This is a genomic window from Peptoniphilus sp. SGI.035 (assembly GCF_050315115.1).
In the GTDB taxonomy this organism is placed as follows: domain Bacteria; phylum Bacillota; class Clostridia; order Tissierellales; family Peptoniphilaceae; genus Peptoniphilus_A.
In genome coordinates this window covers 1-57,671 of record NZ_JBNPOJ010000007.1, presented here as the reverse complement: position 1 = coordinate 57,671, position 57,671 = coordinate 1, and the positions used below count along the sequence as shown (strand labels likewise).

Below are 57,671 nucleotides of genomic sequence, written 5' to 3'. Positions count from 1 at the left end.
TAATCTTAAATTAGACGAAAATTCAGTATGCAATAAATGAAAAGCCTTAATATTAAATGTCTTAAATTTAGTTAAAGTAAAAATGGCAAAAATCCTTAAAACATTATAACATTTGGCATTTAATTGAAAAAATATAAATCTATTAAAAAAAGAGAAGTCGCAATTTTTTAAGGTTTCTCTAAAAATATAAATTTTATCGTAATATTTTATAAATTCTCAACAACTTTCAAATGTATAATATATTTGAATTTATTAATTTATGGAGAGAATTATGAAAAAAAAATTAGCAATAACTTGTCTATCTTTTGGACTTGTAGCTGCAAATGTATCAAATGTATTTGCCTATTCACTTCCAAAGATAGCTGATGCAAAAAATGTAGAAGAAAAAATTGAACTGCTTCAAAAGGATAAATATATCGCAGGATATGAAGACAATAAACTTCATCTTGACAGAACTCTAACAAGAGCAGAGCTTACAAAACTTGTAGTTTATATGCTAAAAGAGGAAGATAAAGCAAAAGCGTTAAATGAAAAAGAAAATCCATTTAAAGATGTTAAAAAAGATTTCTGGGCAAATGGAATAATTTCTCTAGGAACAGAACTTAAAAACAATAAAGAAGTAGCATTAATTGCAGGATATCCTGACAAGACTTTTAAGCCAAATGATAAAATAACATATTCAGAAGCCATGAAAATTTTAGTGGTACTAAAAAAAGCTGACCTAGATAAAAAGATGGTAGAAAGTGCAAAGTGGCCAACATCATGGATTGATTGGGCAAGGGAAGAAAAAATCTTAACGGATGAAATTACAGAAAAAGATTTTAACAAGGAAATCCCTAGAAAAGATGCTTTCATTTTAGTTTACAATACTTTAAATCCAAAAGAAGCTAAAGAAATTAAAGACAAACAAGACAACAAAGAATTGGACATCAAAGTTGTAAAGGAAAATATTAAAAACTATCTTGAAAACCTAGAAAAAGATAAAGCACTTGAGGCAATAGATAAATTTGCAGGGGATGATGGTTTCTCAGGAAGAATCGACAAAAAAGATGTTGCTCTTAAAGAATTAAATAAAGTAATGGATAGAGCAAATGAATTAGTTAAAAAAGATACGCTTACTAAAGAAGAAGAAAAGGAATTAAGAGATCTTTTACCTAAACTTCATAAAAAGAAAGATGTATTAGTTGGCGGACTTGCAGATAAAGTTAAAAACTTTGTAGTGGATTGGCATGTAATTGGAGAAAGAACTTTTAAAGCATCTCACAACAAAGAATACCCTGTTTTAAAAGATGATAAAATTGAAATAAAATCAAAATCAGTAACAGCAGATGACAAAAACTTAAATATAAAAATAAATTACGTAACAAAAGAAAACTACGAAGATAAATCATTAGATACAACAACAGGAGCAACTCCAAAATACAAGAAAAGCACATTAGATAAAAAATTCTACACAGTTGAAAAAACAAAGGATGGTTTTATAATAAAATTAAATAAAGATGTCGAAGGATTCGACGCACAATTTAAAGATATTAAAATTTTAAAACCAATTGTAGTTTATACTCTCACAACAACAAAAGAAATGAGAGACAATAAAGAAGTAATGGCAAAGACAGTTATTGAAAATGGAGATTTAGTTTTTATTGAAAAATAGAAATTGTGAAAAATTTTATTTATCAAAAGTCCAAAAAAAGGCGAGGTTTATTATCCTCGTCTTTTTTGACTCTTTGTAAATAGTGTTTGTGAAAAATAGAAAATATATCCTACAAATATACCCTCTACGATAAGTAGAGGGCATAGTATTATCTTAATTTTTTATATCTCTGCAAGGCGTCTTTATAAGCTGTAATTATTGCCTTAGTAGAAGAAGCGTTGTATCTTTCTAAAATTTCCTTTGTGATTAAATCTTCATCAGTAATATTTTTGCCAATAAAGATTCCCCTTATAAAATCACGTGTAAGTGTAAGAGTAGCATTACTGTCCATATTGATAATATCTCCATTTTCTTTAATTTCAAAAGCCATATAAAAAATCCCATAAATTTTTGTAATGGCATTGTCTGAATTTGTCCTAGCTTCTCCTGTGAGATATAATGTGTTTTTCATCTTATACTCCAATTTTATTATAAATTTTTAGAGATATTTTACCAATTAATTCTTTTGCAAGAATATTTGACTTTGCTTGGTTTACTAAAATCACGAGAATATAATTTTTATTTTCTGTAAAAAATATACCTCCGTCATTTTCCAAATTATCTAAGTCCCCGCTCTTATTTGCAATTTTTAAATTTTCTTTTAGATATCTTTGCAATCTATCTCTTTCTTGTTGTTTCAAAAGAATATCGAGAGCAAGCTTAGACATATCTTCGCTTAAAAAACTTTTTTCATAAATACTTTTTAGAATTTTCAAAATATCATCTGAAGAGGTGTAATTGTCGAGTCCTCTTTCTTTAGCGTCTAAATCCATCATATTTCTTTGGAGTGTTGTTTTTTTAAGTCCGAAAATTTTACCCGTGTTATTTATTTCGTCCATCCCAATTTTTTCAATCAAAATATTTGTTGAAAAGTTGTCGCTTATTATTATCATAAGCGTCAAAAGCTCTCTTATAGAAAATAAATGGTCGCAGGAAAGCTCCTTTAATATTCCAGATCCTTCCACTCTTTTTTCTTTCTCAAGCTTTATTTTTTCATCAAGTGAAATTTTTCCTTCTTCAACATTTTTTAGAAGAGTAAGCATTATTAAAAGTTTTATCATACTTGCTGAAGGCATTTGTTTATCGCCTCCAACAGAAAAATTTTCTCCACTATCTAAGTCATAAAAACTTACAGAAACATTAAAAAAGCTTTCATTTACAATATTTTCTATTTCATCCTTTAATTTATTATAGTTTATCATATCATTGTTTTCTTTTCTATTAAACTTAGCTTAAAAGCTTTAATATTTGTCCCATTCCTATACCAAAGAAGTTTCCAAGTGCAGCTCCCAGTACTCCCATTAATACTCCTATACCTGCATAAGATGCGTCATAAGCACTGGCAACTATTGGAGCTGATGCTGAGCCGCCTATGTTTGCAAGTGATGCTGTGGATACCATACATAAATCCCAGTGAAAAATTTTTGAAAATACATACATAAGTATTACGTGAACTGCAAGGATGAACAATCCATATACTATCCACATTGGAGCAGAAATCAAGTCAACTACTGATGCTGTTGAAGCTAATAATGATACTACTGCGTATAGATATACGTTTGATAATTCTTCTACTGCTGGCAATTTTCCTATTGGTGATAATGCACAAACAAGTCCCAATATTGTAACGAATAATGTTGTGATTGTTCCTTTGTCGAACATTGCCAGTCCCATATTTGTAAAGGCATCTGATAATTTTGATCCAACTAATTGAGATAATGCGGATACTATTAGTGATAGACCTATTAAGAAAATCCAATCTGCTGAGTTAGCAACTTTTTTGTCCTTTGATACTTCCGCTGCTGCTGCATCTGCTATTGCTTGTAATTTTGATGTGTCTGCTTTTGTTGATTTATTCCATTTTGGTGCATATCTTACTGCAAGTAATAGTAGTGCAATCCATAGAGAATAACATACTGTATCAAGTGCTAAAGCACAAGAGTAAGCTCCAGCATCTACTGGTAATGCAGCTTGCATTGCTGCCATGTTTGCTGATCCGCCAACCCAAGATGCGAATAGTGCCGCTACTGCTGCCCATGTATCTGTTCCTAATGTATGCTTGAATATTGGATATCCAACTACAAAACCTATAAAGAGTGTTAACGAACATCCTAAAAATATTGCAACCATTCTTCCACCGAGTTTTGCTAGTTTTCTAAAATCACAACGAAGCAACATTACGAAAATCATTGCATAAAGTAAATTATTTTTTAATGCTGAGTATGCCTTGGAACATTCTTCTGATGAGTATAGTCCCATTGTACAGAAAATCATATTTAGCACATAAATGAATACTAGTGGTGGAACTACGTTAAATATTTTCCATTTTGTGTATTTTTCTAATGCTAGTAATGCACCTGCTATGAACATTAGAAATGCTATATAAGTAAATCCATTAGTTATTACCATAATTTTCTCCTCTCTATTTTATTTCTACATTATTTTAAAAATTTTAAATATCTAAGTATTTTATGCCCTCTACAGATTTTATTCCAAGTCCAATATCTTGTGATACGGTAACTTCTTTTTCATTGAAAATTGCTCCGCCCTCAATAGGGTCTTCTGAACAAAGCACTGGTCCATCTAAGTCTATCTTTGTTATTATTTGTTTTGCACAAGCTAAATGAACAGCTGCGTTTACTGATATTTTTGCTTCTAGCATACATCCTATCATGCATTCTACTCCGCAAACTTCTGCCATGCTAATTATTTTCAATGCATTGTAAAGTCCTCCGCATTTCATTAGTTTTATATTTATTAAATCTGCTGCCTTCATATTTAATATAGTCATTGCATCTTTTGGCGAAAATACACTTTCGTCTGCCAATACTGGTACTATTGAGTGATCCGTTACATATTTTAGTCCTTCATAATCATGAGCCTCTACTGGCTGTTCTACTAATTCTATGTCTAATTGCTTATCTTGCATTGAGTCTAAAATTCTAACTGCTTCCTTAGGTTTCCACGCTTGATTTGCATCTATTCTCAGTCTTACATTTGGACCAATTGCTTTTCTTATGGCCTCAAGTCTTTTTACATCAAGCCTTGGATCTATTCCTACCTTTACTTTTAAAGTGTCGTATTTTCTTTTTACTGCATCTATGGCATCTCTTGCCATTTCTTCAGGATCGTTTACAGAAATTGTTATGTCTGTTACTATTTTATTTCTAGATCCTCCCATTAATTTGTAAACGGGTATTTTGTGAAGTTGTCCATATAAATCCCAAAGTGCAATGTCACAGGCTGCCTTTGCACTTGTATTTTTTACTATGCATGAATTTATATCTTTCATCAAGTTTTCAAAATCATCTATGTCTCTACCTACTATTGTTTTAATTATATGGTCTTTAAAAGCACCGATAATTGATCCTTGTGTTTCGCCAGTTACTGCTCCAGTTGGTGGAGCTTCTCCATATCCTATTTCTCCAGTATCTGTATGTACCTCAACTATTATGTCTTCAACACTATTTACAGATCTTAGTGCTGTCTTAAAGGGAACACGTAATGGTACAGACAAAATGCCTAATTTTACTTTTGTTATTTTCATTTTTACCTCCTTCTAAGTTTTCATTTAGGATTATAAAAATTTTAATCCCAAATAAAAAAGCCCAGCAAAATAAAAGTTATTTATTTACTGGGTCTCAAATTGTTTCTTGATCTATTGTAATAGCTCATGCAAAATGAAGCAGTTAATATTTATTTGTGAAAATATTTTATAATACACAAAATATTTTGTCAATATATTATCGTATTAAAGTTAAATTGTAAAAGATTAAAAGTTTAATAAATACAAAATTCAATTAAGAATAAACTTAATACAAATTAAATCTCCAAGATAATGCTAAGGCTTGTAAATAGATTTATAAATTAAATTTTTATTAGATAAAGAAAAGCACTTGACCATAGACTAATAAATTTATTTAGATAAAAATTACAGAATTAGCTCTAGGAATTCTTGACAAGATGTTTCAATATTAATAGAAAAAAATAAATTTTATGATAAAGAAAAAGCAAATATAATAAAATGACTTAAAAATCATATAATAGGAAGATGCTTAAAAAATTTTAATCAAAAGAGATAATGACTAAATTCAAGCATTTAATAAAAAAGTGATGGGCATAATAGAACTATCTACTATGCAACATCACTTTTACTTAATTATCTATTCAAATTTTCCGTGACAGTTTTTATATTTTTTTCCGCTTCCGCATGGGCATGGGTCATTTCTTCCAACCTTTTTTTCTTTTCTTACATAAGGTTTTTGTTTTCCGTCATCTGGATTTACAGTTTCAATTTCTTTTGCAACTCTAACTCTTTGTACTCTTTCAGGATTTATTACATGATAAAGCATTTTAACTGTGTCTTCTTTGATTGATTCGTTCATTTCTTCGAACATATCAAAGCCTTCTTCTGCGTAAGCTCTAACTGGGTCAGTTTGTCCAACTGCACGAAGTCCAATTCCTTTTCTTAGTTGATCCATTGCGTCGATGTGATCCATCCACTTTTGGTCAACATTTTGAAGTAGGGCAACTCTTTCTATTTCTCTAAACTTTTCGTCGCCAAAATCTTCTTCTTTTTCTTTATATTTTTTATCAGCAAGTTCTTTAATGTATTCTTTTAAAGATTCTGCTGTTGGATTTTCAAGTTCCTTTAAGAAATTTTCATCAAAGTCAAAAACATTTACTCCGAAGTTTCTAATTGATTCGAAGTCTAAATATCTTTTGTTATTGTCATCAAGCTTGTTGTAAAAGTCGATTGTCTTGTCGATTACATCATTTCTCATTGCGATGATGTCATCTTTTAAGTTTTCACCTTCAAGCACTCTTCTTCTTTCACTGTAGATCACTTCTCTTTGTTTATTCATAACATCGTCGTATTTTAAGACATTTTTACGAATACTAAAGTTATTTCCTTCTACTTTTCTTTGTGCTGATTCAATAAGTCTTGTTAAAATTTTTGCTTCAACGGGTTCATCTTCTGGTGAATCAATTTTAAGCATTGTTTCTTTAAATCTATCTCCAGCAAATAGTCTAATTAAATCGTCATCTGCTGATATATAAAATCTTGAAGAACCAGGGTCTCCTTGACGACCTGAACGACCACGGAGTTGGTTGTCGATACGTCTTGACTCATGTCTTTCTGTACCTATTATTCTAAGTCCGCCGACTTTTTTTACTTCTTCGGCTTCTTTGTCAGTTTCTTCTTTGAATTTTTTAACAAGATTTTGATAATCTTCTCTTGCTTTTAAAATTTCTGGGTCATCTGTTTTGAAATATGAGTCTGCATATTCAAGCATTTCTTCTTCCATGCCTTGCTTTTTAAGTTCTTTCTTTGCAAGGTATTCTGGATTACCACCAAGTACAATGTCGGTACCACGACCTGCCATGTTTGTGGCAATAGTTACTTGACCAAAACGACCAGCTTGTGCGACAATTTCAGATTCTTGTGCATGCTTTTTAGCATTCAATACATTATGTTTAATGCCTGCACGCTTCAAGTATTTTGAAAGCACTTCTGATTTGTCAATGGATATTGTACCAACTAGCACTGGTTGTCCTTTTTCATGTGCTTCTGCAATTTCTCTAGTAACAGCTTTGAATTTTGCATCTTCGTTGATGTAAATATGATCATTTTCGTCTATTCTTATGACAGGTTTATTTGTAGGAATTTCAACAACGTCTATGTTATAGATGTCTCTAAATTCGCCTTCTTCTGTCATTGCCGTACCAGTCATACCAGAAAGTTTGTCGTACATTCTAAAGTAGTTTTGGAATGTAATTGTAGCAAGAGTTTTTGATTCTGCTTGTACTTCAAGTCCTTCTTTTGCCTCAATTGCTTGGTGAAGACCTTCAGAATATCTTCTACCATACATTAGACGACCGGTAAATTCATCAACTATAATAATTTCGCCATCTTTAATAACATAGTCAATATCTTTGTGCATTGTACCAGCAGCTTTTAAAGCTTGGTTAATGTGGTGAGATAATTCCATATTAGATGCGTCTGATAAGTTTTCAATGCCAAAATATTTTTCAGCCTTTTCAATACCCTTATCAGTTAATGTTGCAGTTTTGTCTTTTTCGTTTATAACATAGTCAACAGTTTCTTCTTCGAATTCTCTATTGAATCTTTCAAGGTCTATTTCATCTTGGCTCTTAATTCTATGAGATAAAGTATTTACAAAATCTCTTGCTCTAACATATAAATCAACAGATTCGTCGCCTTGACCAGAAATAATAAGAGGTGTTCTAGCTTCATCAATTAAAATTGAGTCAACTTCATCGACTATACAAAAATGAAGTCCTCTTTGTACCATTTCTTCTTTATAGATAACCATATTATCTCTAAGATAGTCGAAACCAAATTCATTATTTGTACCGTAAGTTATGTCCGCATTGTAGGCAGCTTTTCTCTCGTCTTGATCCATATCGTGAATAATACATCCGACAGTAAGTCCCAAGAACTCGTAAACTTTACCCATCCAGTCTCTATCACGGCTTGCCAAATAATCATTTACAGTTACAATATGTGTGCCCTTGCCTTCAAGAGCGTTTAAGTAAGCTGGAAGTGTAGCAACAAGTGTCTTACCTTCACCTGTTTTCATTTCAGCAATTCTACCTTGATGAAGAATAATACCACCGATTACTTGTACTCTAAAGTGCTTCATGCCAAGCACTCTCCATGCAGCTTCTCTTACAACAGCAAAAGCTTCAGGAAGTATATCGTCTGTAGTTTCACCATTTTTAATTCTATTTTTAAATTCTTCAGTTTTTTCTTTTAGCTCAGTATCTGAAAGTTTTTCCATCTCGCCTTCAAGGCTCATAACTTTATTTACAAGGGGCTCGATCTTTTTTAGTTCCCTATCGCTGTAGGTACCAAAAATCTTTTCCATTAAACCCATTTTACCACTCCTTTTACCTGACGTTTAATTTTATCATTAAATGGCATATTTTACAATAAAAAACAATTTTTACTTATCTCTATAAATTATATTGTTAGAAATATTTAATGTCAATATAAATAGCTTAAATACTTAATTTTAATTGAATTTAGATGCTCATCAACTATACAAATTTTAATTTTTATATTAAAATGTATTTAATGAAGAGGAGGTTAATATGATATTAGTAGTTGACTTTGGGGGCCAATACAATCAGTTAATAGCAAGAAGAATAAGAGACTTAAACATTTACTGTGAAGTTGTACCCTACAACAAGGCCTTAAAAGAATTAGAAAATAGAAAAAACGTAGAAGGAATAATATTCACAGGTGGACCTAATTCAGTATATGAAGAAAGTGCACCAAAAATTGAAAAAGAAATCTTTGACAAAAACATTCCAATACTTGGACTTTGCTACGGAATGCAACTCATGGCATACGCATTAGGTGGCGAAGTAGTTAGTGCACCAAAAGAAAGAGAATTTGGAAAAACAGAAATCACAACAGAAACATCGGAAATATTTAAAAACTTAGAAAAAAAAGAATCAGTTTGGATGAGCCATGTAGATAGAGTAGAAAAAGTGCCAGAAGGATTCGAAATAATTGCACGTAGCAAAAACTGTCCAGTAGTAGCAATGGCAAATGTAGATAAAAATCTTTACGCACTACAATTCCATCCAGAAGTAAATCACACAGTCCACGGCAAAAAAATGCTAGAAAACTTTGCAGTAAATATTTGCGGTGCAAAAAAAGACTGGACAATGGAAAACTACGCAAAAAAAGCAATAAAAGAAATAAAAGAAAAAGTTGGAGACGGAAAAGTACTACTTGCATTATCAGGTGGTGTTGACTCATCAGTAACAGCAGCACTAATATCAAAAGCAGTAGGTGAAAAATTAACTTGCATCTTCGTAGATCACGGACTAATGAGAAAGAATGAAGGCGACGAAGTAGAAGAAGCATTCAAAGACTCAGGTATGCACTTCATAAGAGTAGATGCAGAAAAAAGATTTTTAGAAAAACTTTCTGGAGTAACAGATCCAGAAAGAAAGAGAAAAATAATCGGAGAAGAATTTATAAGAGTCTTTGAAGAAGAAGGACAAAAAATAAAATCAGTAGATTATTTAGCACAGGGAACAATCTACCCAGATGTAATCGAATCAGGATTAGGCGACTCAGCAGTAATAAAATCTCACCACAATGTAGGAGGTCTTCCTGATTTTGTTGACTTCAAAGAAATAATTGAACCACTTAGAATGTTATTTAAAGACGAAGTTCGAAACCTTGGACGAGAATTAGGACTACCTGACTATTTAGTAGACAGACAACCTTTCCCTGGACCAGGACTAGCGATAAGAGTATTGGGAGAAATAACAAAAGAAAAATTAGACATTTTACGCGACGCAGACAAAATTTTCAGAGACGAATTAGAAGCTGCAAAACTAGAAGACATCAACCAATATTTTGCAGTCTTAACAAATATCAGAACAGTTGGAGTAATGGGCGACTTTAGAACTTACGACTACACACTTGCCCTCCGCGCAGTATCAACAACAGACTTTATGACAGCTGATTTCACAAAAATACCATGGGAAATTTTAGAAAAAGTATCAACCAGAATAGTAAACGAAGTAGATCATATAAATAGAATAGTCTACGACATAACATCAAAACCACCAGCAACAATTGAGTGGGAATAGTAGCAAAATTTTCTAAAATGGCTTAATTACAAGCTATAGAGAGAATGAAAAATGGCTACTGGTACTCAAATGGTACTGGAAGCTAAAAAGAATAAACTAAATAATAGTTCCAAGTGGTTTACATTTGGACAAAAAATTAGACCGTAGTTTTAAGCTGCGGTCTTTTGCGTCTATTTATGTTTTTTAGGAAACGTAATTTCTTAGGGAAAGGCAATTTCCAATTTTTAAATTTTTTGTTATATGGAAAATTCTAAGACATAGAATTTATTAAAAAGGAAAACTTATAAAATAGAAAAATTAGGTAAAAATATATTTAACAGAGAAAGAAAAATTCTATATAGTTGACCTCAAACTATTTAGAATTCTATAACTACTGTTTTTTAAATTTAATAAATAATATAAATCAAGTAGCAAAGCTACAAATACAATTAACCTTATTAGAAAAAGAATATTGACTATATGAGGGAAAAATTGAAGAGTTATCTAAAAAATTATGGAATATATCTATTATTACGAAAATAAACTTTATGAATCCATGCAATTAAAGAATCTTATACCTATAAGGAGTTATGAATTTATTGTATAATATAATTTAAGAAAGTTAATTGGATTTTAAAGATGCTTGGCACAAGGAGTAAAGAAATGTCTAGCTTTGAAAAAATTATTTTTAAACAGACAAAGTTTTAGAAGAAAAAAATATAAGAAAAAGAAATTAAAAAAGCATGCAAATCAACAAAGGACGCAACTTAACTCTTATTGTAATAATAAAGTAAAAAGAATTGACTTAGAAACACTTGCTAAGATATGTTGTGTTCTTGATTGCAGGATTGAAGATATTATGGAATATGTGAGGTAAGTTATGGCAAAATTACAATCAATAGAGCCAAATATTGCTGACTTAGTTAATGGTTGGCTAAAAAGTTATGGATTAGACTATAAACTTGAGCAGGAAAGCTTAAATAAAGAAATTGATAAGGCATTAAATGAATATGCTTCCAAGAGTGGTGGAACTGGTGGAAATAGACCGGATGCTAAATTATTATTACAAGATGAAGCCTTAAATTATTACCCTATTTTAATTGAATATAAGGGATATAAGGGTAAACTAGTTAAACTAAATAAAGATGGAAATGTAGATAATACAACTAGTAAAAATACACCAAACTATAAAAATATTAATTCCTATGCTGTTAATGGAGCTGTTCATTATGCAAATGCAATTTTGCACTACACTTCTTATACTGATGTAATATCAATAGGTGTAACGGGCTATAAGAAAGCAAACGGATCAATAGAACATTCTATAGGAGTATATTATGTATCTAAAGAGAACCTAGGTATAGGTCAAAAAGTTGATGAGTACACCGATTTGTCATTTCTTAGAGAAGATAATTTTAATAATTTTATAAAAAAGGTCAATGAATTATCTTTATCTAATGAAGAATTAGATAGACTAAGATTAAAAAGGGAAAAAGAAATTGAAACATCTCTTACAAAGCTTAACAATGATATCTATAAAGAAGAAAAAGGGTTAAGTGAAAACGACAGGGTATATCTAGTATCTGCATCAATTATGGCAACACTTGGCATACCTGGTAAAGTTCGTCCACTAGAAAAATCAGATCTAGAATCATCGACAGAAGATGGAAATACAGATGGTGAGATTATTGTTAGAAAGATAGAAGCATTTCTAAAAAATAAAAATTTACCAGAGAAAAAACAAAATCTTATTGTTAGAACCCTTAAAAATACTTTGTTATCAGAGAATATAAATAAACCTTATAATGGAGAAAGCCAGTTAAAGAGAATTTTTTGTAAGATAGTAGATGATCTAGGCATCTATTACAAAATTGGTCTAACAACAGACTTTACAGGAAAATTATTCAATGAAATGTATTCTTGGTTTGGATTTACTCAGGATAAATTAAATGATGTCGTTCTAACACCATCATATGTTGCAAAGCTACTTGTAAAACTTGCAAGAGTTGACAAAGATTCTTATGTGTGGGATTTCGCAACTGGATCAGCGGGATTATTAGTTGCTGCTATGAATGAAATGATGATTGATGCTAAAGAAAAGATAAAATCACCTTTAGAATTAGAGAGAAAAATTGCTAAGATTAAGGCAGAACAGCTTTTAGGTATAGAGCTTTTACCAAATATTTACATGCTCGCAATACTTAATATGATTCTTATGGGAGATGGTTCTTCAAATATTATAAACCAAGACTCAATTATAGATTTTGACGGTAGATATGGTTTTGGTAAGACTGATGAGGATTTTCCAGCTACTGCTTTTGTCTTAAATCCACCATATTCAGCTGATGGTTGTGGAATGATTTTTGTTGAAAAAGCCCTGTCTATGATGAATAAAGGATACGCAGCAATCATTATTCAAAACTCAGCAGGAAGTGGAAAAGCTAAAGAATATAATAAGAAAATATTAGAAAATAACACACTTCTTGCGAGTATAAGGATGCCTATAGATTTATTTATAGGTAAATCGAGTGTACAAACTAATATCTATGTATTTAGGGTTGGAGAAACTCATCAAAAAGATGAAATAGTTAAGTTTATTGATTTTGCCAATGATGGATATACAAGAAGTGATAGGAAAAAATCCTCAAACAATTTAAAAGATACTGATAGGGCAAAAGAAAGATATGAAGAAATCGTCAACCTTGTTAGATTTGGTAAAAGTAAATTAAATATATTTACTGAAAAAGAATACTATGAAGGAACTATTGACCCAGCAAATGGAGCAGATTGGAATCAATCAGCACCCATTGACAGAAGACCTACTCTTAATGATTTCAAAAAGACGGTAGCAGACTTTTTGGCTTGGGAAGTATCAGCCCTTATGAAAAACGAAAGCGAGGACGAGTCCTTAAAAAAATAGATGCCTCACTCAATGAAAAACTCCAAAATGTTGAGTGGGGCGAATATAGGATTGGAGATTTGTTTGAAATACATTCAAGTAAAAAAATATTTCATGCTAATGCAATAGATACAATCTATGATGAAAAAGTTGAGAAATCTCATCCGTATGTAGTTAGAAAAACAACTGATAATGGTATAAGAGGATATATAGTAGAAAATGAAAAGTATCTTAATGAAGCAAATTCTATTACATTTGCTCAAGATACATTTTCTGTGTATTACCAAAAATATGAATATTACACAGGTAATAAAGTTAAAGTGTTAAAACCTAAATATAATAATATAACCGAAAAATCTATGATATTTTTATCTGGATGTATTCAGAATTATTTACAAAACTATTCATGGGGTGTAGGTTCAACAGTAGAAACTATATCAGAGATTACTTTTACACTTCCAACAAAAAACAATCGAATAGATTTTGAATTTATGGAATCTTTTGTCGCCGAGCTGGAAGCTCAACGACTTGCCGAGCTGGAAGCTCAACGACTTGCCGAGCTGGAAGCTTATTTAACGGTAACTGGATTAAAAGATTATAAACTTAATAATGATGAAATAGAAGTATTAAATAATATTGATAAAATTATATGGAAAGAATTTAAAATGGGAGATTTATTTGAAAGAGTAAAAACAAAAAAATTACCATATAAAGCAAAAGAACTTCCAAAAGAACCTATAGATAATTATACACTTCCTCTTTTGACTTCAAGTTTTATGAACCAAGGCCTAAATTATTACGGACCTAAAATAAATGCAACTATATTAAAAAATGTAATTTCTATACCATCTAATAGCGACGTATATAGGTCATATTACCAATCAAGGGAATTTTCTGTACTATCAGATGCTTATGCTATTGAGTGGAAAAATAAAGAAATAGAATTAAGTCCTAATGGTTATTTATTTGCAGTATCTTGCATTAATAAAGTTACTGACTTACCAATATATTCATATAAAAATAAATTAGGTGGATGGAATGTAGTCAAGAATAAATATATCAAACTTCCTGTAGAGTCAAATGGAGAAATTGATTTTAACTATATGGAAAATTTAACACAAGCTATTAAAAAGTTAGTAATAAAAGATGTTGTAAAATACGCAGATAAAAAACTAGAAACTACAAAAGAATTATTAAAATACACGACGTAAGACATGGAGAGATATTATAAAGGGAGTTAGTTTATGAAAGCTATAGACTTGCATATTCATACCATTAAATCAATTAGTGATAGTCCATTTTCATTTTCAATGGAATCTTTAATTAAATACGTGAATGATATGAAATTAGATATAATTGGCATCACAAATCATAACTTATTCGATGCTGAGCAATTCAAAAAAATTCGTGAAGAATTAGATATTAAAGTTCTTCCTGGAATAGAAATTAATTTTGAGGGAGGACATTTACTGCTTTTAAGTGAAGATGAAAATTTAGATGATTTTTCAAGTAAATGCAATAAAGTTCAAGAAAAAATTAGAAGTACAAATGACAATATTAATAAAGATGAATTGATCGAAATATTTAAAGACTTAAGTAAATATTTGCTGATTCCACATAATCCTAAAAAACCAAAAGTACCTATTCAAATAATAAGAGAAATGAAAAAACATATAAGTGCTATAGAAGTATCTAGTATAAAAGATTTTTTAAGGGAATATAAAAACAATAATGATTTTACTCCTGTTTGGTTTAGCGATATTAGGATTGATATTGAACTTGATATAAAGAAAAGAGGAAGAATTTATTTAGATATAGGTAATAATTCTCTTAATTCAATTAAATTAGCACTTTCAGATAAAAATAAAGTTAGGTTATCTATTTATGAGTCTAATTCTTTATTTCCAATAAATAATGAATCTTTTCAAATTTCAACAGGTTTAAATGTATTGTTGGGAGCAAGATCAAGCGGCAAATCTTATTTTTTAAATAAAGTCGAAAGTGCTAATGAAAATGTAAAGCATATTAGGCAGTTTTCATTATTAGATAAACAAAATTCAGATAATAAAGAATTCGATGTCCGTTTAAGTAATGAAAATAGCATTCAAGGAGAAAATAGGTTTATAGATTTTAAAAACTTAATCGAAGAAATATCGAATGTTGATTTAAAAAAAATAAAGAAGAATATAGATGACTACGTAGAGTCTTTATTGAAATTTGCAAATGAAGAAGAAAGAAGAGATGTTTTTTCAAAATCAAAGCTCTATACTCAGAATTTATATGCCAGTAAAGAAATCAAATCACTAGATAAATTGATTAGTAGCATTGAAAATTTAATTCTAAATATAGAATACAAAGAGACAATTGAAAAATACCTAGATATAATTAATCTTAAAAACCTAATAATAGATTTATCTAAATTAGCTAAAAGCATATGCAGAGAAAATATTATAAGAAAAAAAGCAAATGAAATAATTGAAGATGTTAAACCAAAGCTAGAAGTTAAAACTATATCTAACAGGGTCATAGATGTAGATTTAAAAGAATATTTAACCTCGAAAAGCAAAATAGAAAAATTTAATTATATTTGTAAATTGGTAAAGAAAGAACGAACAATTGAATTAGATAAAATTGGGAAGTTTACATTAATAATGAAAACAGGATATTATAAAAATGTTAGCGAAATAAAAGAACATGCAAAAACGAATGTTGCTTTAGCGGATATATTTAAGTCTTCATATAAAGATGGTTACAAATATCTACAAAATTTAAGTGAAGCAAATATTTCGAAAGTTGATTATTGGAAATATTATGTTAATGTAAAGTTTGATATAATTAATGAATTTAAGTTATCAGCATCAGGTGGAGAAAGAACAGAATATAATTTACTTAATGAAATAAAATCAGCAAACGATTATGATATTCTTCTTATTGATGAGCCAGAATCTTCATTTGATAATATCTTCTTAAATACGGAAGTTAATAATATGGTAAAAGATATTTCGAAAAAAATGCCTGTTATTTTAGCTACTCATAATAATACAACAGGGTTGTCAATAAATCCAGATTATATATTATATACTAAACGAGAGTCAACTACTGAAGATATCAAATTTAAAATATATAGTGGGAATATAGATTCAAAGACTTTAAAATGTTTTGGGAACGAAAACGACACTGTTGAAACTTACAGCATCTTAATGGATTCACTGGAAGCAGGTGAAGAGGCATATAAGAAAAGAGAGGGTATATATGAATTACACAAAAATTGAAAATAACAATGTATACTTTAGGTTGAGTTATACAGATGATTGGAAATTAATTTCAGACATAATAGGTGATGATTTAATAAAACTTATAGAAAAATGTATAGATGAAGATGATTTTGAAATAGAAGAATTTAATGAATCACTTATTAAAAATGAAGCTCATAAAATTATTTATAAAAGTATCTATCAAAAAATTAAGGAGATTCAGATCAATAAAGATAATATAATTGATGAAAATACTCAACGATACAATGATATAATAGAAAAATACAGTAAATAGATTAAGTGTGTATTATTAGAGTTTTCCGGTACTGGGACTGGGACGGGACTAAAAATTTGAAAATGTCCTATAATTAGATGGATCTAGTGATATTAGAAAAAATAGAATATAGTATTTTGAATGGTTTGGGATATATCGTACATTTGGAAAAGAAGAGTGGGAATAGTTCCAAAAAATAATAAACAATATAAATTCAATTGCTATATAAGATTAAAAACTGCAACTGGGATTAAAATGTCCGACTGGTACTCAAATGGTATTTGCAGTCAAAAAAGAATAAACTGAATAATAGTTCCAAGTGATTTACACTTGGGCATGAATAAGGGGCTTTTGCAAAAGTCCCTTATTTATGGGGAATTAAGTTTAACATTAGACAAAGATAAAGCAAGATTATATTTTTGAGATAAAAATATATGATATTTTCTAATTTGCAAAGGTATATAATACATATAATATAGTAGATAATAGGGTACTTAGCTCTGTAATATCAATGTGTATTGTTTTATTAACAGCAGGCTTCAATTCAGGATAGTGTATAAAAATCACAGTACCTTTATTTATAATAATTGTGATTTTAACATTTATATTTTTTAGTCTATCTTTTTATGTAGGTTTATACCAAGGGCTTAAGGTGTAAAGAGCTTTGATGCTGCTGGAGGATTATCGTATTATTTATTTTCATATTACAATTAATATTAGCTATAAAGACATTTTTACATATGATATTGTCGAATGAAAATAAAACTAGAAGATTTTAGGAGTAATTAAATGATTAATTTAGACAGAACATTAACAATAGAGGAAGCAATAAAAATAATAGATGGTAGAGATAAGATAGAATTTAGTGAAAAGGCTATTAATAGAGTAAGAAAATCTTCTAGATTAATAGAAAAAGCTATAGAAAGCGATAGACCTATATATGGTGTAACAACAGGACTTGGAGCAAATAGCAACAGAAACATTTCTCTTGAAAGTGCAAGAATATATCAAGAAAAAATTCTAATGTCCCATGCTGTATCAGTTGGAGAACCTTTAAGTGAGCAACAGACAAGAGCAATAATGCTTATGATTATTTTGAATGGCATAAAAGGATATAGTGGAGTTAGAATTAGTACGCTTGAGTTTTATAAAGAAATGTTAAATAAAAATTTATATCCATTTGTCCCATCAAAGGGATCTGTTGGCTATTTAAATCTTGAAGCACATATAGGACTTGCAGCGATAGGAAAGGGAAAGTTTTACAAAGATGGAAAGTTTGTAGATTCTAAAGAAGTTTTATCTGAACTAAATATTAAACCATTAGAATTATCATATAAAGAAGCTCTTTTTTTAATATCGGGGACAACATCTGTAACGGCATTTGCAATTTTAGCTATTAATGATATGAAAATTTTATTTGAAAATTATAAACTAATATCTGCAATGGAAATAGAAGTAAGTTGTGCAACGACAAGGTTTTTAGACAAAAGACTTATGTCGGTAAGAAAACAAATAGAGCAAAAAAATATAGCACAGGATATTTTAGACATATTAGAAGGTTCAGAAATATGTAAATACTATTATGATAAATCATTGCAAAATGCACTTTCAATTAGATGTATTCCTCAGTTAATGGGTCCTGTTCTTAAGAAAATAAATGAGGCAGAAGAAACAGTTTTAAGAGAGATGAATTCTTGTACTGATAACCCAATTTTATATCAAGATTTAGATGAATTTGAAGTAATATCAGGTTGTAATGCTGATTCATCATATATTGGTCTTGAAATGGACTGTTGTTGTATTGCAATGACAATGCTTGCTAAAATGAGTGAGCGAAGGACATTTCGATTACTAGATAGTTCACTTTCCAATAAACCAGCTTTTTTAGTCGAAGGCAATGGCGAGGATTCAGGACTTATGATTGTTCAGTATACACAAGCAGGGATTTTAAATGAAATGAGAATAAATTCTACTCCAGGTATAATAGATAATATTCCAACATCTGCAAATCAAGAAGATTATGTTGCTATGGGATTTAATTCTTCAAAAAAAATTTTAAAACAGATAGAAAATTTAAGATATATTATGGCAATTGAGTTACTTGTAATTTATCAAGCAAATAGATTTAACGATCCAAACTTAAAACGTAGTGAAATTACAAATAAAATATATCAAAAATTAAAATTCATACCTGAATTAAAAGAGGATTATAAATTTCATCCATATATTGAGAGATTAAATGAAATGCTAAAAGAAAAGTTAATATAATAATTTAACAAAAGTCTTCCACTTAAATGTGCTTAGTATTAAATATTAAAGAAGGAGTTTTAAAATGTATGTAAGTGCAAGAAAATATTAGACAAGTTATAAAAATATATTTTATTATTAAATAAATTGCTTGTAATGGATAAGCTATCCTAAATAGGACAAATTAAAACAAAAAATGATATAGCATAAATAGAGGTATCATGAGGTATTGTAATGGCAAAACATTATGAGGAAGAAAAAAACAATTAGTAAAAATTGGATAGGATCAAATATTTTTACAACAATCGATATTTTTTTAGGATAGAATATAATTTTTGCATCTATCATAATAAAAAATTTGAATTTTTAAGTCAAGAGTAAAGACTACACACTGATCTTTAAAGCAGCTCTTGACAAAAATCTTCAAATTTTTTTAAACTAGATAATTAGGCAAAAAGAAAGATTTTGATGAATCTCGACCTTTTAGTCTAATTGTGACAAAATATAGGTCATAAATATTTAAACTATTAGAATTTTATACTAAAAGTATATTTTTTGATTTTAGAAAAAATATCAGTTCACATCCTGTCGAAAGAGCTGATACACAAAACTTTTTACATACTCAATTAAATTATTTTTCCATAAGAAATTTTAAATTTTTTTCAACTAAATTTATCCCTTTTTGATAGGCACTAAGATAATATTTAAGTATAAGATTTAATGTAGTTTCAGAATAACTGTAAAGTTCTCCTTTGAAATAATTTTCTATTGTTGTATTAGCAGCACTTTGCGATGAATCGTATAAGTCTCGGTTATTGTCTAAAAGTTTGGGTTCATTTTTTCTAACATCTTCTTCCCAGTACATATAAATAAGCATTATAGAATTCACCAAGGTGTTTTTGCGTTTTGAAATATTTGGAAGAAATTTTTTTATTTTATTAAAATATTCAGGTTCAGAATACTGCATCATATAAGCATATTTTTCTGTAAGTAAATTTCTATTATCTTTCTTAGCACTGATTAAATCACTTAAGTAAGAAGTTAGTATTATGTCATTGTATATACTCCAGTAACAAAGTCGAGAGTATATAAATGTAAAAGAATTATCCTGGCAAAAAGCCCTTTTACCTATATTATTTACGTTAGTAAAAAAGTTCCATTCATTGATTACAATTTTTTTAAGAGTTTCATCTCTTTTTTTTGGTATTGAATCGTTTTTCATATTTATCCTACTTTATCCATGTATCTTCATTTTTCAATTCGATATTATTTATTCTTTGTGCAATTTCAAAAGAATGATATTTTAAAAAGTCAGCATGAGAGTTTGAAAGTTTAACCTTATTTAAGTGTTTTACTAATTTTTCACATAACTCTTCAATGATTTTGATTTTCTTTAAAGATTCATTAACATCATTATAGGACAACAAAATATCAAATTTTGAGCAAGTATATTCTCCAAGTAAAGGTAATGATTTTAAAGAGCTATATTGCCATTTATAGAAAGGCATATATTTTTTATTTATAAGATGTATAAACTCACAATAATATTGTAAGAATTCACTAAGGGCAATTTGCGCTCCCATTAGATTATTTCTTTTTAAACATCTTGGATAATTGTATTGACCTGATTGAGCAATTTTATTGCAAAGGTAAGCTAATTTTTTTAAAACTAAATCTTTTGGATAATAAGCTAAAAGCCTCTGCCTAATATAAGAAAATTTGCCATAGTTATCTTCAAATACTTTTCCATTTGTAGCAACTGATAAAAGATCTTGAGGTACTTTTCTAAATTCATTTAAAGTTAAAGGACCTTTTTCAAAAAGAGTATAATATTTGTAAAAATCTTCTATTGAAATAATTTTTATAACTCCATCTCCTAAATTAATTTCATTTACAGGAACGTGGCTCATAATATCTTTAGGTAAGAACCAAGAGCATTTTTTGATAAAATCATGATCCCGAGATATTTCATCATCAAAGCCGTAACATTCAGAACCTTCTCCAATTAAACCAAAAGCAGAGTATCTAAAAAGATCGGGGTAATTTTTTAAAACGAAAGGCTTTACTTCATTTAAATAAAAATCTTCTGATATTTCGAGCCCTTTTTTTAAATTTTTGCCAGTAGCATCAAATGTTAAAACAGTATCTGATTTTTTTTCGATAAAATTTAAATTGCTTTCTATATTTTTATAAGCTTCACTTTCTTTTCCATAAGTATTTTCTATAATTTTTTTAGATATTATATAAAGAGATTTACTTTTTTCAATATCGCCTATATTAAAATAATATTTTGCAAGGTTGTTGAGTACACTTGCATAAAGTGGGTTATTAGGGGAAATCTTACTTTCAAGAAAATCTTTAGCCTTAAAGATATATTCTTTTGCTTCACTAATTTTATTCAGCTTGAGAGAAACATCAAATAAATTATTATATGTAGTTGCAAGTTGAATGCTATGATGTGGAATACTTTTTAATATTTCTTCTGCTGATTTTAAAAGGTTATAGGCTTTTTCTGCATTATTATCTTCCAAATATAAAAGTGCTAAATTATTTGCATTTGATGCATAAGAGTAGTTGTATAGGTTTAAAACTTCATATATTGAATTAGCTTCTTCAAATAGTCTAATAGCTTCTTTTTTATTTGAGTTCATTCTATAAGCATTTGCCAAATTCATAATTGTATTTGCATAGGCTTCAGAATTCGTATCAAAATATTTTTCGAATATTGTTTTAGCAAGATTTAAACTCTTTATGCTCTTTTCGTAATTCCCTGTATTTCTAAGTGCTCCGCCATAGTCATTTAAAACTTCGATTAATTTTTTATTGTCCTTGTTTTCAAAGGCCAAGTTTATAGACTCCTCTATTATAGGAAGCATTTCCATTTCTCGTCCATCTCTTAAAAGAGAATGGTATTTTTTTTGTAAATTTTCAAGTTTTTCTAAATACATTTTATTATTTCTCCTACTGGATTTTCAATTATTTCAATAGCAACTATATCATTATTAGGTAAATTATTTAATATGGCAGTTTTAGAACTTTGAAGATTTGAAAGTAGTCCGTTAAATACAGAAATACTTTTGCCAAAAAGACCAATGCGAAATTCAAGTTTTACTAACTCTATGTTAGCTTCTTTAACACATAAGTCAGATACCTTCATTGCACAGATGCTATTTTTAAACTCACAAATCATAAAAGATGAAATATTCGTAGGTTTTTTTGTGGTATTGATTTTTTCGATTATTTCTTCATGAATATTAAGTATATAGATAGAAGAAATTTTTTTAGACTTAAAATATTTATTTATTTCTAATATATCGCTTTCATTTCCATTTAAGATAAATAGCATTCTTCCAGGACATACATTTTTAGATAAAAAAAGATCAACCGGATAATTTAGAAGAACATTATTCATTTCCTTGTAACCAGTGGCTATGCTCTGAAACTCAGCGAGTAAAAAAGAAGACAACATAAAATCACTCCTTTAATTTATTTTATGTAAATAAGAAATGGAATTCAATAAAGTTGAAGAAAATGTTTTGATATTACAATTAAAAGTTTGTTTTGAGTTATTTCTTACTAAAAATTTAAATTACGAAGATGACTATAACTAAAAGTTAATAAAACTACAAATTTAAAAGTCTTAATTTTACAATGCAATGGTTTGCATTTTATTTCATCATTCCGACACAGTATTATATAATTACTTCAAGCTTGATTAATACATAAGCACAAAATAAAAAAATAGGAGGTATTCTATGTTGGAAAAAGGGTTTTCACAACCTACAGAAAGAATTAAAAGATTAAGACAAGTAATAATCGATGCTGTACCAGTAGTTGAATCTGATAGAGCAAGATTAATAACTGAATCTTATAAGGAAACAGAAGGTCTTACAAATATTTTAAGAAGAGCAAAAGCTGTTGAAAAAATATTTAACGAACTTCCAGTTACTATTAGGGATGATGAATTAATAGTAGGTTCAATTACTGTTAATCCTAGATCGACAGGTCTTTGCCCAGAGTTCTCATATGAATGGGTTGAAGCAGAATTTGACACAATGGCAACTCGTATGGCAGATCCGTTTGTAATTCCAGAAAAAACTAAAAAAGAATTACACGAAATATTCAAATATTGGAAAGGTAAGACGACATATGATTATGCAACAAGCCTTATGAGTGACGAAGCTAAAGATTGCATGGCTAATGGGATCTTTACAGTTGGTAATTATTACTTTGGTGGTGTTGGTCATGTAAATGTAGATTATGAAAAGATCATTAAGTATGGTTTTAGAGGGGTTATAGAACAAACTGTAAAAGCTATGAATGATCTCGATGATTCTGATCCAATATCAATTCAAAAAATGCAATTCTACAAAGCTGTTATTATTTCTTACAACGCAGCAATTAATTTTGCACATAGATACGCTAAAAAAGCTGAAGAACTTGCAAATCAAGAAACAAATCCTCAAAGAAAGCAAGAACTTTTAAGAATTTCTTCAAATTGCATGAGAGTTCCCGAATATGGTGCTAGAGATTTCTGGGAAGCTTGTCAAGCATTCTGGTTCGTACAAATATTAGTACAAATTGAATCTAACGGACACTCAATTTCTCCAGGAAGATTTGACCAATATATGTATCCACCATATAAAAATGATAAAAATATTACAAAAGATTTTGCCCAAGAACTTATCGATTGTATATGGGTTAAATTAAATGATATTAACAAGACTCGTGATGAAGTTTCAGCTCAAGCTTTCGCTGGATATGCAGTATTCCAAAACCTATGTGTAGGGGGTGTAGATGGAGAAGGCGTAGATGCGACAAATGATATTTCTTATATGTGTATGGAAGCTGTAGCTCACGTTGCATTACCAGCACCTTCATTCTCAGTTAGAGTTCATCAAAATTCACCATATGAGTTCCTATTAAGAGCATGTGAAGTTTCTAGACTTGGATATGGTGTTCCTGCATTCTACAATGACGAAGTAATAATTCTTAACCTAGTATCTAGAGGAGTTAAACTTGAAGATGCAAGAGATTACTCAATCATCGGATGTGTAGAACCACAAGCTGGACATAGAACAGAAGGATGGCATGATGCTGCGTTCTTTAATATTGCAAAAGTACTTGAAATTGCACTTAACAATGGTAGATGTAATGGAAAACAACTTGGGCCTAAGACTGGCGAATTAGAAGATATGAAAAATATCGATGACATCTTTGATGCATATCAAAAACAAATGGAATACTTTGTTAAATATTTAGCTGAAGCTGATAACTGTGTTGACTATGCTCACGCAGCTAGAGGAAATCTACCTTTCATGTCAGCTATGGTTGATGATTGCATCAAGAGAGGGAAGTCAGTTCAATCTGGTGGAGCTATTTATAACTTCACAGGACCTCAAGCATTTGGTGTAGCTGACTCTGGAGACTCTTTATATGCAATATATAAGAATGTATTTGAAGACAAGAAAATTTCTCTAATAGATTTAAAACACGCTCTAGAAGAAAACTTTGGTTTATCAGATTGTCTAGTTCCAGGATGCGGATGTAATACTCAAACAGTTTCTGCTAAGGTTGGAGAAATGAACGAAGCTGAAATTTACGATGCAGTTAAAAAGATTCTTGCTTCTACTGGTTCTATAAATGTAGACGAGCTTGAAAGTAAATTAACTGGTGGAGATTATTTACAAGCTAATACTTGTGGATGTGGATCTGAACAAACTGGTCAATTTAAGACTATTCAAAAGATTCTTGATAATACAGAAAGCTTTGGTAACGACAATGAGCTTTGTGATAAATTTGCAATCAGAGCTGCTAAAATTTATTGCGATGAGGTTGACAAATATGTAAATCCAAGAGGAGGAGCATTCCAAGCAGGTATTTATCCGGTATCTGCAAATGTATTATTTGGTAAAGATGTAGGAGCACTTCCGGATGGTAGAGCGGCTCATACACCACTTGCTGATGGTGTAAGTCCAAGACAAGGTAAAGACTCTCATGGACCAACAGCTGCGGCAAACTCTGTAGCTAAGTTACCACACTTTCAAGCGTCAAATGGTACGCTTTATAATCAAAAATTCTCTCCAAAAGCCGTAGAAGGAGAAAAAGGACTAAAGAATTTCGTAGCTATTATTAGGTCTTACTTTGATCAAAAGGGTGCTCACGTTCAATTTAACGTTGTAGATAGGCAAACACTAATAGACGCTCAAGAACATCCAGAAGATCATAAAGACTTACTAGTACGTGTAGCTGGATATTCTGCTCACTTCGTAACATTAGCAAAAGAAGTTCAAGACGATATCATTAACAGAACAGAGCACATGATGTAAGGCGGCATAATTATAAGAAGAATAGAACACAGTATGTAAGTGGAGGTGACTATGGATTCTATAAACTACAATGAAAAGGGCGTCGTATTTGATATACAAAGATATTCTATAAATGACGGTCCTGGAATTAGAACCATAGTATTTTTAAAAGGTTGTCCCTTGAGATGTATTTGGTGTTCGAACCCAGAATCACAAAGAAGAGAAAAAGAGCTTATGTTTAGAAGAATTCTTTGTATTCACTGTGGTCTTTGTATAAAAGCTTGCAAACAAGGCGCACTTGATGCAAATAACCTTAATTTTATAGATAGAGATAAGTGTATAATGTGTGAAGAGTGTGCTAATGTTTGTCCATCTAGTGCTCTAGAGGTTAAAGGTAAAGAGATGACAGTAGCTGAAGTTATTGAGGAACTTAAAAAAGATGAAAAATACTATATAAGTTCCAATGGCGGAGTTACATTATCAGGTGGCGAAGCACTGATGCAGCGGGGTTTTGCAAAAGAAATATTTAGAGCCTGCAAGGCAAGAGGTTGGCACACAGCAATAGAAACTGAAGGCTATGTTTCTGAAGAGGCAATAAGAGAGGTTATACCTCATGTAGATTTAGTTTTACTTGATATGAAAGCCAACAACGATGAGATACACAAAAAAGCGACTGGAGTAAGTAATAAGCTTATAAAGAAAAATGCAATGCTAATACAAAATCTATCTGAAACGATTATAAGGGTGCCTACAGTCCCTGGAGTAAATGCTGATATGAAAGAGTTTGGAGATATTGTATCTTTTGTAAAGACTCTTCCGAATGTTAGAGAACTTCACATTTTACCATACCATAATTATGGAGAAGGTAAATATTATTTATTAGGTAGGGATTATGAATTATCTAATTTAGAAAAATTAGATAATGAATATGTAGATAAATTGAAGAAATTTGTAGAATCTAATGGCTTAGTATGCCAAGTTGGAGGCTAAGGAGATAGTATGGATAAAGAATTATTAGAAAAAATAATGGGGCAAGTTTCTAATGAATTAGGAATGGATAAAAAAGAATCTGTAGAAAATTGTTCTGGCACATGTAAAAAAGTAGATGTTACAGAATTTGTTGGAACATCAATTGGAGATACGATAGGTCTAGTAATAGCAAGCGTAGATCCACTATTAGTAGATAAATTGGACTTAGGAAAATATAAATCAATAGGAATTATTGGCTCAAGAACTGGAGCAGGTCCACAAATTATGGCGGTTGACGATGCTGTTAAAGCAACTAATACTGAAGTTGTTACAGTAGAACTACCAAGAGACACAAAGGGTGGAGCAGGACACGGATCTTTAATTTATATTGGAGCTGAAGATGTGTCTGATGCTAGACGTGCGGTTGAAATTGCACTAGACGTTCTTCCAAAATATTTTGGAGATGTTTATGAAAATGATGCAGGACACCTTGAATTTCAATACACTGCAAGAGCAAGCTATTGCCTAGAAAAATCTTTTGGAACACCAATTGGAAAGAGTTTTGGAATGGTAATAGGAGCTCCGGCAGCTATAGGTACAGTGCTTGCCGATGTAGCTGTTAAAGCAGCAAATGTTGAAGTAGTAGGATATTCTTCACCGGCACAGGGAACAAGTTTCTCAAACGAAGTTATACTAACTTTTACAGGAGATTCTGGAGCAGTTCGTCAAGCTGTTAAGGCTTCAATTGACGTTGGTAAAAAATTACTTGGTGCTTTAGGGGATGAACCTAAATCAACAACAAGTCCATATATTTAAAAATTAAAATCAGGAGGTAAATTATGAATTCAGACGCATTAGGAATGGTTGAAACAAAAGGTTTAGTAGGAGCAATAGAAGCTGCAGATGCTATGGTAAAGGCAGCTAATGTAAGTTTAGTAGGATATGAAAAGATTGGTTCTGGTTTAGTAACTGTAATGGTTAGAGGAGATGTAGGGGCAGTCAAAGCAGCCACTGATGCAGGGGCTGCATCAGCCAGAGTTGTTGGTGAAGTTGTTTCCGTCCATGTAATCCCAAGACCACATACTGACACTGAAAAAATTATTCCTCATTTCGACAAATAATATTAAGCCATAAACATTTTTGAAAAGTTAAAATACGACTTTGTATTTTAACTTTTCTATTCATATGACATAGGTGATTTAATGAATATAAATAGAGAAGAATTTGAAGAAATATTAAAGAAAATAATTCTTCAAATGTCCAATAAAAAAAGAATTAACTTTATATTCTCAAATCCATGGGATAATAGATATTTTGTAGCCCTTGATGCGATAAAGACACTTAATATAAATAAGAGTTGTGTTATTAGCAAGAAGTTAAGCGATTGCTATATAAATAAAATCAGTAATTATCTCAAATGGGATGAGATAATTTATCTGGATTGTGAAAAATTAGATCAAATTGCAGAAAATGATGCTTTTTTCCTTAATATAAAATTAAAAAACATTGTAAATGTAATTTTATTTAACGAAGACGAATTAGAGTCTAAGTTAGTTATGAAGCTTTTTGAAAATGGCAAAGATGTATATTTATGGAAAGAAACAGTTAAAAAGGTAACTGGTAGAGAACCTAAAAGATATATCGACAAATTATTAGGATATTATGACGAAATTTTAAGTTACGGAGTAAAAATAGTTGACATAGAGGAAGTGAATAAGTATGAATAGAGCACTAGGACTTGTTGAAGTAATAGGTCTTACAAATGCCATTATTGTTGCTGACACAATGCTTAAGGCGGCAAATATAAAAATGGAAAACATTGAAATTACAAAAGGTATGGGGTTTGTTACTGTAAAAGTTTCAGGAGATGTTGGAGCTGTTAAAGCTGCTGTAGATTCTGGGAAAAGTTTAGCTATTTCATTCGATAAATTCGTTTCATCAAAAGTTATACCAAGACCTGCCAGTGGACTTGATATTGTATTTGATTTAGATAGGGAAAATAGAGAAGAAAAAAGCTCTAAGCCAATAAAAGAAGATAAAAGAGAAACAGTTAATAAAAAAGAAATAAAAACAACTTTAAATGCAGGTGAATCTAAAACTACTGCAAAACTTAAAACCAAGCCTCAATCAAAAGACGTGGAAAAACCAGTAGCTAAAAAAGAAATAAAAGAAGTTAAACCTGAAGCTAAAGCTGAAAAGAAAGCAAGTGTTAAAGAAAAAAGCATGGAAGTAGATAATAATGATAAAAAAATCGATGAAAAAAATTTAGAAGAGGAATCGGATAATACTAAAAGATAAAATTCTGAGATAGTGAGTAGTGATAGTATGTTTATTGCAAAAGTAGTAGGTAATGTTGTAGCAACTAGAAAAAATGATACGCTAGTTGGCTACAAACTTATGATTATTCAACCTATTAATGCAAATGGAGAAGAATATAAGGATCAATCTGTTGCCGCAGATTATGTAGGAGCAGGAATTGGTGAGCTTGTATTAGTTGGTGGAGGATCTTCAGTTCGTGTTGAAAATGAAAGGAAGTCTTCAGTAATAGATTTGGCAATAATAGGTATAATAGATGAATTAATTGTGTGAGGTAAGATATGAATAAAAGATCGGTTTTTGATACTGTTTGTGAGGCTATAGACGCCTCAAAATCAGCTCACAAATTATATATAAAGCTTGGCATTTCAGATAGAGAAGAAATAATAAGAGAATTAAGAAAAGAACTTTTAAATCATGTAGATGAACTTGCACAAATTGGCTATGAAGAAACTTGCATGGGATGTGTTGAGGATAAAGTAGTAAAAATAAAACTCGCAATAGAAAAAACTCCAGGTACAGAAGATTTACTTTCTGAAGTTTTGACAAAGGATAAAGTTATGACACTTTATGAGTACTCAGCATTTGGAATAGCTTGTGCAGTGATGCCAAGTACAAATCCGGTTGCAACAGTTATAAATAATGTTATAGGTTTACTTGCGGCAGGAAATTCTGTTATATTATGTCCTCATCCGAGAGCAATAAAAGTAACTAAATATTTAACAGATATAATTGCAACTACAATATTAAAAGTATGCGGCATAGATAATCTAGTCTCTACACTTTCTGAAGTCAGTATGAAAAATATTTCTGAGATAATGCATCATCCAGATGTGAATCTACTAGTAGTAACAGGTGGAAGTGATATTGCAAGGCAGGCAAATAAATGCGACAAGAAAGTAATATCAGCAGGATCAGGAAATCCAACTTTTATTGTAGATGAAACAGCGGATATTGAAAAAGCTGCAAATTGCATTGTAAGAGGTGCAAGTTTTGATAACAATATTTTATGTGTAACAGAAAAAAATATAGTAATTGTAAGTTCTATTTATGAAAAGTTTAAAAAAGCTCTTGAAAAAGAGAATGTATTTTATATTGATACTTTTGATGATATGTTAAAACTTTCAAAAGTTTTATTGACAGAAGATATGAAGCCAAATAAATTTTTAGGTGGAAAAAGTGTTAATGAAATTTTAGATTTTGCAGGAATAGAATTCCATGGAGATTATAGATTAATTGCTGTAGATGTTCCGAAGATTCATCCATTTGCAATAGAAGAACTTTTAATGCCTGTAATTGCAATAGTTAAAGCTTGCAACTTTGAAGACGCACTTGAAATTTCTTTATGCCTGGAACAAGGACTTCGTCATACAGCTGGAATACATTCAAATAGTATAGAGAGATTGAATATAGCTGCAAAGACAATGCAAACTTCAATATTTGTAAAAAATGGTTGCTCTCTTGATGGAATAGGATTTTCTGACGACAATCCTGTGAGCTTCACAATAGCAAATAGATCTGGTGAAGGTTCAACAAGTGCAAGAAATTTTGCACGTAGGAGAAGATGTGCTTTAATAGACGCTTTTTCAATAAGGTGATTAAATGAAAAAATTAAAAAATGGAACAGAAATTGTATTTGGGGCGAAAGCCTTAAGTGTATTACAAAAATTTGAAAATAAGAAAGTTTTAATAATGACCGATTCTTTTATTTCAAATAGCGTTTTAATGAATACTCTTTTAAGAAATATAAAATCATCTAACAAAGTTATTATATATGACAAAGTAAATCCAGATCCAACACTTGATCTTGTTGGTGAAGCACTTACTATATTTATAAAAGAAAATGTTGATATTTTAATAGGCTTCGGAGGAGGATCTTCAATAGATTCTTCAAAGGGAGTAATTTACTTTGGAAATGAAGTACTTAAAAAGGATATTTATTTTGTTGCAGTACCGACAACAAGTGGCACAGGGTCTGAAGTTACTAGCGTTGCAGTTATAAAAGACAATGATACACATATAAAACATCTTTTACAAAGTGATAATATGCTTCCAAATTTAGCAATTTTAGATTCAGCATTGTTAAAAGAATTGCCGAGAAAAATAATTGCTAACACAGGTATTGATGTATTGACACATGCACTTGAAGCATATGTAGGGAAAAATAGAAGCTCTTTTTCAGACGCTTTATCTGAAAAAGCAGGAGAATTAGTTGTTAAATACTTATATAGAAGCTTTTTAAAAAACAGAGATGTTGAAGCAAAAGAAGAAATGCACTTAGCTTCTATGATGGCAGGAATGTCATTTGAAGAGGCAGGTCTTGGAATAAATCATGCAATAGCACATCAAATAGGAGCATTATTTTATCTACCTCATGGACTTTGTAATGGTTTAATACTTAATGAAGTAATAGACTACAATGCAAAAGATAAAAAAATAAAATCTAGATATGCAAACTTCGCAAGAAAAATTGGTATTTCCAATGCAAAAACTGATGACGAATCCCTAAACAGTCTAAAACAATTTATAAATACATTGCAAAGGATAATGAATATGCCAAAGAATTTAAGCGAATGTAATGTAGAAAGAGAAAAAGTGTTAAGAGAAATGGAGACACTTACAACAAATGCACTGAAGGATAATTGTATGAAGACTGCTCCTAAGAGTATTACAAAAGGAGAAATAAAAGAAATAATTGAAAAAATATATTAGCTTATATAAACTTATTTTTAGTACAATTGGATACGGAGGGGTTTAAGTGCACATTAATAAGATGAATATACCTAATATAAAAATTAATGAAAAATATACAAATGGAAAAAATGCTGAAGATCTTTATTCTATATTTGGCAAGGAGTATTTAGAGCAAATACAAAGAGTTATTTCTGATGTTACTGGACTTGCCTTTGTGACCATTGACTATAAAGGTCAACCTTTAACGGAAATGACAAATTTTTCTAAGAGATGTAAGTATATTAGACAGACGCCAATGCACAAGAAAATATGTGAGCTTTCAGATGCATCTGGTGCTATAAGAGCCGCAGTTTCCAAGAAAACATCTATATATTTTTGCCCATTTAAATTATTAGAAGTAGCTATACCAATAATTATAAATGATAAGTATCTTGGAGCTTTTATAGGTGGACAAGCAATTTGCTCTGATCCTCCGGAAAAAATTCTTCGTATGCAAGATCAACTTTTATTAGAAGAAATTGATTTTAGTAAGCTGGATTTTTTTGATGAAGATGCAGATGCTAAAAAATATACTTACAGAGAATTTGAGTCGACAGTAAAATTAGTAGAACTTATAATTTCTGAATTAGTAAAGAGAGAGGCAATTTCAAGTTACCACGAAAAGGAAAATAAAAGTAAAATCAAAGCTTTAGAAGAAAAGCTAGCTCAAGTAGAAGAAAAGAATTTAGAATTAAAAAAGAAAATTTCGTCTATTAACAATACGGTTAATTTATTATTTTTAAACAATATGATGGAGTCAATTTCAAATCTTGCATTGATAGAAGAAGCTGAAATTACTAGTAAATACAGTGAACATTTTAGGAAATTCGTTATGAATTTTATAGATGTAGAATCAAATTCAGCAAATTTTATTTACAAGACATTAATTGAGTATTTTAAAATGAAGGAAATTCAATATAGAGACAGATTAAAATATGAAATTAGTATTGAAGATGACGTAAGAGAAACAAAAATGCCTTTTAAAGCTTTGATTACTTATGTAATTATAATGTCTTATCTAGGGCTTAATTTTAACGAAGATGATTATGAAATAAAAGTGCATCTAAAGAAAGATAGTGAATATTTTATAGCAATTATAGAAGATAATGGATTAGGAATTTCCGAAGATTCATTTGAAAGATTTAAAAGCACTCATATTGTCAGTACTGAGATAGAAGATATCAATAAATATCTTAGACAGATGGAAGAAGATAGTTTAAATATTTTTAGTGGAGATCTACAAATAAAGATAGAAGAAAATAGTAAAAATACAAAAATATTCATGAAATATCGTTTAAATAGTTAGGATGATTGAATGTATAGTGTTTTATTAGTAAGCAATCAGATCTTAATAAGAACTGCTTTGAAAAAGACAATTGAGAGAAATAAAAATTTTTATATCAAAGATGAAGTTAATACTCCAAAGGAGGCGATTGATTTAATAAATAAGGAAAACATAAATATAGTGTTTTCTGAATTTATGATGCCTTCTATGAATGGCAAAGATTTTATAGATGTTGTTAAAAAAGAGAATAAAGATATAAAGGTTTTTTTGGTGACATTTCCATCTGATTTGTTCTCAAGAGAATATAAAAATATAGATTTAAACCAAGTAATACTTAGACCTATAACATATGAAAAAGTTGAAGAGAAGTTAAAACTATATGAAAAAGATTATAAAAATTTTAACGAAATTAATCTCGTATTAGAGATGCAAAAAGAAGTTAATATGAATGATTTCTTTGCTATATACGAATATTTGACAAAATATATTGATAAATATGATTTTAAAAATAAAGAAGTAGAAAATAAAGTTCAAATAAAAAATAGTTTAAAAAGCATTGCAAATAGAATTATAAATTTAAACAATATTACAGATGAAGCAAAAAAAATAGAAAAAGAAATACCAATCACAAATGCAATTGTTTCAGATTCGAGGCTATGTAAAAACTGGATGTTTAAAATTTTAGAATATTATTTTAAGAGAAAAAGTACTATAAATTATCCAATACTTGAAAATGTTCTACTTTATATTGACGAAAATATTGACAAAAATATATCTCTAAGCGATGTGGTAAAAGAATGTAATATATCACAGGGTTACTTAAGTAGACTTTTCAAATCTGAGTACAATATGACAGTTGTTAATTTTATACACTTTAAGAAGATAAACTTGGCAAAGGAATATATAGTTTTGGAAAATCAAAGCATATCAGATGTAGCTTTTAATTTAGGTTATAACGAATATGGATATTTTAGTAAGGTATTTAAAAAATATGAACAGGAAACAGTTGAACAGTTTAGAAAAGCTAGGTGAAATAAATGAATAAATTTATCGTTACATCCGAGTCTGTAACTGAAGGACATCCTGACAAAGTTTGCGACTTAGTGTCAGATTCAATTTTAGATGAATATTTAAGAGGAGACTTTAACTCAAGAGTCGCTGTTGAAAGTATGATATCTAACAATCTTTTAGTTTTAGCAGGTGAAGTTACATCAAAAGCAAAAGTTAATGTTGAAAAAGTTGCAATAAACACTATTAGAGAAATAGGGTATTCTACAGATGAATCAGGTTTTGATGTAGATAAAGCAATAGTACTTACAAACATTGATGAGCAATCAAAGGACATTGCTAGGGGAGTTAATCGTGAAAAGATTTGTGCAGGAGATCAAGGGTTAGTATATGGATACGCGACAAATGAAAGTAAATCATATCTTCCACTATCTAGTGAACTTTCACACAGACTTAGTAAGAGACTTTCTGAAGTTAGAAAAAAGAATATAATTGCTGGATTATACCCAGATGGGAAATCGCAAGTTAGCTTAGTTTATGAAAATAATATGCCTTCTTATGTAAAATCTGTAGTTTTAGCAGCTCATCACAGAGAAAGTAAAGACATTACAGCGCTTAGATATGAATTGATAAAGGAAGTAATTTTAAAAGAAATTGACAGTTCGCTCCTTAGAAAAGACACAGTAATTCATATAAATGCCACAGGAAGATTTACAATTGGTGGTCCTAAAGCAGACGTTGGACTTACAGGTAGAAAAATTATAGTTGATACATATGGTGGAGTTGGACGTCATGGTGGAGGAGCTTACTCTGGTAAGGATCCATCAAAAGCAGATAGATCCGCATCATATATGGCAAGATATGTTGCTAAAAACATTGTTGCAGCAGGACTTTGTGATAGATGTGAAGTTCAACTTGCTTATGTAATTGGTAAAGAAAATCCAGAAAGTGTTTATATAAATACTTTTGGAACAGAAAAAATAAGCTTGGATAAAATTTATAAAATAGCAAATGAAGTCTTTGATTTAAGTATTGATGCAATAATAAGGAATTTGAAATTACAAAGGCCAATATATAAAAATACAGCCGCTTATGGACATTTTGGAAGAGATGAAAGCGATTTTACATGGGAGAAAACAGATAAAAAAAATGAAATAAAAAATTTAATAAAGTAGGTGTAATATGGATATTTTAACAATATTTGTAGGTTTTGCTGGAGGATTTTTCGGTGCAGCTTATGGTTCAATACCGGCATTTATAATAACGGGTGTATTTGCTTTAGTAGGCTCAGCTTTGACAATTGCAGGAGTAATAGACTACACGGTAGGTTCAGTTGCCTTTGGACCATTCTTTGGACCTCATGTATCTTTTGCAGCAGGGGCAGCAGCAGCGACATATGCCGCAAATTATGCTAAAAAATTAGACAGTTCACAAAATGTTTTAGCATCTTTATTTGGATTAGGAGATATAAAAACATTATTAGTAGGTGGTCTTTATGGAGTAGTTGGAATAATTTCATTTACATTAGTTGAAAAGCAAAAGTATTTTGTAACAGATAGTCCTGGATTTAGCGTATGCGTTGTACTATTTCTAAACAGACTTATACTTGGCAAAACTTCTCTTATTGGATCGTTAAAGAATGGAGAAAAGAGAGAAATTTTATCAAAAGATGAAGCTATAATGAATGGTATCGTTGGTTTTTTATTTGGACTAGGAATAGCAATTATAGGGAAAGTTTTAATAGATGCAGGAGTTGGGAAAGAAGCCATGGGTGCATATCCTGTATTTGTTTTTGGGTTCTCAGCAATATCACTTATATTCCTACAGATGGGATTTTCTATTCCAATTACACACCATATAACTTATCCGGCTGCTACAACTTTTGTGCTGACAGGAAATGTATATTTTGCAGCTTTAACAGGATTAATTAATGGAATACTCTGGGTTATTGCAGGTAAAATCTTTAACTCACATTGTGATACATACATTGACCCACCAGCCGTTGTTATTGCATTAAGTATTTTTGTAATAAATTTAATATTCTAATATAAGGAAAAGGAAGTAATATGTTGGACAATAATGAACTTGTAAAAAAAATAACAAAAGAAGTTAGTAGGAGAATTGATAATATAAATAAGCATAAAATTGTTGTAGGAGTATCCAATAGACATGTACATCTATCACAAGAAGATCTGGAAAGTTTGTTTGGGAAAGGATACAAGCTCACTGAGAAATCAACATTGAAACAACCAGGACAATTTGCTTCAGAAGAATGTGTTATAGTTCGTGGACCAAAGGGTGAATTTAAAAACGTAAGGATTCTTGGCCCTGTGAGAAAAAAATCGCAAGTTGAAATATCTTTGTCCGATTCCTTTAAACTAGGAGTAAAAGCTCCGATAAAAGAATCTGGAAAACTTGAAGGTACACCAGGTATAGAGTTAATAGGACCATGTGGAAGTGTTAAATTAGAAGTTGGAACTATAATAGCTTTAAGACATATACATATGAGACCAGAAGATGCAGATTTTATGCATGTAAGAGATGGCGAATTTGTAGATGTGGAATTCTTTGGAGAAAGGAAAGCTATAATGGGCAATGTACTAGTTAGAGTTAGCGATAAATACCAATTAGAAATGCATCTTGACACAGATGAAGCAAATGCAGTTGGTATAAAAACTAATGACTATGCAGTAATAAGAAAATTTGCAAGGTGAGAAATTGATTAGTAATAAAGAAGTTTTACAGCTTTCAGAACTTATAAAAGAAGAAAAATTTATAGATTTTAAAAACAAAGAATTAAAAGTAGGGGTTGATCTTGGTACTGCAAACATTGTACTTGTAGTTGTCGATGAGAAAAACAAACCTATAACTGGAATTATTAAACCGGCTAAAGTTGTAAAAGATGGAGTTGTAGTTGACTATATAGGTTCAATAAGTATAGTTCGTGAGTTAAAAGAAAAGCTTGAAGAAAGACTGGGAAGTAAGCTTATATATGCATCATGTGCAATTCCACCGGGAATAGATCCTAGAAGCACTAAAGCAATAGCAAATGTAGTTGAATCTAGTGATTTTATTGTAACAAATATAATTGATGAACCTACAGCCGCTGCAGAAACTTTAAAAATAAGTGATGGAGCAATAGTTGATTTAGGAGGTGGTACTACCGGTATAAGCCTTTTAAAAGGTGGAAAAGTAATAGGATCGTGGGATGAAGCCACAGGTGGGCATCACATGAATTTAACTATAGCGGGATATTATAATATTGATTTGGATAAAGCTGAAGAGGTGAAGATTAATTCCAATAACAAAGATATATTTGCCATAGTAAAACCGGTTTTGGAAAAAATGGCAACTATAGTAAAAAATTATCTAGAAGGAAAAGAAGTTGATTCGCTTTATCTAGTAGGTGGTTCATCTAATTTTGATGGAATTGAAGAATTATTTGAAAAAATAACTGGAATAAAAACTTATAGAAGTAAAGAAGCGTTATTAGTGACGCCACTTGGAATAGCAAAGAGTTGTTTAGGAGGAAAAAATGGAAAATAGTATGATAGAAGATATTGTAAGACAAGTAATTGAAGACTTAAAAAAAGACGAGGAAATTAGTTTCGAAAGTCAAACAAAAAATAGTATGAATAATTATGGAGTTTTTGACAATATGGATGAAGCCATAGATGCAGCAGATAGAGCTCAAAAACAACTCTATGAACTATCATTAGATGAACGAGATAGATTTGCAAATGTAATAAGAAAAACTATATTAAAAGAAGATAATTTAAATTTAATGTCTGTAATGGCGGTTGAAGAAACAAAAATTGGTAGAGTAAGTGATAAGAAAATAAAAAATAGAGTTGCCGCACAAAAAACACCTGGTAAAGAAGATTTAAAAACAAACGCACTTACTGGCGCAAATGGATTAATGATTGAAGAATATTGTCCATTTGGCGTAATAGGTTCAATTACACCAACAACGAATCCTACAGAAACAATAATATCTAACTCAATATCTATGATAGTTGGAGGAAATGCAGTGGTATTTTCACCGCATCCTCGTGCAAAGAAAACTTCAATATTATTAATTCAAATGTTAAACAAAGCATTAGTTGAAAATGGAGCACCAGAAAACTTAATTACAATGGTTAAAGAACCATCAATAGAAGCAACAAATGAAATGATGAAAAATCCAAAGGTAAGACTTCTCGTAGCAACAGGAGGACCGGGAATTGTAAAAACAGTTTTATCATCAGGTAAAAAAGCGATTGGTGCAGGAGCAGGTAACCCACCAGTAGTTGTAGATGAAACAGCTGATATTAAAAAAGCGGCAAAAGATATAGTTGATGGATCAAGTTTTGATAACAATGTTCCATGTATAGCAGAAAAAGAAGTATTTGTAGTAGAAACAAAAGCAGATGACTTAATATATTACATGAGACAAAATGGAGCATACTTACTTGATAACGAAACAGATATAAAAAATCTTGATGAATTAGTAAGCCAAGAAAATGGAAAACCTAAGACAGAATTCGTAGGAAAAGATGCAAAGTATATACTAGAAAAAATTGGTATAGAAGTATCAGAGGATATTAGACTAATAATATTTAAAACTAACAAATATCATCATCTAGTACAAGAAGAAATGATGATGCCAATACTTCCAGTAGTGCCAGTTCCAAATGTAGATGAAGCAATAGAATGTGCTCACGAAGCAGAACATGGAAATAGACATACAGCAATTATGCATTCTAAGAATGTAGATAAACTTTCAAAAATGGCAAAACTACTAGAATGCACAATTTTTGTTAAAAATGCACCATCGTATTCAGGAATAGGTGTTGGAGGAGAAGGCTCTACAACTTTCACAATTGCTGGACCTACAGGTGAAGGGATAACAAGTGCAAAGAGTTTTTGCAGAATAAGAAGATGTGTAATTAAAGATTCATTTAACATTAGATAAAAATTAAATAAAAATATATATTTATTTAACACTCCAAAATCATTCTTGAGATTTAGGAGTGTTTTCATGTATAAAAGAGGCTCTATAATCTTTAAAACATGTTATAGAACCTAAATAAAATTTTTAAAACACTTGCAAAGTTATAAACTCTATGTTATAGTAAATGACAATTAAATAATGATCGATGTTTAGAGAGGTCGCGATTTTTAAGAGTAGGTTAACGAAAGGAAAAATCGCCGAAGGAGAAATCCTGGGGATGCAGAGAATATCTGTATAACTGTCACATTAGAAATGCCCATTTCTTTTGTAGTGCGCTCTATTCATTGAGGGCAAAAGAGAATTTTAACTATGAGTCTTTTGCTCATAGTTTTTTTGTTTTAAGGAGAGTTTTATGAAATTATTTGGAAATTTAAATGTGGTAGATAATGAAATATATTTGGGAAAGTATTCCATGAACTATTTGAAAGAAAAATATGGAACGCCACTTTATATTGTGGATGAAGATTTTTTTAGGGAAACTATTAGAAAATTTAAAAATAATTTTAAATCTAATAAATTCAATACAAATATTTTATATGCCTCCAAGGCTCTTTTAAATAAGTATATTGCCAATGTTGTTTGTGAAGAGGGTATTTCAATTGATGCTGTAAGTGGCGGTGAAATTTATACGATTTTAAATTCAAAGATGAGTGCAGATAAAATATATTTTCACGGAAATAATAAGTTGAAAAAAGAACTTGAATTTGCCGTTGACTCTGGTGTTGGAAAAATTGTAATAGATAATGTAAGCGAGATAAATAAGCTTGAAGCTATTTTAAAGGAAAGGAAAAAGACGCAAAAGGTATTAATTAGACTTAATCCTGGAATTGATGCTCATACTCATGAATATATTGCAACTTCAAAAAATGATTCTAAGTTTGGTCTTTCGATTTTTTCGGATGATATATTTGATGTTATTAAGAGAGTAGCTAATTCAAAATATTTTGAACTTCTTGGTTTTCATGCACATATTGGCTCACAAGTTTTTAGAGAGGAATCTTTCTTTTCTGAAGCAGATGAGATGATAAATTTTATAAAAAAAGTTAGTGATAAGGGCATTAGAATCGAAGAACTTAACTTAGGCGGAGGTTTTGGAATTTATTATACGTCTGAAGATTCTCCCTTTGAAATTGAAGGATTTTTAAAGAGGTATATTAAAAAAATCGAAGAGTTTTTAGAAAAAAATAATTTAAAAATAAAAACTATTACCATAGAACCAGGCAGAAGTTTAATATCAAATGCTGGGCACACACTTTATACTGCGGAAATTATTAAAAAAACCTATGGTGGCAAGAATTTTATATTTATAGATGGTTCAATGAATGACAATATAAGGCCTGCGCTATATGGTGCAAAGTATGAGGCTTCTATTGCAAATAAATTTAATGATAATTTAGAAGAAGTATATACTATTGCAGGTAAATGTTGTGAAAGTGGAGATATTATTATAAGGGATATAATGCTTCCAAAGGTAGAGGAGGGAGACCTCATCTTAGTTTCATCTACTGGAGCATATAATTATTCAATGTCTAGTAATTATAATAGGGTTGAAAGACCTGCCATGATTTTTGTATCAGATGAGGTAAAGGTTGCAGTTAGAAGAGAAACATATGAAGATTTAATGAGAAATGATTTGTAATAGGTGAATTATGAAAAATGTTGTTATGAAATTTGGAGGGAGTTCCGTTGCAAATGCAGAAAAGATTATGAGTGTTGCAAGGAACTTGGTCAAGAGAAAGAGAGATTTAAACAATGTAGTCTGTGTAGTTTCTGCAATGGGAGATACCACGGATATTTTAATAAAAAAAGCTCAAGAGATAAATAAAAAACCTCAAAAGAGAGAGATGGACGTTTTGATGGCTACGGGAGAACTTGTATCCTCATCACTTCTTGCAATGGCAGTTGAATCTTTAGGAGAGAAGGCAATATCTTTAAGTGGAGCACAAGCAGGATTTAAAACTTATGGGAGATATGGATTCAGCAAGATTTTAGATGTAGATACAAAATATGTTGAAGAAAAACTTAGAGATAATTACATTGTAATTGTGGCAGGGTTTCAAGGGATTAATGAAGTAGGAGATACTACAACGCTTGGACGTGGAGGTTCAGATACATCAGCTGTTGCCCTTGCAGCTAAGCTTGGATGTGATTGTGAAATTTACACAGATGTTGAAGGAATATATACAGTAGATCCGAGATTCTATAAAAATGCAAAAAAACTTTATCGCATAAGTTATGAAGAGACTATGGAAATGGCACATCTTGGTGCAAAAGTAATTGATCCAAGAGCTGTGGAGCTAGCACAAAAATATGGAGTAAAGCTTTATATTGCACTAAATACTTGCAATGTCTTGGGAACTGTAATTGATAAGGAGGAAAATGTGGAGAAAAGTATTATAAGAGGAGTTTCATCAATAGATAATATTTTGCTTGTAAATAAAAAATTAGAAAATCAAAGTATTGCAGATTTATTTTCTGAACTTGCAAAAAAAGAAGTTAACATTGATGTTATAAATCAAAGTATTATTGGAGATGAAGTTTATGTTTCCTTTACATCAGTAATAGAGGAGAAGGATACAATTAATTCAATTGGAGATGGATTTAATTTTATAGAAAATGTATCAAAAGTTTCAGTGATTGGAAATGCAATGAGAACTGAACCCGGAGTTGCTGCAAGGATATTTGATGTACTTAATGCAAATAATATTAAATTTTATCAAGTTTCCACATCGGAAATTTCCGTATCAATAATTGTAGATACAGTTATTAAAGAAAAAGTTATGAAATTATTTATTAGAGAATTTGATTTATAAGGAGAGATATTATGACTTTATTTACTGGTAGCGGTGTTGCAATAGTAACACCATTTAAAGAAAATTTTGACGTAGATTATGCTAAACTGCAACAACTATTGGACTTTCATTTACAAAATGAAACAGATGCAATAATAATAGTAGGAACAACTGGAGAAGCGTCTACGATGACAAATGAAGAACAAGCAGAAACTGTAAAATTTACAGCGGACTATATTAATGGCAGAATCCCAGTTATTGCTGGTGCAGGATCAAATGATACAAGACATGGTATGTTGCTTTCAAAAATGTGCGAAGATGCTGGGGCAGATGGACTTTTGCAAGTAACTCCATATTATAATAAGACTTCACAGAGGGGATTAATAGAACACTTTAAAAAAATTGCAGAAAGTGTAAAAATTCCAATGCTTTTATACAATGTGCCAGGAAGGACGGGAATGGGCATTGATCCAAAGACACTTCTTGAGCTTTCAAAAATAGATAATATAATTGGAATGAAAGATGCAACTGGCGATTTATCCTATGCTGCAAAGGTAAGAAGTCTTGTAGGTTATGATTTTGACATATATTCAGGAAATGACGATGTTACAATTCCACTTATGAGCCTTGGGGCAAGGGGAGTTATTTCTGTTATAGCAAATATATTTCCAAAAAAAATTCATAATATGACTAAATTGTATTTAGATGGAGAGATAGAAAAAGCAGCTAAACTTCAAACGGATTTAAAAGAATTAAACGATGCACTTTTTGTAGAACCAAATCCAATTCCTGTAAAAGCAGCTATGAATTTACTGGGATATGAAGTAGGAGGGCTTAGACTTCCACTTTTTGAGGCAAGTGAAGATACAAAACATAATTTAAAGAGAATACTAGGTGTGAAATGAAAATATTTATAGTTGGAATAACAGGAGCAATGGGCAGGACTTTCTTTAATTTAGATGGAGATTTTGAAATAGCAGGTGGATTTGCAGAAAAAGAGGATAGAGAGAAAAATATTTATAATAACTTTGAGGATGTAGATGTAGATTTTGATGTAATTATAGATTTTTCAAATAAGAGTATAGTAGATAAGACTATAAAATTTTCAGTAGAGAAGAAAAAGCCACTTGTAGAAGCAACAACAGGTCTTAGCGAAAAGACTATGAATAATTTAAAAAAAGCATCAGAAGAAATTCCAGTAATTTATTCAAGAAATTATTCCTTAGGCATAAATGTAATGGAGAAGATTGTAAGTGAGCTTACAAAAATGTTAGATGGTTTTGACATAGAAATAATAGAAGCTCATCACAATAAAAAGAAAGACGCTCCAAGTGGTACGGCATTAATGCTCTTGGATGCAGTTAAAAAAGAAAGAGATGTTTCTGAAATTTATGATAGGACAAAGATTCACGAAATGCGCAATAAAAATGAAGTAGGTATTTCAAGCATAAGAGCAGGCACAATAAATGGAGATCATACAGTTATCTTTGCAGGAGATAGTGAGATACTTGAGATTAAACACAGTGCAGGGTCAAAAAATATTTTTGCCAATGGAGCAATAAAAGCAGCTAAGTTTTTACTTGGAAAGGAAAAAGGTCTTTATATTTTTAAAGATATATTAGAGTAAACACTCTATAAGAAATTAATTAATAAAATAAGAAAAGAGGAAAAAGATGAAAATTGGAATAGTAGGATATGGAAATTTAGGAAAGTCCCTTAGAGGTCTTATAGAAAGAGATGAAAATCTAAAATTAGTAAAAATATTTACAAGAAGAGATAGAAATTCCTTTAATGATGACAAAATGGAAAGCATAAAAAATCTATTAGAATACAAAGACAAAATTGACGTGTTACTTTTAAGTCTAGGTTCAGCAACAGACATACCAGATATGGCACCAGAAATTATAAAAGATTTTAACACAGTAGATGCTTATGATAACCATGCACATATTCCACAATATTTTGAAAAGATGAATGATATTGCAATAAAAAATGGAAAGGTAGCTTTTGTATCAACAGGTTGGGATCCAGGTTTATTTTCTTTAAATCGTCTAATTGCTGAATCAATTTTAACAAAGGGTCATACAAATACTTTTTGGGGAAAGGGAGTAAGCCAAGGGCATAGTGATGCAGTTAGAAGAATTAAAGGTGTTAAGAGAGCGGTTCAATATACAATTCCAAAAGAAGAAATAATAGAAAATATTAAAGAAAACTCAAAAGATTATAAGAGTTTTGAAACACACAATAGACTTTGCTATGTAGTATGCGAGAAAAAGGATGAAGCTAGAATTAGAGAAGAGATAGTAAATATGGAAGATTACTTCAAACCTTATGAAACAGAAGTAAAATTTATTTCAGAAGAAGAGTTTGAAAGAGATCATACAAAGATGCCACATGGAGGTCATGTAATAAGAGTTGGAGAAACGTTAGAAAATAATCGTGAATTGTATAAATTTACATTAGAGTTGGACTCTAACCCAGATTTTACAGCAGCGGTAATGATAGCAGCATCAAGAGCGGTTTTAAAATATGTAGAAAATAAAAACTATGGAGCTCACACAGTGCTAGATACTCCACCAGCCTATTACAACGAGCTATCTCATGAAGAATTAATAAAAAATTATCTGTAATAAGAATTTATAGGCTGTTGTAGGTGAATAATTTAAAAGTTGTGTGAAAGCAAAAATTGCGACAATAGTATGTGTAAAAAGTCCTCCTAATAAGAGAATAATTAGGAGGACTTTAATGTTCCAAGGAAAAGATATGTCAAATTTTGGATACTTTATAATATCAAATCTCCTTTTACTTTGAAAATCAATAAGTATATAAGTTATTATAAACTAAAAATAAATATTATATGTTTTTAAAATAGCAAGCTTTTAGTTTCAAAAAAATTTTTTAATATCAAATTTAAGAATCACTCTAGCATATTTTTCGATTTATAATATTAAGTCCTTAATTTTGGCGTAATTAATACCATATTAATTGACAACTTTACTAAATAATTGTATAATCGAAAAAATTACTTTTAATTTTGTTTTTGTACTAAACACGAAACTTAATTTAATTTTACTTACTTATTACACTGTTTAAAAAGGAGAAAAAGATGAAAGTTGCAAAATTTGGTGGAAGCTCACTAGCTGATGCGGTTCAACTGAAAAAAGTTAAAGCTATAATAGAAGATGACCTTGAGAGAAAGTATGTCGTTGTGTCTGCACCTGGTAAAGGTGTGAACAATAATCACAAGGTTACTGACCTACTCGCAATGTGTCACGAATTAAGTGTGCATGATTTGAATTTTAACGAAGTTTACAAGATCATCGAAAATGTTTTTAAAAATATTGTCGATGATCTTGTTTTGGATATTGACATTGATAAAATTTTAGACGATGTTAAAAATGAAATTGCAAAGGGTGCTAGTTACGATTTTGTAATTAGTCGTGGTGAATTTATTAGTGCTCAAGTTCTTGCAAATTACATTGGTTATGATTTTGTAGATGCAAGGGATTTAATTGTATTTAACGAGGGTGTCTTGGACATTGACAAGTCTTGTGAAAACATAAAAAATATTTTGACAAAACACGATAGAGCTGTTGTGCCAGGTTTTTATGGCTTAGATGAATTTGGCAAAGTTCATACTTTTTCTAGAGGTGGATCTGATGTTACTGGTTCAGTGATTGCTTCTGCTTTAGATGCTGAAATGTATGAAAACTTTACTGATGTAAGCGGATTTTTAGTTGCAGACCCTAAAATAGTAAAGGACTCCTGTCCTATTGGTACTATTACTTATAAAGAGCTTCGTGAACTTTCCTACATGGGTGCAAAAGTTCTTCACGAAGAGGCTATCTTTCCCCTTCGAGATAAGAATATTCCTATAAACATTAAGAATACTAACGCTCCTCACGAAAAGGGAACTCTTATTGTTTCTAAATGCGATTATAAAAATAAGAATATTGTAACGGGTATTTCTGGAAAAAAAGATTTTACTGTTATAAATCTTGAAAAAGTAAATATGAATACTGAAAAAGATTTTTTCAGAAAGCTAACTACTGTTTTTGAAAGTAACGACATATCAATTGAGCATATGCCTTCAAGTATTGATTCTGTTTCTGTAATTGTCTCAGATTCTTACATCGCTCCAAAAATAAATAAAGTCCTTGAAGAACTAAAAATTTACTTAAATGTAGATAATATTAGTTGGGAAAGAGATATTTCACTTATTGCAGTAGTTGGTCGTGGCATGATAAATGAAAAGGGCGTGTCATCAAGGACTTTTACGGCTCTTGCAAAAAAGGGCGTTAATATAAAAATGATAAGCCAAGGTTCTAGCGAAATTAATATTATTATTGGCGTTGAAACTAAGGACTTTGAAAAAGCTATTGAAGCTATTTACGAAGAATTTTATAAGGAGGAAAAAAATGAAGGTTAATGTAGCAGTTGTTGGTGCAACTGGTTTAGTTGGAAGCATGATGTTAAAGGTTTTGAGCGAGGAAAATTTTCCAATAGACAATTTATATTTATTTAGCTCAAAAAAATCTGCAGGTAAAATCATAAATTATTGTGGTAAAGATTACACTGTTGAGGAATTAAAGGAAGATTCCTTCGATGGAAGAGGAATAAAAATTGCACTATTTTCTGCTGGAGGATCTGTGAGTGAAAAATTTGCTCCAATAGCTGCAAAGGCTGGTGCAGTAGTTGTCGATAATAGCTCTGCTTTTAGAATGGACCCCAATGTTCCCCTAGTTGTCCCTGAAATTAATCCTGAAGATATTAAAAATAACAATGGAATTATTGCAAATCCAAATTGTTCTACAATTCAGTCAGTCCTACCGCTTAAACCAATTCACGATAAATACAAGATTAAAAGAGTTATTTATTCAACTTATCAATCTGTTTCTGGATCTGGCATAAAAGGAATTTCTGACCTTGAAAAAGGCACTAATCTTGCATACAAATATCCAATTAAAAATAATTGTATTCCACAAATTGATGTATTTTTAGACAATGGATACACAAAAGAAGAGATGAAGATGATTAATGAAACTAAAAAAATTCTTCACGATGATTCCCTTCTTGTTACAGCTACAACTGTGCGTGTGCCTGTTAGAAATTCCCATAGCATTTCTATAAATGTTGAAGTTGAGAAGCCTTTTGAAGTTGAAGATGTTAAAAAAATTATCTCAGAATATCCGGGAATAATTTTGGCTGATGATCCTGCAAAGGAAGTTTATCCAATGCCACTTATGTCTGCCGACAAAAATGAAGTCTTTGTTGGAAGAATTAGACGTGACTTTACTGTGGAAAATGGAATAAATTTATGGTCTTGCGCAGACAATATTAGAAAGGGTGCGGCGACAAATGCCGTGCAAATAGCAAAGAAACTCTTGGAGGTTTAATTTGAAAATTGCAATAATGGGCTTTGGTACTGTTGGGACAGGTGTCGAAGAAATTTTGTACAAAAAGAGAAATTCACTTTTAAAAAGAGATTTTGACATAATTATAGATAAAGTTTTAATAAAAAATGTAAATAAAAATAGAAATCCACTAGATAAAAATCTAACCTTCACAGATAATTTTGACGAAATTTTAAATTCTGATGTGGACACAGTTATAGATGTAACTTCAAGTCTTGAAGAAACTCACGAAAGAATTGTAAAATTAATGAATGCTGGAAAAAATATTGTAACGGCAAATAAGGCTGTGGTTTCAAAATATTTTGAAGAGTTAAATGAACTTTCAATTAAAAAAAATGTCTTTTTCTCCTACGAGGCATCTGTTGCTGGTGCAATTCCAATAATTCATCCAATTATGGAAGAAGTTTTCATTAACGATATCTTTGAAATTTCTGGAATTTTAAACGGAACTTCTAATTATATTTTATCAAAAATGGAAATTGAGGGTTTAAATTATGATGAGGTTTTGAAAGAAGCACAGGACCTTGGATACGCAGAAGCTGACCCCACAGCAGATGTTTGTGGTTTCGATTCAATGAGAAAAATAAGAATACTTTCATCAATAGTTTATAATTCAAAAATTAATGAAGATGATATCTTTACTTTTGGGATCGCAAATGTAAAAAAATCTGATTTTGACTTTGCAAAGGCACTTGGCTACTCAATAAGACTTCTTGGGAAATCAAAATTAAAGGATGACAAAATAAATATTTCTGTAATCCCTACATTTGTAAAAGATGACTTTTTTGCAAAAAGCTTCGAATCTACAAATGCAATAAAAATTCTAGGCGAAAATTTTAAAAAATATGAATTAAAGGGTCCTGGAGCAGGAAAGCTTGAAACAGCAGATGCGATAATGCGAGACCTTTTGAGGATTCTTGCAAAAAGAGAAATTAAAACTTTCTATGATTCTGCAAATAATTATGTAGTGGAAAATAATTTAGAAAAAAATTATTATGTGAGATGTGAAAAATTTTCTAAGGAACTTAAAAATTTAATTTCATCAGAGAAAATAATTGGAGAAGAATATCACATAATTACAAAAAAAGTAAACCTCAATAAACTAATAGATGCAATTGATGATTTTGACAAAATCTTTATGGCAGAAATCGAGGAGGAAATATGAAGTTTTTATCAACTAGAAATTCTAAATTAAAAATCTCAGCAAGAGAAGCAATTGTAAAGGGCATTTCAGATGACGGCGGACTTTTTGTGCCTGAATCTTTCCCAAGATTTAACATAATGGAAAATTTAAATCTTAAATATACTGACCTTGCGCACAAAATTTTATCTCTATATTTAACAGATTTTGACAGTAAAAAGCTTCTTGAAATTATAGAAAAATCCTACGCAAGTTTTGAAGATGAAATTGCAAAAGTTTCCTATAAAAAAGACTTTTATCTTGAACTTTATCACGGAAAAACTTCTGCCTTCAAGGACTTTGCCCTATGCCTTTTGCCAAATCTCTTGTCCTACGCAAAAGAATCCCTTGGCATAAAGGAAAAAACTCTAATCCTTACAGCAACTTCAGGGGATACTGGAAAGGCTGCCCTCGAGGGATTTTATAACACTGAAAATATAGACATATTAGTTTTATATCCAACAGAGGGAGTTTCTGCAATTCAGAAAAAACAAATGGACTCAACAGATTCACTTAACTCAAAGGTAATTTCCATTGCTGGAAATTTTGACGACGCGCAATCTGCTGTTAAAAAAATTTTTAATGACAATAAAATAAAAAATAAATTGTCAGAAAAAAATGTATATCTTTCCTCTGCCAATTCAATAAATATTGGAAGACTTTTGCCACAAATTGTATATTATTTTTACGCTTACGCAAATCTCGTAAATTCCAAAAAAATATCTGGCGGCGACAAAATTTCTTTCTGCGTTCCCACAGGCAATTTTGGCGATATTTTGGCAGGATATTACGCAAAGGAAATGGGACTTCCCATAGAAAAGCTAGTAATTGCATCAAATTCCAACAATGTCCTTACAGAATTTTTTATGTCTGGACTTTATGATGCAAATAAAAAACTGAAAAAAACTATTTCACCATCAATGGATATATTAGTTTCTAGTAACCTAGAAAGATTGTTATACCACAAATCATCTGATTCAGTTGTAAGGGAAAAAATGAAAGAATTATCTGATTCTCGAATTTTTACCTTCGAAAATGAATTTCCAGAATTTTTATGCGGATATGCAGATGAAGAAGAAACAAAAAATACTATTGCAAAAACTTTTCGCGAGGAAAATTATTTAATCGATCCTCACACAGCTGTGGCAAAGCATATAGTTGATGAGCTTGGACTAAAAAATACAGTAATACTTTCTACTGCAAGTCCTTACAAATTTTCATCATCAGTGCTATCTTCCCTTGGCGAAAAAGTTTCACAAGATGAATTTGAAAATATTGACTATCTTTATAAAATTTCCGGTGTAAAAATTCCAAGAGAAATAAAAAAATTAAAATCAAAAAAAATAATTCACGACAATAAAATAAATAAAGATGAAATAGAAGATGAAGTGTTAAAATTTGCAAATCGCGGAATGAGAATTGCTGTTCCTGCAACATCTGCAAATATAGGACCGGGCTTTGATTCTCTTGGACTTGCACTAAAACTATACAATACTTCTGAATTTAAAGAGAGCAAGGACTTAAAAGCCTTTGAAGAAAATTTAAAAGATAATTTGATATACAAAGCTTATGCACATACTTTTGAAGTTTACGGAGAGAAAGTTATTCCCATAGACTTTAAACTAAAGTCAGATATACCAATGTCACGTGGGCTTGGCTCATCTGCAACTTGTATAATTATTGGAATTATGGCTGCATTTTCTGTCATGAATAAAAAATTCGACAAAAAAGAAATTTTAAAAATAGCAGCAAAAATGGAAGGACATCCCGACAATGTTTCTCCCGCAATTTTTGGCGGAGTAACTGCATCAATAATAGAAGATGAGGAAGTATATGTTGAAAAATTTAAAGTTTCAGACAAAATAAAATTTTTGGCATTAATTCCAGATTTTAATCTTAATACAGAAATGGCAAGAGAAGTGCTACCAAAAAGCTACAACAGAGGGGATGTAGTATTTAACATTTCTCACCTATCATTATTAGTTTTGTCCTTGATTTCTGGAGATGCAAATAACTTAAAAGTTGCCCTTAAAGATAAAATCCACGAGCCTTATAGATTTAAACTCATTCCAGAAATAAATGAAATTGAAAAAATAATCGATGAAAGTTCAGCCATCGCTCACTACTTAAGTGGTTCTGGTTCAACAATTATGATTTTATTAAGGGAAAATGACAAAAATTCTGAAGAATTTATTAGAGAAAAGTTAAAAAATTTAAGTGGAGAGTATCAATTAATTCCACTTGAAATTGATGACAAAGGCTCTTTTATTATTTGATGAAATTTTTACAAAATAAGAAATAAAAAATTTAATATTTTAAAAGGATACATTAGTAATTTGTTTTCTTAAATTTAATCGGCATAGAGGTTTTAATCCTTTATGTCGATTTTTATATTTCAATATTCCTAAAAAGTTTAAATAAATCAAGGTAATTTTCAGTGGAGTTTTTTTCTTTAATTTATTCACGATACTATTACTGATACAAAATAATTATGATTGAAAAAAGTGAAAGAAACTTGGTTTAAGAATTTATAAAGATTAAATTGTAAAATATAGTATAATATTATTGAAAAAATCTATAAAGTAGAAGATTATTTTAAGTCGAGATGATAATGCAACTATGTAAATACTTGATAGAATTACAGGTATTTTAAGTGCAAGTTATATGAATATTGGAGTTTAAAATTGAAAATATTAATGATTGAAGATGACAATACAATTGCCTTTGCAGTAGAGACTTATTTAAAAAAATATGATATAGAAACAATTGTGTATGACAAACTATCAAGCTTAGAAAATATAAATTTTAGCGATTTTGATTTAATCTTGCTTGATGCAAATCTTCCCGATGGATCTGGATTTGATTTTTTGAAATGGCTAAGAGAATTTTCAGACATTCCTACTATTATGCTTACTGTCAAAAATGAAGACCAATATGTAGTAAAAGGACTTTCACAGGGAGCCGATGACTATATTACTAAGCCCTTTTCTCTTCCTATACTTAAAGCAAGAATTGACAATGTCTTTAGGAGAAAGGTCAAAAAGACGGATACTTTAATATTTAAAGATTTAACTTTAGATTTTACATCGAAATCAGCTACTATAGCTGGAGTAAACATAGACCTTAACTTAAAAGAATTTTCTGTTCTTGAAATTCTTTTAGAGAATCAAGATATAAATCTACTAAGAGAGAGAATACTTGATTATGTATGGGGTTATGATTTATATGAAGTAAACGACAACACTTTGACAGTGACGATAAAAAGATTAAGGTCGAAGCTTGGCAGATATGGAAAGCATATTAAAACCGTTAGAGGAATTGGATATAGGTGGGACAATGACCTTTTGGAATAAATACAAAAATATTATTTTAATAGTAACACTAAATTTATTTCTGTGTTTTATAATTGTTTATCTCAGTCCTAGGTTTGATATTCTAACACTTTTAGGATTTTCGTTAATAAATCTTTTTTTATTTATCTTGCTTGTAAAAAGGGAGAAGAAAAAAGAAAGGGAACTAGATGACAAAATAAATAATATTTTCCTTCTCTTACATTCATTAGATATAGATTCTAGCAATGAGGAAATAATTGATGATGAATTTGGAAAATTAAGAGATGAAATAATAAAAATAATACTAGAAAACAAGCAAATTGCTGATAATTCAGAAAAGAACAAAGAAATTTTGAGAGAATACACAGAGGATATCGCCCATCAGATAAAAACGCCTTTAACTGGATCATTACTGCTAATTGACCTATTGGAAGGCAGTGAAGAAAAAAATTCAAAAGAATACATCATTAGGCTTAGAGATAATTTACTAAGGCTTTACAATTTGGCAGATATTTTGTTAAAACTTGCTTCTCTTGATTCAGGTACAATTGAAATGTCAAAAGATAAAGTTTCAGTAAAGGAATTTGTGGATGAAATAATTACAAATATTTCCGACTATTTTTCAACAAGGGATGTCAACATCAATATTCATGGAGATGACTTTATCCTTATATGTGATAAAAGCTGGACTTATGAAGCAGTCTTTAATGTTGTAAAAAACGGAATAGAAGCAACAAAAAATAACCATATTGAAATATATCTTAAAGAAACAAACTTGTATAAAAGTATAATTGTTGAAGATTTTTCTCGAGGTATGAATAAACAAATGCTAGAGAAAGTTTTCAAGCGTTTTTATAAAGTTAATCCTAAATCTAAGGGCTATGGGATAGGTCTTCCCATGGCTAAGTCCGTTATGGAAAAACAAAATGGTGAATTATTATATAATAAAGGTAAAAAGTCAAATTCATTTGAATTGAGATTCTATAATTGATTTGATTTTAAGGCTATGTTTTAAAATAGAATTATCTATTTTGTGCATCACCTTTTTTATTTTGGGACTTTTGCAACAGACCCTTTTATTTATAATTTTTCAAATATGGATTTTAATAATCTCCCAAACTCTTCATAAAATATTTTAAACTCATTATTCCTATAAAAAAACATCCTTTTATAATCAAAAAGCTCATTTTCTTCTGTGAAAAATAGGCAATTGTCTATATTCGGACCTTTTTGTATATAATACTTAGGGATAAATGCAATTCCATTACCACTTTTAGCAAGCTCAAGAATATTATTTATATTTTTAAAATACATTGCAGAGTTTGGTTCTAACTTATAATATGAAATTATATTTTTTGCACATGTATAAAGCGCTTGTGTTTTTTGCCCAAATATAATATTTTTGTTACTCAAAAGATCTGCATCTATTTTGTAAGGGTTGTCTAAAGTATTAGGTTTTAAGCCATAGACGTTTGACTCAGATATAATTATAAAAATTTTATCATTTCTCAGTTCAAAAGATGATGTCGTTTTGGTGTTTATTTTTCTTGATATAACATCAATACTAATAAAGGAGTCTATTTTATTATTCATGTAATAATCTAGTAAAACATATCCTTCACCTTCTGTAAAGTTGATTTTTGTGTTGGGAAAGGTCTTATTAAATTCTGATGTTATATTAGAAGTAATGTAAGCGCCTATCCATGGAGTGATTCCAAAATTAATCTCTTTTGGAAATGAACTTGTCTTTTTATATTTGGATACTTTTAAATTAAATTCATCATCCAATCTTTTTATTTCCTCAAGATAGTTTAGATAATCTTTTCCAATTGATGTCAGGTTTAACCCATTTTTATCTCTTGTAAAAAGTTTACATCCAATTTCTTCTTCTAATCTTATTAAGTAGGAGCTTAAAGCAGGTTGAGACACATAAAGTTTCTCTGATGCTTTAGTAATATTTTTTTCTTTAAAAATCATTTTAAAATACGTATATCTCTTCTCATCCACGAAATCACCTTTAATCAAGTATAACATAAATTTTATGCTTGATATTCAATAAAAAGTATTTTTATTATAACATAACGTGATATAAAATTATATTAAAGAAATCGATTTCTATAATATAAAGGTGTAAAGGAGAGGCGTAAACCTTATTTAGGAAGGAAAGCTTCAAAGAGGTGAACTACGGACCTCTATCTATACAAATATTATCCCATAATGAGTATGGGATAGAAAAGAAAATGTAATTTTTAACTACAACATTATTATACGAGGAGGTTATTATATGACAACTAAAGGTATAATTGCGATTGTTATTTTCATAATAGCAGTAATCTTATTAATTTCTAAGAAATTTCATCCTGTATTAATAGGGGCAAGTATTCCAACAGCTTTAGCTTTATTCGGTGTATTAGATCCAAAAACCGCTTTTTCAGATTTTGCTAATACAACGGTAGTGTTCTTTATGTCTTTGCTTGTAGTAGGTGGAGCTATATTTAACACTGGACTTGCAGATTTTCTTGGAGAAAAAATTATAGGTTTAATTGGTAGAAGTGAAAAAGGTGTAGTATTAGGAACATCATTTGTATCAATCTTATTATCATCATTTTTAAATGATACTGGTACAACAGGTTGTTTAATGCCGATAGCAGGTGCAATGGGTAAAAAGTCAGGTGTAAAACTTTCTAAAATTTATATGGCACTTGCTTTTGCAGCTTCTATGGGAGGAACTGTAACACTTATTGGCGGAGGTTCACATATAGTAGCTCAAGGATTTTTGGAAGATGCTGGCATTAGAGGATTCTCATTTTTTGAATTCACTCCAATAGGACTTCCTATTGCTATAGCAGGGCTTATATACATATATTTTTATGGAGTAAATAAACTTCCTAATAAAGATGTAAATGAAGAAGCTCAAAATATTCAATTAGCAGAAAAAGATCCTATAAAAATGACAATTGTAGCTTTGATATTTGTTGGAATAGTAATTTGCATGGCTACAAAAATCATTCCTATGCATTTAGCAGCAGCTCTAGGAGCTATACTTGTTGTCTTGACTGGTTGTATTTCAACAGAAGATGCTGTTAAACAATTTTCTGTATCAACTTTATTCTTAGTAGCTGGTATATTTCCACTAAGCAAAGCTTTAAGTGAAACTGGAGCAGCTGAATTTTTAATATCAAAAATGTCTGGTTCATTAAGTACATTACCACCAATTATAATTGTAGCATTTGTATTAGGAATTGCAGTGATTGGTACTCAATTTATGATGGGAACATCTTTAACAGCTATCCTTTGTCCAATAGCAATTCTTATTGCTGAATCAACTAATATTGATCCAAGAGCATTAGTAATGTGTGTAGCGATAGGAACATCAGGAGCTTTTTGTACACCTTTTGGAACTGGACCAAACTTATTAGTTTGGGAAGCAGGTGGATATGAATTTAAAGATTATTTCAGAGTAGGATTTCCATACACAATAATCTTTTTCTTAATAGGAACAGTAACTATATATTTACAATATTTAGCATAAGGAGGAAAATATGAATAAAACAAAAGATTTAAGAAAAATGATTAATGAAAATGAATTTATCATGATTCCAGGAATATATGATTGTGTGAGTGCAAAATATGCAGAAAAAGCTGGATTTAAATGTTTATTTTTATCAGGTGGTTCACTTGCATATGCTAAATTAGGATTACCAGATATTGGTTTATTAAATGTTAATGATTTTTCTGAATCAATTATTAACATTAGTAATATAACTAAATTACCACTAATAACAGATATGGATAATGGATTTGGTAATGCGATTCATGCAGCGCATGCGGCAAGCTTATATGAAAAATGTGGAGCATCTGGTCTCCAAATTGATGACAAGTTATTACCAGCTTCAACTCCAACAAGCCATGAAGTAGTTGATTTCTCATTAATAGGACCTAAAATAAAGGCAATTAGAGATAGCGTTTCAAAGGATTTTGTAATAGTTTATAGAACAGCCGCAAACATGTATGATTATGGAATTGATAAGGCTATAGAAAGAGTTAATAAAGCTAAAGAACTTGGTGCTGATTGTGCCTATGTCGACGGTTTAAAAGATCTAGAACAAGTGAAAAAAGTTTCAAAAGAGGCTGAAATTAAGCTAATGATTAATTTAAACGAAAAAGGATTCCCTGCTAGTTTAAGTTTTGAAGAATTAAGTAAATATAATTACAAACTAGGTTTATATCCAATGTCATCTATTTTATCAACATCATTTGCTTTAGAAAGGATATTTGAAGATTTGATAAAAAATAAATCAACACTGAAATCAAGAGATAAAATGATTTCTCCTGCTCTTAAACTTTATAACCTAATGGGACTTGAAAGTATAACTAAGGAATACTCTAAGTATTACGATGAGGAGGCGAAATAGATGAATAAATTTTTATTAGCCGCAGTACAACTTAATTCACAACAAAATAAAGAAGAAAATTTAGAGAAAATTAAAAAGTATATAATAGAGTCTGCCGAAAAAGGAGCAAAAATTGTTTCTTTTCCTGAAGGATCTAATTATATTGGAGATGATTCAAAAAAAGTAGCAGAAAAAATTCCCGGTGGTAAGACTTTTGAAATAATTTCAGATCTTGCTAAAAAATATAAAATTTGGATTCATGCAGGAAGTATATATGAAGAAAGAGGAGGAGAAATTCCTTATAATTGTAATTTTCTAGTTGGACCTGACGGAGAATTAAAATCAAAATATCATAAACTTCATCCATTTGATGTAGATGTACTAAATGGACCAAACATTAGAGAATCTAAGAAAGTGCATCCTGGAGATGAAATTGTAACTTATGATACAAAAGAAGTTGGCAACTTAGGTTTTTCGATATGCTATGATATGAGATTTCCAGAGTTATATAGATTAATGGCTTTAAAAGGTGCAAATATATTATTCGTTCCTGCCAACTTTACAATGAATACAGGAAAAGATCATTGGGAACCTATTCTAAGAACAAGAGCGATTGAAAATGGCTGTTATGTTGTAGCTCCTGCTCAAATAGGTCAAAAACCTTCTATTGCATCTTATGGCAAAACTATTATAATAGACCCTTGGGGAAATATTATTGCAAAAGCATCTGATAGAGAAGGGGTAATACTTGCAGAAATAGATTTAGATTATGTTGAAGAAATAAGAAATAAGATTGGAACATTAAAAAATAGAAGAGTAGATATATATAGTGTAGTTGAAAACAAATTAAAATAGGCATCATTATTATTTATTATTATGTGCTAGAATTTTTAAATCCCAGTTGTTTCTGGGGTTTATTTTTATAATAATTCATTCCTAAAACACCTAACTTTAGTTATTGGATGAATTTTTTGTTTAAAGGATATATGCCTGTGTGTAGTGTGAAGAATTTTGTTTTTTTCTAACATATTCAATATAAGAGATGAGGTGAAATAAATGGCACGAATAGTTATACTTAGCTTCATATTAGAGTTTGACAAATAAACAAAAGAACAAAGGTTGCTATTGATTTACACAATACTGCTTTAAACTATTCTCTTAAACGAAATTAAAGCTGTAAAGACAGATAAGGAATATATGTCTTTGTTAAAAACAAAATCCTTTAAGGAACTCAACATTCAGCTTAAAGGGATTGAGGCTTTTATGGCTATACAAAAACAGCTGTCGATAAATCTTTAATTCTTTCCTGAAAGCATTTTAAAAGCTATATTGGTGGACCTGAGGTACAAAATTTTGCTAAAAGAGCTTTCAATGGTGCAGAAAAGCTCAATTATAAAAGAGCTAAAAAAAGTTATTTTAAGCCATTAAACTCTGATGAATTTTCTATTGAAGGAAAAACTAAAAGTTCTTGAATTAAATTTAAGAGTAATAAACTAGTTTAGTTTGAACTAGAAATTCAAGCTAAAGATTATAAAGATAGTAACTACATAAAAGAAGTCTTAAAAGCTAGGACTAAATACTGTTGAGATATTCATAAGCATATTAGAGGTAAGTACAGATACTACATGCAGATTATTCAAAAGAAGAGACTTCCAGGTAGGGGGGGGGACCTTTAGAACCTCTAGAGTTAATTGTAGGTCTTGATATTTGAGTTTTCAAACTAGCTATAACAAGTGATGATTATGTAAATTTAGTTAATTTAAATAATCAAAAATTAGAAAAAGTTTATTCTAAGATAAAAAACTCAAAGATCTGAGGAATGGTCTAAAAGAGAAATTAATCCTCAAAATTATAATAAGAATAGCACTGCTAAAAGAGGCTATAAAAATAGAATTATTATATAATAAAGGGAAAAAGTCAAATTCATTTGAATTGAGATTCTATAATTGATTTGATTTTAA

Annotated in this window: 47 protein-coding genes and 1 riboswitch; of the genes, 38 read left to right on the top strand and 9 right to left on the bottom strand. The window is 30.1% G+C overall.

Translation table 11 applies throughout. The annotated features are described in order from the left end of the window. The first annotated feature begins 271 nt into the window (after positions 1-271). A complete protein-coding gene (locus tag ACQRC6_RS05055) occupies positions 272-1,654 on the top strand; it encodes an S-layer homology domain-containing protein (RefSeq protein WP_427848020.1) in 1,383 nt (460 codons plus the stop codon). A 148-nt stretch (positions 1,655-1,802) separates the two neighbouring features. Here the strand turns inward: ACQRC6_RS05055 and ACQRC6_RS05050 are convergent, their stop codons facing one another. The 5 genes from ACQRC6_RS05050 to secA form a co-directional block, all read right to left on the bottom strand. After that, positions 1,803-2,105, bottom strand: coding sequence for a DUF3870 domain-containing protein (locus ACQRC6_RS05050; RefSeq protein WP_427848019.1), 303 nt, complete (start codon positions 2,103-2,105; stop codon positions 1,803-1,805). A gap of 1 nt (position 2,106) precedes the next feature. After that, entirely contained in the window at positions 2,107-2,895 is a 789-nt protein-coding gene (locus tag ACQRC6_RS05045; protein ID WP_427848018.1) for a serine hydrolase, read from the bottom strand. A gap of 25 nt (positions 2,896-2,920) precedes the next feature. After that, complete coding sequence (locus tag ACQRC6_RS05040) at positions 2,921-4,102, bottom strand: DUF819 family protein (protein ID WP_427848017.1); 1,182 nt, start codon at positions 4,100-4,102, stop codon at positions 2,921-2,923. A 43-nt stretch (positions 4,103-4,145) separates the two neighbouring features. After that, a complete protein-coding gene (locus ACQRC6_RS05035; protein WP_427848016.1) occupies positions 4,146-5,240 on the bottom strand; it encodes a dipeptide epimerase in 1,095 nt (364 codons plus the stop codon). A gap of 616 nt (positions 5,241-5,856) precedes the next feature. Further along, positions 5,857-8,595: a preprotein translocase subunit SecA gene (gene secA, locus ACQRC6_RS05030; RefSeq protein ID WP_427848015.1), complete on the bottom strand. Its 2,739-nt coding sequence runs from the start codon at positions 8,593-8,595 to the stop codon at positions 5,857-5,859. 217 nt (positions 8,596-8,812) lie between these two features. On the opposite strand from secA, the gene guaA reads away from it, so the two are divergent. From guaA to ACQRC6_RS04995, 7 genes are all read left to right on the top strand, one after another. Continuing rightward, positions 8,813-10,333, top strand: coding sequence for a glutamine-hydrolyzing GMP synthase (gene guaA, locus ACQRC6_RS05025; protein WP_427848014.1), 1,521 nt, complete (start codon positions 8,813-8,815; stop codon positions 10,331-10,333). Positions 10,334-10,985: 652 nt separating this feature from the next. After that, a complete protein-coding gene (locus tag ACQRC6_RS05020; RefSeq protein WP_427848013.1) occupies positions 10,986-11,189 on the top strand; it encodes a helix-turn-helix domain-containing protein in 204 nt (67 codons plus the stop codon). Between the two features lie 3 nt (positions 11,190-11,192). After that, a complete protein-coding gene (locus ACQRC6_RS05015) occupies positions 11,193-13,232 on the top strand; it encodes an HsdM family class I SAM-dependent methyltransferase (RefSeq protein ID WP_427848012.1) in 2,040 nt (679 codons plus the stop codon). Next, positions 13,175-14,422: a restriction endonuclease subunit S gene (locus ACQRC6_RS05010; protein WP_427848011.1), complete on the top strand. Its 1,248-nt coding sequence runs from the start codon at positions 13,175-13,177 to the stop codon at positions 14,420-14,422. Before ACQRC6_RS05015 ends, ACQRC6_RS05010 begins: the two co-directional genes overlap by 58 nt. Positions 14,423-14,455: 33 nt before the next feature. Beyond that, a complete protein-coding gene (locus ACQRC6_RS05005) occupies positions 14,456-16,483 on the top strand; it encodes a PHP domain-containing protein (RefSeq protein WP_427848010.1) in 2,028 nt (675 codons plus the stop codon). Continuing rightward, positions 16,464-16,760 carry a hypothetical protein gene (locus ACQRC6_RS05000; RefSeq protein WP_427848009.1) on the top strand — a complete coding sequence of 99 codons (297 nt, stop codon included), beginning with the start codon at positions 16,464-16,466 and terminating at the stop codon, positions 16,758-16,760. Before ACQRC6_RS05005 ends, ACQRC6_RS05000 begins: the two co-directional genes overlap by 20 nt. A 768-nt stretch (positions 16,761-17,528) precedes the next feature. Next, positions 17,529-19,007: an HAL/PAL/TAL family ammonia-lyase gene (locus ACQRC6_RS04995; RefSeq protein ID WP_427848008.1), complete on the top strand. Its 1,479-nt coding sequence runs from the start codon at positions 17,529-17,531 to the stop codon at positions 19,005-19,007. A 610-nt stretch (positions 19,008-19,617) separates the two neighbouring features. Here the strand turns inward: ACQRC6_RS04995 and ACQRC6_RS04990 are convergent. Genes ACQRC6_RS04990 through ACQRC6_RS04980 form a run of 3 tightly spaced genes read right to left on the bottom strand, consistent with a single transcriptional unit; the run spans position 19,618 to position 22,455 of the window. After that, complete coding sequence (locus ACQRC6_RS04990; protein WP_293557479.1) at positions 19,618-20,208, bottom strand: DUF4125 family protein; 591 nt, start codon at positions 20,206-20,208, stop codon at positions 19,618-19,620. Positions 20,209-20,215: 7 nt separating this feature from the next. Further along, positions 20,216-21,934 carry a DUF4037 domain-containing protein gene (locus ACQRC6_RS04985; protein WP_427848007.1) on the bottom strand — a complete coding sequence of 573 codons (1,719 nt, stop codon included), beginning with the start codon at positions 21,932-21,934 and terminating at the stop codon, positions 20,216-20,218. Then, the gene (locus ACQRC6_RS04980) at positions 21,925-22,455 is read right to left on the bottom strand and encodes a BMC domain protein (protein ID WP_427848006.1); all 531 of its coding nucleotides are present in this window, start codon (positions 22,453-22,455) and stop codon (positions 21,925-21,927) included. The genes ACQRC6_RS04985 and ACQRC6_RS04980 overlap by 10 nt, the downstream gene beginning before the upstream one ends. 286 nt (positions 22,456-22,741) lie before the next feature. Here ACQRC6_RS04980 and ACQRC6_RS04975 point away from each other — a divergent pair, with 286 nt between their 5' ends. From ACQRC6_RS04975 to ACQRC6_RS04845, 27 genes are all read left to right on the top strand, one after another. Continuing rightward, positions 22,742-25,315, top strand: a complete 2,574-nt coding sequence (locus tag ACQRC6_RS04975) for a glycyl radical protein (protein ID WP_427848005.1) — start codon at positions 22,742-22,744, stop codon at positions 25,313-25,315. 51 nt (positions 25,316-25,366) lie between these two features. Next, entirely contained in the window at positions 25,367-26,284 is a 918-nt protein-coding gene (locus ACQRC6_RS04970) for a glycyl-radical enzyme activating protein (RefSeq protein ID WP_427848004.1), read from the top strand. 9 nt (positions 26,285-26,293) lie between these two features. After that, a complete protein-coding gene (pduB, locus tag ACQRC6_RS04965) occupies positions 26,294-27,079 on the top strand; it encodes a propanediol utilization microcompartment protein PduB (protein ID WP_075660160.1) in 786 nt (261 codons plus the stop codon). 23 nt (positions 27,080-27,102) lie between these two features. Beyond that, positions 27,103-27,384, top strand: coding sequence for a propanediol utilization microcompartment protein PduA (gene pduA, locus ACQRC6_RS04960; protein ID WP_075660161.1), 282 nt, complete (start codon positions 27,103-27,105; stop codon positions 27,382-27,384). A gap of 81 nt (positions 27,385-27,465) precedes the next feature. After that, on the top strand, positions 27,466-27,990 hold the full coding sequence (locus ACQRC6_RS04955; protein ID WP_075660162.1) for a hypothetical protein: 525 nt from the start codon (positions 27,466-27,468) through the stop codon (positions 27,988-27,990). Further along, positions 27,983-28,561: a BMC domain-containing protein gene (locus tag ACQRC6_RS04950; protein WP_427848003.1), complete on the top strand. Its 579-nt coding sequence runs from the start codon at positions 27,983-27,985 to the stop codon at positions 28,559-28,561. Before ACQRC6_RS04955 ends, ACQRC6_RS04950 begins: the two co-directional genes overlap by 8 nt. Before the next feature lie 12 nt (positions 28,562-28,573). Further along, the gene (locus tag ACQRC6_RS04945) at positions 28,574-28,852 is read left to right on the top strand and encodes a EutN/CcmL family microcompartment protein (RefSeq protein ID WP_427848002.1); all 279 of its coding nucleotides are present in this window, start codon (positions 28,574-28,576) and stop codon (positions 28,850-28,852) included. Between the two features lie 8 nt (positions 28,853-28,860). After that, complete coding sequence (locus ACQRC6_RS04940; protein ID WP_427848001.1) at positions 28,861-30,177, top strand: aldehyde dehydrogenase; 1,317 nt, start codon at positions 28,861-28,863, stop codon at positions 30,175-30,177. A 4-nt stretch (positions 30,178-30,181) separates the two neighbouring features. Then, on the top strand, positions 30,182-31,291 hold the full coding sequence (locus ACQRC6_RS04935; protein ID WP_075660166.1) for an iron-containing alcohol dehydrogenase: 1,110 nt from the start codon (positions 30,182-30,184) through the stop codon (positions 31,289-31,291). Between the two features lie 61 nt (positions 31,292-31,352). Beyond that, positions 31,353-32,618 carry a sensor histidine kinase gene (locus ACQRC6_RS04930; RefSeq protein ID WP_427848000.1) on the top strand — a complete coding sequence of 422 codons (1,266 nt, stop codon included), beginning with the start codon at positions 31,353-31,355 and terminating at the stop codon, positions 32,616-32,618. 9 nt (positions 32,619-32,627) lie between these two features. Beyond that, on the top strand, positions 32,628-33,629 hold the full coding sequence (locus ACQRC6_RS04925; protein WP_427847999.1) for an AraC family transcriptional regulator: 1,002 nt from the start codon (positions 32,628-32,630) through the stop codon (positions 33,627-33,629). Positions 33,630-33,634: 5 nt separating this feature from the next. Further along, complete coding sequence (gene metK, locus ACQRC6_RS04920; RefSeq protein WP_075660168.1) at positions 33,635-34,780, top strand: methionine adenosyltransferase; 1,146 nt, start codon at positions 33,635-33,637, stop codon at positions 34,778-34,780. Positions 34,781-34,787: 7 nt separating this feature from the next. Continuing rightward, positions 34,788-35,651, top strand: coding sequence for a hypothetical protein (locus ACQRC6_RS04915; protein ID WP_427847998.1), 864 nt, complete (start codon positions 34,788-34,790; stop codon positions 35,649-35,651). A 20-nt stretch (positions 35,652-35,671) separates the two neighbouring features. Further along, a complete protein-coding gene (gene pduL, locus ACQRC6_RS04910; protein WP_427847997.1) occupies positions 35,672-36,319 on the top strand; it encodes a phosphate propanoyltransferase in 648 nt (215 codons plus the stop codon). 4 nt (positions 36,320-36,323) lie between these two features. Further along, on the top strand, positions 36,324-37,151 hold the full coding sequence (gene eutJ / locus ACQRC6_RS04905; protein WP_075660171.1) for an ethanolamine utilization protein EutJ: 828 nt from the start codon (positions 36,324-36,326) through the stop codon (positions 37,149-37,151). Further along, positions 37,141-38,559, top strand: a complete 1,419-nt coding sequence (locus ACQRC6_RS04900; RefSeq protein ID WP_075660172.1) for an aldehyde dehydrogenase family protein — start codon at positions 37,141-37,143, stop codon at positions 38,557-38,559. Before eutJ ends, ACQRC6_RS04900 begins: the two co-directional genes overlap by 11 nt. A 183-nt stretch (positions 38,560-38,742) precedes the next feature. Further along, a riboswitch (Lysine riboswitch) is annotated at positions 38,743-38,884 on the top strand. Between the two features lie 66 nt (positions 38,885-38,950). Further along, on the top strand, positions 38,951-40,237 hold the full coding sequence (lysA, locus tag ACQRC6_RS04895) for a diaminopimelate decarboxylase (RefSeq protein WP_427847996.1): 1,287 nt from the start codon (positions 38,951-38,953) through the stop codon (positions 40,235-40,237). A gap of 10 nt (positions 40,238-40,247) precedes the next feature. Continuing rightward, on the top strand, positions 40,248-41,411 hold the full coding sequence (locus ACQRC6_RS04890) for an aspartate kinase (RefSeq protein WP_293557492.1): 1,164 nt from the start codon (positions 40,248-40,250) through the stop codon (positions 41,409-41,411). 11 nt (positions 41,412-41,422) lie between these two features. Further along, a complete protein-coding gene (gene dapA, locus ACQRC6_RS04885) occupies positions 41,423-42,295 on the top strand; it encodes a 4-hydroxy-tetrahydrodipicolinate synthase (protein ID WP_427847995.1) in 873 nt (290 codons plus the stop codon). Continuing rightward, positions 42,292-43,017, top strand: coding sequence for a 4-hydroxy-tetrahydrodipicolinate reductase (dapB, locus tag ACQRC6_RS04880; RefSeq protein WP_427847994.1), 726 nt, complete (start codon positions 42,292-42,294; stop codon positions 43,015-43,017). The genes dapA and dapB overlap by 4 nt, the downstream gene beginning before the upstream one ends. A 46-nt stretch (positions 43,018-43,063) precedes the next feature. Continuing rightward, positions 43,064-44,020: a diaminopimelate dehydrogenase gene (locus ACQRC6_RS04875; RefSeq protein ID WP_427847993.1), complete on the top strand. Its 957-nt coding sequence runs from the start codon at positions 43,064-43,066 to the stop codon at positions 44,018-44,020. A gap of 476 nt (positions 44,021-44,496) precedes the next feature. Further along, on the top strand, positions 44,497-45,819 hold the full coding sequence (locus ACQRC6_RS04870; protein ID WP_320849959.1) for an aspartate kinase: 1,323 nt from the start codon (positions 44,497-44,499) through the stop codon (positions 45,817-45,819). Next, positions 45,809-46,786, top strand: coding sequence for an aspartate-semialdehyde dehydrogenase (locus tag ACQRC6_RS04865; RefSeq protein WP_427847992.1), 978 nt, complete (start codon positions 45,809-45,811; stop codon positions 46,784-46,786). The genes ACQRC6_RS04870 and ACQRC6_RS04865 overlap by 11 nt, the downstream gene beginning before the upstream one ends. Before the next feature lies 1 nt (position 46,787). Further along, positions 46,788-47,969 (top strand): homoserine dehydrogenase, encoded by a 1,182-nt coding sequence (locus ACQRC6_RS04860; RefSeq protein WP_427847991.1) that lies wholly within the window; start codon positions 46,788-46,790, stop codon positions 47,967-47,969. After that, positions 47,966-50,260, top strand: a complete 2,295-nt coding sequence (gene thrB, locus ACQRC6_RS04855; protein ID WP_427847990.1) for a homoserine kinase — start codon at positions 47,966-47,968, stop codon at positions 50,258-50,260. Before ACQRC6_RS04860 ends, thrB begins: the two co-directional genes overlap by 4 nt. A gap of 408 nt (positions 50,261-50,668) precedes the next feature. After that, positions 50,669-51,337: a response regulator transcription factor gene (locus ACQRC6_RS04850; RefSeq protein ID WP_427847989.1), complete on the top strand. Its 669-nt coding sequence runs from the start codon at positions 50,669-50,671 to the stop codon at positions 51,335-51,337. After that, positions 51,321-52,307 carry a sensor histidine kinase gene (locus tag ACQRC6_RS04845; protein WP_427847988.1) on the top strand — a complete coding sequence of 329 codons (987 nt, stop codon included), beginning with the start codon at positions 51,321-51,323 and terminating at the stop codon, positions 52,305-52,307. Before ACQRC6_RS04850 ends, ACQRC6_RS04845 begins: the two co-directional genes overlap by 17 nt. 89 nt (positions 52,308-52,396) lie before the next feature. Here ACQRC6_RS04845 and ACQRC6_RS04840 read toward each other — a convergent pair whose 3' ends face one another. Continuing rightward, positions 52,397-53,293 (bottom strand): LysR family transcriptional regulator, encoded by an 897-nt coding sequence (locus tag ACQRC6_RS04840; RefSeq protein ID WP_427847987.1) that lies wholly within the window; start codon positions 53,291-53,293, stop codon positions 52,397-52,399. A 307-nt stretch (positions 53,294-53,600) separates the two neighbouring features. Between ACQRC6_RS04840 and ACQRC6_RS04835 the strand changes: the two genes are divergently transcribed. The 3 genes from ACQRC6_RS04835 to ACQRC6_RS04825 are packed head-to-tail and all read left to right on the top strand — an operon-like array spanning position 53,601 to position 56,565. Next, the gene (locus ACQRC6_RS04835) at positions 53,601-54,848 is read left to right on the top strand and encodes an SLC13 family permease (RefSeq protein WP_427847986.1); all 1,248 of its coding nucleotides are present in this window, start codon (positions 53,601-53,603) and stop codon (positions 54,846-54,848) included. 10 nt (positions 54,849-54,858) lie between these two features. Next, entirely contained in the window at positions 54,859-55,731 is an 873-nt protein-coding gene (locus ACQRC6_RS04830) for an isocitrate lyase/PEP mutase family protein (RefSeq protein ID WP_427847985.1), read from the top strand. Beyond that, complete coding sequence (locus ACQRC6_RS04825) at positions 55,732-56,565, top strand: carbon-nitrogen hydrolase family protein (protein ID WP_427847984.1); 834 nt, start codon at positions 55,732-55,734, stop codon at positions 56,563-56,565. Positions 56,566-57,671: the final 1,106 nt, after the last annotated feature.

Excerpts from the sequence above, each read along its gene's own strand:
- ACQRC6_RS05055 (WP_427848020.1), top strand. The coding sequence starts at position 272 with ATGAAAAAAAAATTAGCAATAACTTGTCTATCTTTTGGACTTGTAGCT.
- ACQRC6_RS05000 (WP_427848009.1), top strand. The coding sequence starts at position 16,464 with ATGAATTACACAAAAATTGAAAATAACAATGTATACTTTAGGTTGAGT.
- ACQRC6_RS04990 (WP_293557479.1), bottom strand. The coding sequence starts at position 20,208 with ATGAAAAACGATTCAATACCAAAAAAAAGAGATGAAACTCTTAAAAAA.
- guaA (WP_427848014.1), top strand. The coding sequence starts at position 8,813 with ATGATATTAGTAGTTGACTTTGGGGGCCAATACAATCAGTTAATAGCA.
- dapA (WP_427847995.1), top strand. The coding sequence starts at position 41,423 with ATGACTTTATTTACTGGTAGCGGTGTTGCAATAGTAACACCATTTAAA.
- ACQRC6_RS04915 (WP_427847998.1), top strand. The coding sequence starts at position 34,788 with ATGGATATTTTAACAATATTTGTAGGTTTTGCTGGAGGATTTTTCGGT.
- ACQRC6_RS04995 (WP_427848008.1), top strand. The coding sequence starts at position 17,529 with ATGATTAATTTAGACAGAACATTAACAATAGAGGAAGCAATAAAAATA.
- ACQRC6_RS04840 (WP_427847987.1), bottom strand. The coding sequence starts at position 53,293 with ATGATTTTTAAAGAAAAAAATATTACTAAAGCATCAGAGAAACTTTAT.
- ACQRC6_RS04925 (WP_427847999.1), top strand. The coding sequence starts at position 32,628 with ATGTATAGTGTTTTATTAGTAAGCAATCAGATCTTAATAAGAACTGCT.
- ACQRC6_RS04865 (WP_427847992.1), top strand. The coding sequence starts at position 45,809 with ATGAAGGTTAATGTAGCAGTTGTTGGTGCAACTGGTTTAGTTGGAAGC.
- ACQRC6_RS04955 (WP_075660162.1), top strand. The coding sequence starts at position 27,466 with ATGAATATAAATAGAGAAGAATTTGAAGAAATATTAAAGAAAATAATT.
- ACQRC6_RS04890 (WP_293557492.1), top strand. The coding sequence starts at position 40,248 with ATGAAAAATGTTGTTATGAAATTTGGAGGGAGTTCCGTTGCAAATGCA.
- ACQRC6_RS05035 (WP_427848016.1), bottom strand. The coding sequence starts at position 5,240 with ATGAAAATAACAAAAGTAAAATTAGGCATTTTGTCTGTACCATTACGT.
- secA (WP_427848015.1), bottom strand. The coding sequence starts at position 8,595 with ATGGGTTTAATGGAAAAGATTTTTGGTACCTACAGCGATAGGGAACTA.
- ACQRC6_RS05045 (WP_427848018.1), bottom strand. The coding sequence starts at position 2,895 with ATGATAAACTATAATAAATTAAAGGATGAAATAGAAAATATTGTAAAT.
- ACQRC6_RS05040 (WP_427848017.1), bottom strand. The coding sequence starts at position 4,102 with ATGGTAATAACTAATGGATTTACTTATATAGCATTTCTAATGTTCATA.
- pduA (WP_075660161.1), top strand. The coding sequence starts at position 27,103 with ATGAATTCAGACGCATTAGGAATGGTTGAAACAAAAGGTTTAGTAGGA.
- ACQRC6_RS04900 (WP_075660172.1), top strand. The coding sequence starts at position 37,141 with ATGGAAAATAGTATGATAGAAGATATTGTAAGACAAGTAATTGAAGAC.
- dapB (WP_427847994.1), top strand. The coding sequence starts at position 42,292 with ATGAAAATATTTATAGTTGGAATAACAGGAGCAATGGGCAGGACTTTC.
- ACQRC6_RS04935 (WP_075660166.1), top strand. The coding sequence starts at position 30,182 with ATGAAAAAATTAAAAAATGGAACAGAAATTGTATTTGGGGCGAAAGCC.
- ACQRC6_RS05005 (WP_427848010.1), top strand. The coding sequence starts at position 14,456 with ATGAAAGCTATAGACTTGCATATTCATACCATTAAATCAATTAGTGAT.
- pduB (WP_075660160.1), top strand. The coding sequence starts at position 26,294 with ATGGATAAAGAATTATTAGAAAAAATAATGGGGCAAGTTTCTAATGAA.
- ACQRC6_RS04930 (WP_427848000.1), top strand. The coding sequence starts at position 31,353 with ATGAATATACCTAATATAAAAATTAATGAAAAATATACAAATGGAAAA.
- ACQRC6_RS04980 (WP_427848006.1), bottom strand. The coding sequence starts at position 22,455 with ATGTTGTCTTCTTTTTTACTCGCTGAGTTTCAGAGCATAGCCACTGGT.
- ACQRC6_RS04870 (WP_320849959.1), top strand. The coding sequence starts at position 44,497 with ATGAAAGTTGCAAAATTTGGTGGAAGCTCACTAGCTGATGCGGTTCAA.
- ACQRC6_RS04830 (WP_427847985.1), top strand. The coding sequence starts at position 54,859 with ATGAATAAAACAAAAGATTTAAGAAAAATGATTAATGAAAATGAATTT.
- ACQRC6_RS05015 (WP_427848012.1), top strand. The coding sequence starts at position 11,193 with ATGGCAAAATTACAATCAATAGAGCCAAATATTGCTGACTTAGTTAAT.
- ACQRC6_RS05050 (WP_427848019.1), bottom strand. The coding sequence starts at position 2,105 with ATGAAAAACACATTATATCTCACAGGAGAAGCTAGGACAAATTCAGAC.
- ACQRC6_RS04985 (WP_427848007.1), bottom strand. The coding sequence starts at position 21,934 with ATGTATTTAGAAAAACTTGAAAATTTACAAAAAAAATACCATTCTCTT.
- ACQRC6_RS04835 (WP_427847986.1), top strand. The coding sequence starts at position 53,601 with ATGACAACTAAAGGTATAATTGCGATTGTTATTTTCATAATAGCAGTA.
- lysA (WP_427847996.1), top strand. The coding sequence starts at position 38,951 with ATGAAATTATTTGGAAATTTAAATGTGGTAGATAATGAAATATATTTG.
- ACQRC6_RS04845 (WP_427847988.1), top strand. The coding sequence starts at position 51,321 with ATGACCTTTTGGAATAAATACAAAAATATTATTTTAATAGTAACACTA.
- thrB (WP_427847990.1), top strand. The coding sequence starts at position 47,966 with ATGAAGTTTTTATCAACTAGAAATTCTAAATTAAAAATCTCAGCAAGA.
- ACQRC6_RS04950 (WP_427848003.1), top strand. The coding sequence starts at position 27,983 with ATGAATAGAGCACTAGGACTTGTTGAAGTAATAGGTCTTACAAATGCC.
- ACQRC6_RS04825 (WP_427847984.1), top strand. The coding sequence starts at position 55,732 with ATGAATAAATTTTTATTAGCCGCAGTACAACTTAATTCACAACAAAAT.
- ACQRC6_RS04975 (WP_427848005.1), top strand. The coding sequence starts at position 22,742 with ATGTTGGAAAAAGGGTTTTCACAACCTACAGAAAGAATTAAAAGATTA.
- ACQRC6_RS04970 (WP_427848004.1), top strand. The coding sequence starts at position 25,367 with ATGGATTCTATAAACTACAATGAAAAGGGCGTCGTATTTGATATACAA.
- metK (WP_075660168.1), top strand. The coding sequence starts at position 33,635 with ATGAATAAATTTATCGTTACATCCGAGTCTGTAACTGAAGGACATCCT.
- pduL (WP_427847997.1), top strand. The coding sequence starts at position 35,672 with ATGTTGGACAATAATGAACTTGTAAAAAAAATAACAAAAGAAGTTAGT.
- ACQRC6_RS04940 (WP_427848001.1), top strand. The coding sequence starts at position 28,861 with ATGAATAAAAGATCGGTTTTTGATACTGTTTGTGAGGCTATAGACGCC.
- ACQRC6_RS04875 (WP_427847993.1), top strand. The coding sequence starts at position 43,064 with ATGAAAATTGGAATAGTAGGATATGGAAATTTAGGAAAGTCCCTTAGA.